The organism is Afipia broomeae ATCC 49717 (genome assembly GCF_000314675.2).
Taxonomy (GTDB): domain Bacteria; phylum Pseudomonadota; class Alphaproteobacteria; order Rhizobiales; family Xanthobacteraceae; genus Afipia; species Afipia broomeae.
Window position 1 is genome coordinate 1,538,805 of the sequence record NZ_KB375282.1, and the last position, 55,957, is coordinate 1,594,761.

Genomic DNA, 55,957 nt, shown 5'->3' on the forward strand with positions numbered 1-55,957 from the left:
AACATGACGGGTATGCTCGCGATTTTGGGCTGTTGTGTGAGCGCACGATCACTGTCGATGCCAGCGGGCTTACGGTGCGGGACAAACTCCTCGCGACGGGAGACCAGGCGTCAAAGCCGCTGACCTCAATCAGCATTGGGTTTCTGCTTCATCCGGAATGTTCGGCAAGGATTGAGGGGGCGACCGTCGTTGTCACACGTGGCGGCGAGGCGCTGATGCAGGTCTCCGCCCAGCCGAACGTCTCCGTTACGCTTGAGGTTGCGGAATATTCACCAGCGTTTGGCGTTATGGAGAGTGCCGCACGCATCGTTTTTCGTGCCAATGATCCGAAGACGCGAGAGTTCCGCACACGGATCGATGTTCAGTCTGCCGCTACTTCCGTGAGTAACGTTTCGCCGGCTTTGCAGCCGTATCAGGCGCCGGCCTCGAATTTCGCAGACGCAGGTCTCCGATGAAAAACCTGAACGTCGTGCTCTATTTCGGGGCTAATCTGGTGCCCCGCCTGTCGACATTCGTGCTGCTGCTGGTGCTGACCCGGTTGCTGTCGATGGACGACTACGGGATGTTCGCTCTCATCGTTGTGACGGGCGAAATTCTCGATATGGCCACCGGCGGATGGGTGCGTCTCTTTGTATTGAGCAGCGAGAGCAAGGATCGTGTTCCGTCCGCAGGCAGGCTCGGCCGGGCGCTTGTTCTGACCGTTGCATCTTGCGTCCTGTCGTTGCTGGGCGCGCTGCTGCTGGCAATCGTCCAGCCCAGCCTGTCCGGGTGGTTCACGGTTGCCGTCGCGGTCTATGTGCTGGCTTTCGCTGTGTTGCGGCTTGGTTTAACGCTGTTGCAGACGCAGCAGCGTCATGGGCTTTACGCAGGCGTTGAGATCGCGCGGGGCGTTCTGTCGCTCGGTTGCGGGGTAGGCGCTGTCCTGGCGATTGAACCGACGTTCTTTGCTGCGTCGCTTGGGATTTCCCTGGTAACACTTGTTTTGGGAACGCTCGCCTGTGCCGTGGCTTTCCGCGACCTGCCGTGGCCTTATTTTCCACGTCAGGGTTATCGCGCCGCTCTGTTGTTCGGAGTGCCGATCGTATCGGTCACGCTGCTGGCGCAGACAGTCGGGTGGCTCGATCGCTTTATCCTCAATCACGCGCTTGGACCTGCGAGCGTCGGGCTTTATGCGGCAGCGTATGCTCTCGCCAGGCAGCCAGTTGAGTTGTTCAGCGGCTCGCTTAATCCGTATCTGTTTCCGATGCTTGTCCGCAGCTATTCATCTGAAGGGCGAGAAGCGGCCGGCCGCGTTCAGAGCGGTAACATTCTGACTCTGATCCTGCTGTGCGGTGCCGTGGCGGTCGGCATCGCGCTGCTTGCGCAGCCATTTGCTGAACTGGTGTTGCCAGAGGCTTACCGCGTTGAGGCCGCGCGGGTCATGCCATGGATTGCCTTCGCAACGCTGTTCGCAAGCCTGAAGAACTTCTGTTTCGATAACGCGTTCTACATCACGAAAAAGAACTGGCAGCAGTTCGTGAGCATGGCTCCGCCTGCGGTGATTTCGCTGCTGCTCGGCCTCCTTTTTATTCCGCAAGGCGGTCCGCAGGTTGCCGCCATAATCGCGGCATTTTCATCCTTCGTTTCGCTCGCGGGCAGCGCATTTCTCTCCACACGCCTGTTGCCATTTACTGTTCCGTGGCTAGCCATTGCAGGGCTAGCAGTTTCATTTGGGCTGGCCTCAGCCGCGACCCTCGGCACCCGCGTGCTTCTGGGCGGGCAATTGCCACTGATCATACTGTTCGGAGGAACCGCGACATTCATCGCGGTGTATGCATCAACGCTTTCTGCATCTGGATTTGCGCTGGTGCGGATGCTTGACCGGCCGTGGGAAATCTGGCGCGGACAATCCGCCCCGACGGCTACCGCCGAATCAGTATCGTATTGAACAAGCCGAGATAGCTGCGGATCGCGGTCTCGGCGTCAAACATGCGCGCGCGCGCGATCCGCGGTGCAGGATCGCCGGGATTGGCAAGTGCCTGGTTGATGGCCCGCGCGAGCGCATCGATGTCGCCATTGTCCACGAGCGAGCCGACACGGCCGTGCTCGAGAATTTCGTCGGGGCCGCCACTTCGTGTCGATACGACGGGAAGTCCTGAGGCCAGCGCTTCGACAACTACATTGCCGAAGGCTTCCCGGCGCGACGTCAATGCGAAACACCGGGCTTGCGCATAGCAGGGCCATGGGTCATCGCGGTAGCCCGGAAGTTCCAGTCTGTCTGCGACGCCCAACTGTTTTGCGAGCACCAGCAGGTTGTCGCGTTCGGGACCTTCGCCAAAGATCACGACGCGTGCATCAGGGGGCATATGGGGAATCGCCTGAACCAGTGCAGCAAGGTTCTTTTCCGGATTAAGTCTTCCAACGCCGAGAACGACGGGTGGGCGCCGGAGGAGGTCGCTATGGCTCGCGGGTATCGCGTGCTCAACTGACACCGGATTGTAGATACGCGTCAGCTTGTCCGACGGCGCCTTCCAGTCGTCGCGGAGATGTTCGAGCAGTCCATCGGATACGCAAACGACCGCGTCAGCGCGTTGCGCCAGCCACGGCGCGAATGAGTACGACAAGTGACCAAGCCGCCCGCGTCCGACATCGGAACGTCCGTGATACGAAAGTACAATGCGGGATTGGCCGCCCGCCAAAAGGCGGGCCACAGAAAGCTTGACGTTCGCGGCACCGCCGATCGCGAGGACGACGTTTGGCTTCTGCGACCGTAAGAAACCGGTGAGGGTGAGAATCGAGCGGGCATGGGAACTTCCGAGCACGCAGATTGACACGCCCGCGTCGATCAGGGCGCGGTTCTCAGACGCCTCGAAATCAACGAGCAGGCTGGTGCGCCAGCCGGCCTTGAAGAAACCGGATGCCAGCAGGGCGGCCACGCGTTCCGCTCCGCCCCGGTTCAGGGCCGGTACGTAAACCGCAACGTGTTTTGATTGAATAACCATCAATTTGACCATGCACGGTTAAGGTAAATGTCCGATTTACCGCAGGCCTCTTATGGGCTGCGGTACATAGACATGTTCGCCAAATCAGGGGGAAACCGATGACAGTTCTAGACGTCGCGCGCGGTGCATATGTCCGGTTACCGCTATCGACGCGGGCCCATCTCGGCCGCTTCCTTCAGTACGTGCCAACTTCGATCAAGTTCGGCAAGACCTATCGTCATTGGCGCGATGTGATCGATCGCGCGAAGACGGACACAGATTTTGTGCGGTCCTATCGCCAGCAGGCGCTTGGTGAAGTGGTTCAACTGGCGATCCGGAATGCGCCTTACTACACCCGTACGCTCAAGCCTGTGGTTGGTCATATCGCGCCCGGCGAACTGCTGGGAAGCGAATCCTGGTCTCGACTGCCTGTCCTTTCGCGACAGATCGTGCTCGACCACCGCGACGAGATGTGCACCGTTCCGCTCGATCGCCTCGACCGCGCTTCGACTGATGGGTCGTCCGGCGAGCCTTTGTCGATCATGCTTGATCGCAACCGCAGCCCTATCGAGTACGCTTTCATTCACGATGCTTGGTCGAGGACGGGATTCACGGCACATGACTGGCGCAGCGTTTTTCGCGGATTTGATTTGATCGACGGCAAGAACTCCCACATGGAGATAGAGCCGGCGCTGAAGGAACTGCGGTTCTCCGTTTTTCATCTCGATGATGCGACGATGGGGTCCTATCTGGCGGCCATCCGGGAAAAGAATATCCGCTTCATTCATGGCTATCCTTCCGCGATAGCAATTTTCGCTCAGTATCTGCTCCGGACCGGAACTGCACCGTTGCCGCAGATCTGCGGAATCTTTCCGATTTCGGAAAAACTGTTCCCACATCAGCGTGATCTCTTCACACAGGTCTTCGATCGGGCGACCATCGTGCCTTTCTATGGATTGAGCGAGAAGGTCGCGTTCGCCGTGGAGCGAGCCAATGAGCCGGATACGTACGAATTCAACCCGATTTATGGATACACGGAACTCGTGGACGATGACGGCCAGCCGATCACCACGCCGGGTAAAACCGGTCGTGTCGTATCGACGGGGTTGATGTTCAGAGGCATGCCGCTCATCCGGTACGACACGCGCGATGCCGCGCAACTGGTCGAACTGCCAAGCGCGAGTAATGGATACCGGCTCGTTCTGAATCACCTGGCGCCGCGGCGGAGCAGCGAATACCTGGTTAGCCGGTCCGGGTCCCTTATTCCCTTTAACGGACTGTGTGTGCCGATCGACCGGCATGATCTGACGCGTGAAGTACAGTTCTGTCAGCTTGTTCCAGGCGAGGTCGAACTCAGGGTGGTCACGGAAGGCGGTCAGCAGCCGGATTTCTCGGACTATCTCACACGAATGACGGAGCGTGCCGCTGGCGATCTCACAATTCACTTGAAGATCGTCGATGAACTGCCAATGACGGGCAGGGGAAAGCGCAAATTCATCGATCAGCGGCTGGCTATCCCTCACATGACGTGAGCCGGATGCCAAGCTGCTATGGGGCTTTCGCGACCTGCCGATAGAGTTCGCGAAGCCGCTGGGCGAATGCCGACAGCGTAAAATGCCGTTGATAGATTTGACGCGACGCGGATTGCATCTCGCCTAAACGAGAACGGTTGGCGGCGATTTCGAGCAACGCTGAGGCGATTGGCTCCGGTTCCCGCGCTACGAGAAGCCCGTTAACACCGTCTTCCACGATGTCACGAACGTTGCCGACATTGGTCGCAACGAGAGCCGCGCCGGCACAGGCACCCTCTATTAAGCTGAGCGGCAAGGCCTCGGTGCGGGAGGGCAGGACCACCACGTCTGCCTTGCGCATGTGATCGAGCATTTCGCTCGCTTCGATCCATCCCGTGAAGGTCATTTTCTGGTCGAGGCCCGCTTTAAGGGCCATGTCTACGAAGTGCTGGACATCACCATTACCGGCGACTGTGCAGTGCCAGTTCTCGGTCGTCTGACGAAGGCGAGCGAGTGCCGGAATCAGCACGTGCATACCTTTGTTTTCGGTCAGCAGGCCGGAAAAAAGGATTTCCATCGAGCCGGTGTCTTGCTTGGGCAGCGGAAGATCGGCTGCGAAATCGGGAATTCCGTTGGGAACGATCACGATCCGTTGGGGCTGAACGCCGATGCGCTCGAAGGCGTCTGCATGGACCTTGCCGAGCGCGACGACGCAGTCGGCCTGATTGGCAATCGCGCTAAACAGCCGGCCTTGCACCGTGCGCGCAGCAACCTGATCCTCAATAAACTGGCCGTGGAAATGAACGATGGTTCGCGCGCCAAATGCCCTCGCGAGTTTCAGGATGGCATACTTGCGCGGTAAGCTTCCACCGGTGGCGAAGTTGATATGGACCACATGCGGACGGAAGCTGCTGAGTGTGAAGCCGATTTTTGCAAGGATGAGCGGAAATGTCGCAATCCAGAGGATGCCTCGCGCATCGCCACGAGACTGCGCAAAGCGTAGATCAATCCCCGGCTCGTTTTGCTCGGCAATGAACTCGCGGAAATAGTGATAAAGCCGGTCGATGCCGCCCTTGCCCGAAGGACCGAAAGGCGTGACGCACAAAACGCGGACGGAGGACATTTTCGGAGTTTCTTGCATTCGTCGCATACCGCGGCGCTGCGCATGGCGGAAACCAACATCCACCCTTACGCACTGTTTGGTTAGCCAACTGTTAACGCGGATTGCCTAGGGTAAATTTCACTGGCCACTATAGCGCAGCTTTCCATGATCCGTTCCGGTTACGCCGTTACTGAGCCGAGCGACAGCCGTGTTCTGCTGCGCATGCTTTATCTGTCGTTCGTTGCTTTTGTCCTGCTCAGGATTGGACTTAACGCGCTCATTCTCAACCAGTTCGTCAATTATACGACGCTTGAAGGCTCGACGATCGAGAAGATCCACCCCGCATTCTACGGGATCGGTCTGATCGCAGTTACGATTCTGCTCAACTATCGCATCGAGCTGAGCGCACAGGATGTCGGTATCCTTCGCGCGATAATCGTTTTTCTGGCCGGCATTTGCGGCTTGCTTCTCATGCTCTCGGTGAGCGGCCAGAGCACGTCATCCGGCTATATCCTCGACACATATATCGTCGCGTGCATGGCTGTGTTCGTCATGATGACGCTGCCAAATCAGTGGCGATCGAACCTCGGCGAACTGATCCTGTTGTTTCTCATCCTGAGCGCAGCGGTCGGCATCGCCGAATTCGCGCTCAGGGCGCGTTTGCTGCCTTATGCCGCTGGTGAGGATGTTTTCCGCCCGACCGGATTGTCTGATCATCCATTGCAACTCGGCCAATGGTGTGCTGTCGGCATCTGCTTCGTTAGCGTGGCGCGATGGAGACCGTCGTTCAAGCTGATGGGCGTTGTTATTTTGTTTGTGGGTGCTCTCGCATCCGGAGCGCGAATTGCGAGTGTGGCCGCCTGTGTTTCATGTGCGCTATTTCTGATCCTTGAGCCCATGCCGGCACGATCGCAGGTCGATTCCATCCAGCGGAAAATGATGCTTGCGATCGCGGGGCTGATCGTACTGATCGCCGTCATCGGTATCATGTTTGCCGCTGGCGCTTTGAGCCGGTTCGAAGGTGGTTTCGTCGATCAAAGCTCTCTCGCGCGCGTCAGTATCTATGGCGTGTTCGACTATCTGAGCTGGAAGGAGTTCCTGTTCGGCGCCGATATTGCGCGGGTTCAGCGGATCGCGCTCGATATTTTTGGACTACCGTTCATCGAGAGCTCTTTCGTTGTCTTTACCGTCCAGTTTGGTTTGATAGGTGCGATTCTGTTCGCGCTGCTGCTGGCTAATCTTTTCCGGGCGCTTCTAAAAGGACGATCGGCGATCGTTATGCTGGCGACGGGGATGTTTTTCGCATTGGCGCTGACCAACAATGCGCTGTCGGTCAAATCGGCGGACATTCTGATCATCACATTGTTGACGATGTGGGACCACACCGCACGGCTCCGCCGCTGGATTTCGTGATGCGAAGGTTGCTGCGCATACTGGCGATGATATGCGCTGCAATGACGGCGACCACGGCGTACGCCGTTGATGGTGCCAAGACATTCCAGCGAGGGATCGGTGTACACCGGCCGCTGAACTGGGCGTCTGTCTCGCCCCTGGACGGTTCGTTGTACACTTGGCCGCCGTTCGCGACCGCAGAACACTACGTTCCGGATGAATTGATCACGGCGGTTCAAGCGTCCGGATTTGATTTCGTCCGGCTGACGGTCGATCCCGGGCCGTTTCTCCAGATGACAGGAGAGCGGCGCGACGCGCTCGACACCATCCTGAGGGTAACCATCCAGCGATTCCGTGTGCAACGTTTGAGCGTGATCGTCAATTTCCACTCCAATTCTCAGGTTGCTCAGTATCGTCCCGAAGCGATCTTCGTCGGTGCAGAAAGGCCGCTGTTTACGGCCTATGCGGCGGTGGTTTCACGCACCGCGCGACTGCTTGCAAACATGAATGACCCGAACGTGGCGCTGGAGCCCGTCAACGAGCCGCCCGCAGGTTACGATACGGCGACGGCGGGTCGCTGGCAGACGATGATGGAGGCATTGTACCGGGCTGCGAGACAGGAAGCTCCGCGCTTGACCCTGGTGGTCACCGGCGCTCAGGGAGGCAGTTGGAGAGGGCTGGCGCTTCTCGATCCCGCTCCGTTTCGCGACGAGAATGTTCTTTACTCGTTTCACTATTACGAGCCGCATCTCTTCACGCATCAGGGTGTCGAATCATCGGAGCCGCGCGAGCGGTTCTGGCGTGACGTGCAGGCGCTGCCTTATCCGGCGATCAAGGGTGAGGAGAGTGCAGCCATCCGCACGGTGGAGGACCGGATTGCCGCAGATCCAGCTTTCTCCGCTGCCGATAAAGCCAGGCAGTCGATCGCGGCAAGGGCCGCAATCGCTACCTACTTTAGCGAGCGCTGGGACGCGAAGGTCATCGACGCCGCTTTCGATAGCGTAGCGGCATGGGCTACGCGCAACAACATTGACGCCCACCGTATTCTGCTTGGCGAGTTTGGCGCGACCCGTAATAGTAAGGCTGGCGATCAGGCCCGGGCGACGTGGTTGCTGGACGTGCGGTGCGCGGCTGAGCGCCGAAAATTCCGTTGGTCGATCTGGGAGCTCAACGGATCCGGTGGAATGGCAATCGTTGATCGCGCCGATGAAAGCAGGCTGGATCGCACAACGCTTGACGCGCTCGGCCTCCTAAAGCCCGGCTGTCCCTCATGACCGAGACAACAAGCAAGCGTACGATAACGATATGCCTCAACCATGCGCGGTTGTGGCGGTGGCAACACGAACTGGTGATGCGTCTTGCACGTCATCCCGATATCGATCCAGTGGTGCGGCTGGTCGATGGCCCACCGCCGCCGCGCGCATTCACACTCCTACTGATGTTGGAGAAGTTTGCCTTTCGTCTTCAAGCCGGAAATGCCTGCGACCTTCTCAATGAGAAGGCCTTCGAGCCATATCTGGAAAGGCGCGACGCGATGAGCAGCGGTCTGGTCGTGGATTTGGCTGGGCAAACTGCGAATAGTGCTTTTTTGCCGGATATCGCAGTTCTCTACGACGGAGCGGCTTCGGATGACGCGGCTTTGCTGGCTGTGCTGGACGCGCGCAGCCCTGCATTGACGATTGTGGACCGAGAGGGGCAGGTCGTCATCTCGGGGCTGCCCGCCGTTGAAGACAGGACGGTGGCGACGCGAGCGCTAGATACGATCTTCTCGGCGCTGTTGCAGTTGTGTGTGAAGGCTATGACCGTACCGTTGACGCGCGATGCGCAACCGTCGCCGATACAGGCGAGGTCAAAAGCAATTCACTCAGGTCCGGTGTTGTCGTTTGGTGCAACATCGCTTGCCGAAAAATTGAATGCGCGCATTGCGCGGCTCTGTCATCGCGCGCCGCGATGGTTTGTCGCGTGGCGGCAAATAAACGAAACGGAATCCAGGACGTCTCTGCCGGGCGCAAGCGCTTACCGTCGGCTGGCGGACGACGGCGGGCGCTATTATGCCGACCCATTTCTGTTCGTGGCGGACGGGCAGACGCATCTCTTTGTCGAGGAGTACGACCACGCATCAGGAAAGGGTTTGATCTCGACATCGTTGTTGGGAGCCGACGGTTTCGAGCGGCCGAGACCCGTTCTCGAGACGCAGTTTCATCTGTCGTATCCGCACGTTTTCACGCATTCCGGTGCAATATGGATGATACCGGAATCCCTGCAGTCGAGAACCGTCGATCTTTATCGCGCGGAACGGTTCCCAGACCGCTGGGTTCATGAAGCGGTCCTGCTTGAAAACGTCGAAGCCTCGGACGCGACAGTTTGCCAACATGATGGGCTGTGGTGGATGTTCGCGGCAACGCGAACCTGGCGCGGTTCAAACTGGGATACGCTCAGTGTGTTCTGGGCGCCCGATCTCGCCGGGCCATGGCAACCGCACGCCGGCAATCCGATCCTCGTGGACCATCGCTGCGCACGCCCCGCCGGCGACTTCTTTCATTACGACGGCTCGTTGTGGCGGCCGGCGCAGGATTGCTCGGAAGGGTATGGTACGGGCCTGGCGTTTTGCCGCATCGACACGCTGGACCTGGAGGTTGTCCGCCAGAGCGTGCACAGCACCGTGCGGCTGCGGGATGGAGCAGTGCAGCGGGGGCCGCACAGTCTGAACCGGACAAGGACGATCGAAGCCATCGATCTTTACGGTACTTCAGCCTGACGATTTCGAGGGCGACGGCGGTTATCAGCCCTTCGTAAGGCCCGTTCTTCAAGCAATATTAACCATAACCGGGCCAAAATCCGCGCAAGCTCGGGGTGTTGGCTCGGGTGACCTTGTTGCGTTCAGGCAGTCCCATGCGTATGCGGTCAAGTCCGTCATTCTCGGTGCGCTCAGCAGGTGCTCGCGCATGGCAATGACAATCGACATGCGTGAGGCGCCGGCCGCGGTCATCGATTTTCGTGGCCTCGCGACCGCCTTTGGCCGCCGCAAGAAACTCATCGCAGCAATCACTGCGACATGTGCGCTATTGGCGCTGGTGATCGCTCTCTTCATGACCCCACGATATGTTTCGCAAATCAAGATCTTGATCGATCCACGTGGGCTACAGATTTTGCCGAACGATCTCAGCCCTGCCGCGGCGTCTGCCGACGCGACGTTCGCGGTGGTCGAGAGCCAAGTCCAGGTCATCACCTCGACGGAAGTGCTTGAGAAGGTTGTTATCAAGCTCAATCTGACCAGCGATCCCGAATTCGCCGCGAGTGACGGTGGGGATTCGGCTGGGTCATCCTCCGAGGTGGACGCGCGCACCCGAGCCGTGCTTCGCACATTGCGGAAGCGGATCGATGTTCGCAGGCCCGACCGTACATTTGTCCTCGACGTTTCGGTTTGGACGTCATCCTCTCCCGAAAAATCGAAGCAGATAGCCGACGCAATTGCTCAGGCCTATCTCGAAGTGCAAGTGCAAATGCAAACCGAGGCCGCAAGCCGGACGGCGAAAGCGCTCGAATCCCGCTTGAGCACGTTGCGCCAGAACCTGACGAACGCGGAGAAGCAGGTCGAAACCTATCGCATTCAGAACAACCTCGTTGGCGGAGAAGGGAACCTCCTGAGCGAGCGCGAGCTGACAGATCTGACCAACCAACTTTCCGCCCAGAGAATACGCGGCGCCGAACTGTTGGCGCGGATGGATATTCTTCGCAAACGCAATACGAACAACCCACCGATCGATACCATCGCGGAAGCGCTGCAATCGCAGACCATGTTCGATTTACGTGCGCGTTACGCGGAGGCCAAAAAAGCCGAAACCGATAGCGCCGTATCGCTTGGTCCGTTGCACCCGGCCGTTATTACAGCCCGTGCGCAGGTTAAGCAGATTCGCGAGCTGATCGACGCCGAGCTTGCGAGAATCCAGCGCAGTCTCGAAACGGAATATCAACGGACCAAATCGGTCGAAGGGGAGCTCAACCGGCAGATTATCGCTGCGCGGCAGGTTTCAGCATTGGGACAGCCGCCTGTTCAGAAATTGAAGGATCTGGAGAACGACGTCGCGGCACAGCGGGTCGTCTATGAAACGCTGCAGCGGCGTGCCAAGGAAGTTCGCGAAGAAGGGATGCTGGATCGGACAAATTCCCGCGTCATTTCCCCGGCGGCCATTCAGCCCGCGCAGTATGTGGTGCCACGAACACTGGTGGTGGCAGGTGGCCTCGTCATTGGATTGCTTGCGGGAATTTTTGCGGCGGCTTTCCTCAACCAGTTTGACGGCGTCAGGCGTGACGACAGGGATCTGCCCGAGCGCAGCGAGATATTCAATCTGGCGACCGTTTCGCGTAAGGCGGTCTTGGCCGCGAGCCGCGCTGATCCGAAGGCGAAAGCCCTTCATGTCGACGGGCTTGGCGATCTGCCAGGTATCCTTACTCAGGCTCTGGAGAAGTCGCCCGGTGCGATTCTGATCGTCGGAGCCAATGGTCCGGCTGCAAGTTGCGCATTCACACTCGCGCTGGCCAAACAGTTCGCCCAGCGCGGCATGCGTGCCTTAACTGTGGATGCGACGGAGACGAAACAAATTTCGAAGCAGCTTGGCCTCGAAGGCAGGCCGGGCTTCTTCGACGCGATGCGAAGCCCGGTTACCTTGGATGAGCTCGAAGTCGAGGTCGGCGAGCTTCGCGTTCTTCCGGCCGGCGCGCGCAGCAAGTCTGAACCTTCACCTCAAACTGCACTCTCGACGCAGAATGGCTGCGCACTTGCCTACAACGGCACCACCCTTATAGACGGCGGAGCGATCGACGGTCAGGACTTCGCGTCCCTGCTTTCCGTGGTTGGAATCATCCTGGTCGTGGTCGATGCAGACAGAACTCAATATGGCAAGGTTCTGAACGCTCTGCGGACAATGAATCCTTATCAGACGCGTCTGGTCGCAACGGTGCTGCAAACGTAATCACGATCAGGCGGCCACAAGCGGCCAATCCGACAAAATCGTAAAGTTCGACGTCGCATCGCTCTGACGCAACAACGCCAGCCGGTCGATCGATACCGACTGCAAGTTCAGCGACGCAAAGCGCTTCTGCAGGATATTCAGAACGACCGTGCGCTGCTCGGCGGGCAGAGAGCCCGTCAGCGTCATGTGAAAACGGAAGTCTTCGAACACGTACGGATAGCCCCAGCGATCCAGGTGCATGACCTGTCCATCCGTCAGCGCGGATATGTTACGCCGTTCTCGGTCCTCGGGTGTCAGCGGTGCACGGAAATCGTCAAACGCAGTGACGCATTCGGCGGCAAGCTGTTGGAGATCGGGACAAGGATCGCGCGGCACGACCGCGATGAAACTCCCGATAGCGCGAACGACGGGTACAATCCGGGGGATCGCGCGCGGCGCGTGGGCAAATTCTTGAATGGCTCGGGCAAGCTCATCTTCAGTCTTGCCGGATCTGAGGTTTATTGGAGCTTTCAGCGTGGCGTGAAAGCCGTATTTGCGCGGATCGACGGTGAGCTTCCTCCAGCCTTCGATTTCCGTTTCGATGCCATCGGCAAAGGGCAGCGGCTTGCCCGAGTACGCATCGTACCCAAGCAGGTCCGCGCCGAAGCGATAAAGCGCATTCTGCGCCGATGGCACAAAGTAGATGGAGTAACGGGGGTGTTGCGGCATGCGGTCCTGAGTAGCCGCTCGCTCAGGCCGGTTCAACCCTGCGTAAGGCGGGTGCTGCCGACAAAAGCCGCTGTGGTTCGGTCAAATGAACCATATGGCCACCGGCAATCGCCGCGACGACGCGAGGCCTGAGCGGCTCCTGCGCATCGACAAGAATGATGTCGGCTCGTTTTCCGGTCGCGATCTGGCCGCGATCACGCAAGCCTGTGGCCGCCGCGGGAGCACTGGAGATCAGCGCCCAGGCTTGTGGCAGAGGCAGGATGTTGTCTGCGGCCAACAGGAACGCCGCGAGCAGTGGTGCAGGGTAGTAATAGTCAGAAGCCAGAATCGAACACAGGCCTTTGCTCACCATATCGGCCGCGCTGGTCCAGCCGGTATGGCTGCCCCCGCGGACGACGTTCGGCGCTCCGAACACGGTGAAGTCGCCGGCCTCGATCGCTGCGCGCGCGGTTTCCTCATTGATCGGGAACTCGGCGATGTCGATTCCCATGGTCCGGAAACCAGCGCGCTGATCCGGCGATTCATCGTCATGGGACAGCAACGGGATGCCGTGGTCGCGGGCAATGGAGGCAAGCCGTGCAATCGAATCCGGCACATCGCTGGCTCGGGCCATGACCCGCTCGACCAGTGTGTCGAATTGACTTTCAGTGAGACCTGATCGTTCCACCATACGAGCGCGCTTCTTCGGGTTATTCATCGACGCGGCTGTCATATGCATGTGATCGTTGAAGGCGAGGAGATCGACACGTCCAGCGGCCATCCACTCGGCAATGGTTGGTTCGGCATCGAGATTGAACGTCTCCTGCCGCAGATGAAAGCGGGTATCTGCGGCGAGCCGGGGCCGCATGCCTTCGATGGCATCGAGTAGCCGGTGCGCGTTTTCGGTTCCGCGCAGGCCGGGTTCCCAGGACCATGTGGTGGCATGGAAGACAGTGGTGATGCCGTTGGCAATCGCCTGGCGGTCGCTGTCGACAAGTGCGACATCGATCGGGAAGTCGACGCTGGGACGCGGCATCATCTGGCGCTCGAACGCGTCACCATGCATGTCGACAATGCCGGGAAGAGCAATGAGGCCATTACTATTGAAGCGCAGGGAAGCTGCGCCACTGCGGGACGTTATCTCAGCGATCCTTCCGCCCACAACGTGAATGGATGCATCGACAAGATCGTTTCCAACCAGCGCTTCGCCGCCTTCAATCAAGATGTCCGTCATGTGCCAACTGCTTTCAAAACCAGATCCGGGGATGCGTTATGGCGGTATTTCTCGACGAAGGCTTCGACCGGCAGATTCCTGAAATCAGGTAATGCGGTGCGTAGGTGCTCGTGGTCCCAATCCCACCATGCCAGCGTCATCAGCTCATCTGCGATGCGCTCCGGAAACCGCCGCCGGATCGGCTTGGCGGGATTTCCCCCGACAATCGTATAGGCCGGCACGTCCTTCGTGACGACAGCACCGGCTGCGACCACCGCTCCGGTGCCGATGTTGCGGCCCGGAAGCACAATGGCGCCGTGTCCAATCCAGACGTCATGACCGAATGTCACATGGTGACTGCGCCGCCAGGCGAAGAACTCGGCTTCATCTGCCTCGCCGGGAAAGTAGGCGCTTGCGCGATAAGAGAAATGCGCTTGCGACGCGCGATGCATCGGATGATTGCCGGGATTGATTCGCGTCATCGCAGCGATCGAGCAGAACTTCCCGATGGTCGCGTAGGCGATCTGACTGTCATTCACGACGTAGGAATAATCGCCGAGCGTGACCTCGTGCAGGACGGTGCGCGCGCCAATTTCGCAATAAGCGCCGGCGCTGCTGTCACGCAGGTTCGCGGTCGGATCGATAAGCGGTTGTGCGGACAGCTGGCCGGCCATGAATGTCTATTCTCGATACGGATTTTTCCCGGTGAATGCCGGTGCATTGGACGTGAGGTCAACATCTCTTCATGACGTTTCATGACGGCATCGTGAAGTTTGGATGACAAGGGCTTTTCGTCACAGCATACGCGATTTCGGGGGAGGGCAACCGCCGCAGGCGGATGTGTCACACAACTGTAGGAAACCCACGCTAGCGAGGAATGAACTTACTGAGACGGAGTTGGCACATGCTTGAGGTAGACGGATTGACGTGCCGGTTTGGCGCGAAGACGGCCGTCGACAATGCCTCTTTCTCGGTTCAACCGGGATGCTTCGTCGGCGTGATTGGCCGTTCGGGCGCAGGAAAATCGACGCTGCTGCGAATGATCAACCGTCTGGAGAAGCCGACCGGTGGACGAATTATGTTCGAAGGCGTGGACGTGACCGCCTTGCAGGGCCGTGATCTGCGCCGCTGGCGTGCGCGCTCGGCAATGATCTTCCAGCAATTCAATCTGGTCGGGCGGCTCGATGTCCTGACCAATGTCCTGATGGGGCGTCTTGCGGGCGTGCCCCAGTGGCGATCGCTGATTCAGCTCTGGCCGCAGGACGACAAGGCCATTGCGATTTCCGCTCTCGAGCAGTTCGACATGATGCCGATGGCTGCGCAGCGCGCCGACCAGCTTTCCGGCGGCCAGCAGCAGCGCGTGGCGATTGCCCGGGCGCTGGTCCAGCAGCCTGACATTATTTTGGCGGACGAGCCGATTGCGTCGCTCGATCCGCGTAACACCCGGATCGTGATGGATGCGCTGCTGCGTATCAACAAGCATTTCGGCATCACGGTGATCTGCAACCTTCACTCGCTCGATCTGGCGCGGACATACTGCGACCGCCTGATCGGCATGTCCGCCGGGCGTATCGTGTTCGACGGAGTCCCTGCTGCACTCACCGACACGATCGCGCGCGAGCTCTACGATCTTGAGGCTGGCGAAGTGATGGACGAGACTCCGGGCTTTGCGCCCGGAACTCTCGCGCCGGCTTTCGGAACTGCCGCGGTTGCATAAGCGTGCCGATGTCGTGAAGCAGTCTTCGGATTGCGGCATGCTTTGAGTCATCGAATTCGACCTGAACCTTGCGATAACCGACCATACAGAGGACACCATGATCAATCGCCGTATCGTCATTGCGGGTGCTGCTGCGCTCGCCTTCAGCGCCACCGCTGCGTCCGCCCAGGACTGGAAGACCAAGTATCCCGAACTTACTTTCGCAGTTGTTCCTGCTGAGAACGCGTCCGGCGTTACCGAGCGCTGGGCGCCCTTCATTTCCTACCTGAGCAAGGAACTTGGCGTGAAGGTGAACCTCCGCATCGCCAATGACTACGCTGCGGTGATCGAAGGACAGCGCACCGGAACCATCCATGTTGCCAGCTACGGCTCGGCGTCGTTCGCCCGCGCGCGTCTCACAGGTGTGCATACCGACGCGTTCGCACATGACCGAAACATCGACGGCACCACCGGCTACTATTCGATGTTCTTCGTGCTGGCGAAGAGCCCTTACAAGAGCATCGACGATCTGAAGGGCAAGAACCTCGGTCTGGTCGATCCGAATTCGACCTCCGGCAACAATGTTCCGCGTTTCGAACTGAACAAGATGCAGATCACCGACGCGGAATCGTATTTCGGCAAGGTGGTTTTCACCGGCAGCCACGAAAACGCGCTCCTGGCACTCTCGCAGGGGACGGTTGACGTCGCCGCCAATCAGTGGACCGCCGATAACGACTCGACCCTTGCCCAGATGCTGACCAAGGGCATGCTGAAGAATGCCGACGGTTCGGCGATGAAGAAGGAAGACTTCCGCATCGTTCACAAGTCAGCCCCGATCCTCAATGGCCCATACGCGGTTTTGACCGACATGCCGGCCGATCTGAAGGCGAGCATCGAGAAGGCTTTCTTTGAGGCTCCTGCCAAGGACAAGGCAGCATTCGACAGGCTGTCCGACGGACAGAAGAAAGACTTCGCCCCGGCCACCACCAAGGATTGGGACGGCATGATTGAACTGATCAAGTTCGTCGATAGTCTTCGCAAGAAGAAGGCATCCTGACTGCCGGAGGGCCGGACAGATGTGCCTGTTCGGCCCTTCCTCTTTCCTGCATAGAACAGTTTCATTTTGACAATCAGCCTTTCCAGCTATCCGCCCCAGCAGATCGCGGCGCTCGAAGCCGCCTACAACACGGCTATCTCTCGCAAACGACTGCGCTTTGCGGCAGGGCTCGTCGTATTCATCGTGTTGCTGATCGTCGCGGGCTTTGGCGCTGAGGTCGCGCCGAAGACTTTTGTCGAGAAGATCGGAAATTTTGTCGGTTACTTCGACCGCATCCTGAATCTTGACACGGGCAAGCGCGTCTGGACCGATCCCGCCGAATGGTTTTGGGGCTGGCAAAAATGGCTCAAGCTGCTCGCGGAAACGCTGCTGCTGAGCTATGTCGGCACCACGATGGGCGCATTAGGTGCATTTGGCCTCAACTTCTTCGCTGCCGCCAATCTGTCGCCGCATCCCGCGTTGCGGTTTGTTGTGCGCAGGTCTCTGGAATTCTGCCGCACAGTTCCCAGCATCGTGTTTGCGCTGATCTTTGTGATTGCTTTTGGTCTAGGGCCGATGGCCGGCGTACTGGCCATCGCGATTCACTCGATAGGCGCGCTGGGCAAGCTCTATTCGGAGCAGGCCGAAAATATCGACATGAAGCCGCTCGAAGGCGTCCGCTCTACCGGCGCAAGCTGGATGTCCGCCGTCCGCTTTGCCGTGCTTCCGCAAGTGATGCCGGGTTTCGCGAGCTACACATTGCTGCGGTTCGAGATCAATGTGCGAGAAGCGTCGGTGATGGGTTTTGTCGGGGCAGGCGGCATCGGCCAGGAACTGGTCGTGGCGGTGCGCAAGTTCTTCTACTCCGATGTCAGCGCTATTCTGCTGATGATCATCGTCACCGTGTTTGTCATCGATATCTGTACCGGCTGGCTGCGCGGGCGGCTGTTCGGATCGGAGCAGCGCATATGACGCCGGCAACACGGGATCCAAAGGAGCTTGCAATTCAGTATCCGGACCTTTTCCGGGGATCGCATAGGTCACGCATTAAGGCGCTCGCTGTCGGGTTGGCCGCGATCGCGCTGTTTATCTTCGGCTGCTGGTATCTTGAATTCTCGATCGATCGCCTGGTGACCGGCTTTAGACAACTCGGCTGGTTCATCACGCTGATGATCCCACCGGACCCCGGCACGTCGTTCCCTACCTATCTTGTCGCGATGGGGGAAACGCTGTCGATCGCGTTTCTCGGCACGTTGCTGGCGGCGCTGCTGGCGCTGCCGGTCAGCCTGCTGGCGGCACGGAACATCATTCCGTCAGTTTTCCTGCGCTTTCCGGTGCGCCGCTTTCTGGATTCGATCCGGGGCGTCGATACGCTGATCTGGGCGCTGGTGTGGATCAATGTCGTGGGACTTGGACCGTTTGCCGGCGTGCTGGCGATTGCGACCTCGGATTTCGGTGCGTTCGGCAAGCTTTTCTCCGAAGCTATCGAAGGAGCCGACCGCAAGCAGGTCGAGGGTATCCGCGCAGCGGGCGGCAGCAAACTACAGGAAATTCGCTTCGGTTTGATGCCGCAGGTTCTTCCCGTGCTGGCCGGGCAAATTCTCTACTTCATTGAATCGAACACGCGCTCGGCCACTATCATCGGTATTGTCGGCGCCGGGGGCATCGGGTTGCAACTGGCCGAACAAATCCGTGTGCTGGAATGGCAGAAAGTCTCGACCCTGATCCTGATGATTCTGGCTGCAGTCGCTGTGATCGATTTGATCTCAAGCCGCCTGCGCTTTGCGATCATCGGTCGCGCCGGCGAAGCGCGGCACTAAATTTCAAGCCTTACCTGTTCTCGATGACGAACTGGACGCGCTCCGCCGCGAAGCGAGCGCGGGTGGTGAGCAGGGGCGTCCCATTCGGCTCCGCATCCAGGCTGTCGGCGACCAGAACAGGGCGGCCAAGGGCGAGATCAAGCCGCGTCGCATCAGCGGCATCGGCGATAGAAGCGGAGACATTGGTCCATTCGCGGCGATAATCACGCACGCCAAAATGCGCGAGCAGCTTGGTCATTGAACGGGTCTTCTCATAGACCCGTCCGCCGTCGGTGAAACGGTTCGCGTCGAGCCATGTGGTTCCAAGACAGATTGGAACACGGTTCGCCATGCGCAACGCATCGATCCGGAGCAGCGGCGCATCCGTCTTGAGCCCCAGCCGTTTGGCAAGCTCGCGTGTCGCGGGTTCGACTGACGCACTCAGCAATTGACCGCTGGCCTCAAGACCGCCAGCGCCAACGATCTCGGAAAAACGGGTTCGCGAGCGCAGCGGGTAGGCGATACGCGGAGCCTCGACATAGGTGCCGCTGCCACGCTCCGCGCGGACGAGCCCGCGCTCGGCCAGCGCCGCCAGCGCGCGCCGCACCGTGTGACGGTTGACACGGTGTATTTCCGCAATTTCCAGTTCACCGGGAAGGCGTGTATCGCGGGCATAGGTTCCGTCGGCGATGGCCTGCTCGATGGAATCCGCGACGCGGCGCCAGAGTGCGACACCGGTCGCGGGCTCTCCTGACAAACTCATGGATGCAACGGCATGTTGGGGCGGCCAATTCCAGACGCTGTGAAAATCATTTCGACGTCACCAGTTTGTCATGGCACTGCGTTACGAAGTTGTCTACTAACATAGACAACTTGGAATCGGCAAGCTGGACATGACCCAACCGCACGCCACACCGGAAACCTGTCGCCGTAACGCGATGTCCGTGCTTGCGCATACCCCGACGGAGCGGATTTCGGCCTGCCTCGAAGCGCTCGATGTTCCGTCTCACGAAACAGCCCGGCAGCCCGAGAACGGGCTTGTCATGGTTCGGGGCCGGATCGGCGGTGACGGCGCGCCTTTCAATCTCGGCGAGGCCAGCGTTTCACGCGCAGCGGTGCGGCTAGCCTCCGGTGAACTTGGCTTCGGCTATGTGCTGGGGCGGGATGGTGAGAAGGCGAGGCTGATCGCCTTGTGCGATGCGCTGATCCAGAACAGCGGTTTCAAGGCTGATGTCGAACAAAAGGTCATTGCTCCGTTGCGTCGCGAGCTTGAAGACGCGCGATTGCGGCAAGCGGCGGAGACTGCGGCGACCCGCGTCGATTTCTACACGCTGGTCAGGGGTGAGGGCTGATGACACTCAATGCCAGCCTTGGCTCCAGTGGTGGCTTTGTCGATCCAGTACAGTCATCGCAATCCGTGTTCCGCAGCGTGATGAACGCGCTGGCGCGCCCCGGCTCGGTCCAGACCGTCGCTGAGGAAGTTCATGCACCGTCGTCGATGATGACCGCCACTGCCGCCGTTTCGCTGGCCCTGTTCGACCACGACACGCCCATCTGGATTGACGACCGCTTTCACGCCGAACCCGCGATTGATACATGGCTGCGGTTTCAGACAGGTGCCCCGTTGACAAGCGATGCATCCCGCGCCGCCTTCGCCCTGATACATGATGGCGCGGCGTTGCCTGACTTCGAAGGTTTTTCGCTTGGGACTCCGGAATATCCGGATCGATCGACCACGCTGGTGATTCAGGTTGGCACGCTGACGGAAGGACCGGCTCAGACCTTGAGCGGTCCCGGTATTCGCGGCACCTCGACATTGCGCGCGGGCGGGCTGCCTTCCGATTTTGCCGAGCGCATGCAGGCCAACCACGCGCTGTTTCCCCGTGGTGTTGACCTGCTGTTGGTGTGCGGGGCTGAGCTGGTGGCGTTGCCGCGCAGTACGCTCATCACTGCGAGAGGGGCCTGATCCATGTACGTTGCTGTCAAAGGCGGCGAGCGCGCCATAGAGAATGCACACCGGCTGCTCGCGCATGAGCGTCGTGGCGATCCGCAAGTTCCCGATCTTTCACTGTCACAGATTTCCGGGCAGCTCTCGCTGGCCGTGGATCGTGTCATGACCGAAGGTTCGCTTTACGATCGCGAACTTGCCGCGCTGGCAATCAAACAGGCGCGGGGCGACATGATAGAGGCGATCTTCCTGCTACGCGCATTCCGGGCGACACTCCCCCGTTTTGGCGCGACCGAACCGCTCGACACTGCAAATATGCAGGTGCGCCGCCGCATCTCGTCGACATTCAAGGATGTGCCCGGCGGGCAGATTCTGGGGCCGACATTCGATTACACCCATCGATTACTTGATCCCTCGCTTGCGGAAGGTGTGGCGATCCCGGAGCCGGCACAGGGTGTCATTGACGACGTTCCGATGCCGCGCGTGACCGATATTCTCGGTGCAGATGGCCTGATCGAGCCGTCTCCGGAAGCAGACGCCGATCAGCCAGTCGGCGATCTCACGCGGGAGCCGCTGAGCTTTCCGGCGGATCGCGATCTGCGGCTGCAAAATCTTGCGCGGGGCGATGAAGGTTTTCTGCTGGCGCTGGGCTATTCGACCCAGCGTGGCTTTGGCCGGACGCATCCATTCGCAGGCGAGATTCGCTTTGGCGAGGTCGAGGTCGAGTTTGTTGCGGAAGATGCTGGCTTCGCAGTACCGCTCGGCTCGATCACGCTGACGGAGTGCCAGATGGTCAACCAGTTCAAGGGCTCGGCGGAGCAGCCGCCGTGCTTTACGCGTGGCTATGGCCTGGCCTTCGGGCAGAGCGAACGCAAGACCATGTCGATGGCGCTGGTCGATCGTTCGTTGCGTTCACGCGAGTTGGGTGAAGAGGTGCGCTCGCCTGCGCAGGACGAGGAATTCGTGATGTCCCATTCCGATAATGTGCAAGCGACAGGCTTCGTCGAGCACCTGAAACTTCCTCACTACGTGGATTTCCAGTCCGAACTCGGCCTGCTGCGGAAACTGCGCAAGGAATTCGAGGCTGCCAAGGACAGCGACGTTTCGCTGGCGGAGGCCGCCGAATGAATGCGCCCGTCTATAACTTCGCGTACCTCGATGAGCAGACCAAGCGGATGATCCGCCGCGCGATCCTCAAAGCAATCGCCATTCCAGGCTATCAGGTGCCGTTCGCCAGCCGCGAAATGCCGATGCCGTACGGCTGGGGCACCGGCGGCGTGCAGGTGACGGCGGCGATCCTCGGCCGCGAGGATACCCTGAAAGTGATCGACCAGGGTTCCGACGACACCACGAATGCGATCTCGATTCGCAAATTCTTCGAGAAGACAGCGAACGTGAAAACCACCACGGTCACATCGGATGCGACCGTGATTCAAACCCGGCATCGCATCCCGGAAACAGCGTTGAATGATAACCAAGTGCTGGTCTATCAGGTGCCAATCCCGGAGCCGCTGCGGTTTCTTGAACCGCGCGAGACGGAGACGAGGCGTATGCACGCGCTTGGGGAGTACGGCTTGATGCACGTCAAGCTGTACGAGGACATCGCGCGCCACGGCCACATCGCAACGACCTATGCCTATCCGGTGAAGGTCAACGAGCGATACGTGATGGATCCGTCCCCGACGCCGAAGTTCGACAATCCAAAAATGGATGACTGTGAGGCTTTGCAACTGTTTGGTGCCGGACGTGAGAAGCGCATCTATGCGATTCCGCCGCATACCAAAGTCACATCGCTCGATTTCGAGGATCATCCGTTCGAAACCTACCGCTTCGACGCGCCTTGCTCATTGTGCGGATCGAAGACGTCCTATCTCGATGAAGTTGTGGTCGACGATCGGGGCGGCCGGATGTTCGTGTGTTCCGATACGGACTATTGCGAAACGCGCCGCGCGGACGGCCATCAGGGCGCCGGCTTCGGCGCCGACCATCAGGTGACATGATGCGTGACGACGATCAGCCGCTCCTTATCTGCGAAGGCTTGAGCAAGTCGTACGGCCGGCACCTCGCCTGCAAGGACGTCTCGTTTCAGCTTTATCCAGGCGAGGTGCTCGCGATCGTCGGAGAGTCCGGCTCGGGTAAATCGACGCTGCTACAAATGTTGTCAACGCAGCTTCACCCGAGCAAAGGCCGTGTAGCTTACCGTATGCGAGATGGCGTTACGCGCGACCTTGCAACCCTGGGTGAGGCGGAGCGGCGGTTTCTGTTCCGCACCGACTGGGGCTACGTGCATCAGGATCCAGCGATGGGTCTGCGCATGGCGGTATCGGCGGGCGCGAATGTCGGCGAGCGGCTGATGGCGGTCGGCTGGGGGCATTACGGTAAAATTCGTGAAATATCGTCGTCATGGTTGCAGCGTGTCGAGATTTCGACCGATCGGATCGATGATGCGCCGAAGACCTATTCCGGCGGCATGCGGCAGCGGCTTCAGATTGCCCGCAACCTCGTTACCGAACCGCGTCTTGTCTTCATGGATGAGCCGACTGGAGGGCTCGATGTTTCCGTTCAGGCGCGACTGCTCGATCTTGTGCGCGGACTGGTCAACGAACTCGGGCTTGCAGTCGTGATTGTAACGCATGATCTCGCGGTGGCCCGGCTGTTGTCGCATCGAGTCATGGTGATGAAGGGCGGCGAGGTGATCGAGACAGGCCTGACGGATCAGGTGCTTGACGATCCGCACGAGCCTTACACGCAGCTTCTTGTTTCCTCGATCCTGCCTGCATGAGTGGCCCATGTCTCCGATGATCGAAATCTCGAATGCGAGCAAGACGTTTACGATGCATCTGCAGAACGGCGTCCGGCTGCCGATCGTGTCGGGTGTCTCGATGCGGGTCAATGCGGGAGAATGCGTGGTCCTGTCCGGACCGTCAGGCGCGGGCAAGTCGTCCATCCTGAAAATGATTTTCGGCAACTATCGCTGCGATGAAGGGCATATCTTGGTGCGCCACAACGAAGCGATGATCGATATTTCCACAGCGCAGCCTCGCGATATTTTGCGGGTCCGCAGACGAACCATCGGCTATGTCAGCCAGTTCTTGCGTGCCGTACCCCGTGTTGCCACGCTTGATGTTGTCGCGGAGCCACTTATCGCGAACGGCATCGCGCGCGACGATGCTCGTTCGAAGGCCGGCACATTGTTGAGCCGTCTCAACATCCCGGAGCGGCTTTGGACATTGCCGCCATCGACCTTTTCCGGGGGCGAACAGCAGCGCGTTAACATCGCCCGTGGCTTTATATCCGACATGCCGATCTTGCTGCTCGATGAGCCGACCGCCTCACTCGATGGCGTCAACCGAAAGATTGTCGTGGATCTGGTTGCTGAGAAGAAAATGCGCGGCGTGGCGATGGTGGCCATCGTTCACGACGACGAGGTTCGTCATCTGATTGCCGATCGTGTCATAGACGTCATGTCATTCGCGGCGGCGGCATAAGAGGAAAAGAATGGTCTCCGAACGGAACGAAAGCATCTTTAGCAACGCACGCGTGGTCCTGAGGGACCGCGTCATCGAACGGGGCTGGGTTGCAGTCGCTCAAGGCGCGATCGCCGAGATTGGCGAGGGTGACGCACCTGAGCGCGGCGAGGATATGGGAGGCGATCTTCTGATGCCGGGGCTGATCGAACTGCATACCGATCACCTGGAAGCTCACTATGTGCCGCGGCCCAAGGTGTTCTGGGACCCGGTGGCGGCAGTGGTGTCTTATGACGGGCAACTCGCCACCAGCGGCATCACCACGGTTCTGGATTCCTTGCGCGTCTGGCGTGAGGAAGGTGCGGAGGATGTCGATGGTCAGGCAGGCATCCTGGCGGAAGCTATTTCTTCGGCGCGCGATGCAAAGTTGCTGCGCGCAGAGCATTTCCTGCATCTGCGTTGTGAAATTCCGATGCCGAGCGTCGTCGAGGAAGCGGAGGAACTGGTCGGCCGGCCGGATATACGGCTGATGTCGCTGATGGATCACACGCCGGGCCAGCGCCAGTTTCGCGACGAAGGCAAGCTGCGTGATTATTATCGCGGCAAGAGCGGCGGTCTGACGGACGCAGAACTTGATGTAAGGTTCGAGCGCCGTTTTGCCTACCAAAAGACTTATGGTGAAACCAACATGCGCGCGATCGTGGCGCTTGCGCACAGCTACAATATCCCGCTTGCCAGTCATGACGACACCACCGAGGAGAATGTCGCCGATGCAATCCGCGACCGCGTCTCCGTCGCCGAATTCCCGACCACGATGGAAGCGGCGCGGGGGCTTCACCAGGCAGGCATCGCCGTTCTGATGGGCGCACCGAATGTCGTGCGTGGCGGTTCGCACTCTGGCAATATTGCCGCTGTCGATCTTGCCCGCGAGGGGTTGCTCGACATCATGTCGTCTGACTATATCCCGTCGAGTCTTCTCATGGCGGCGATGCAGTTGCCCCAGCATGTGCCGGCGATTGATCTGGCAGCAGCGGTGCGAACCGTCACTAAAACCGCCGCGGAAGCTGTTGGCCTCTCTGACCGGGGTGAAATCGTTGCCGGTAAACGCGCGGATCTGATCCGCGTGCATCTTGCACAAGATCTGCCGGTGGTGCGCAGCGTTTGGCGTGAAGGACATCGTGTAGCATGACCGATATTGCGACACTGTCCGCGCCAAGCATGGATTTGATCGGGCCGGGCCGGTTGGTTCTGGTTGTTGGCCCAAGCGGAGCGGGCAAGGATACTCTGATTGGGCTTGCACAGGCAGCCTGTGCCGGCGACATCAAGGTCGTCTTCCCGCAGCGGGTTGTCACCCGAGAGGCCTCGTCGTTCGAAAACAATGAGGCCGTCAGCCCGATGCAATTCGGACAGATGCTTGCGCACGGCGACTTTGCCTTTCAGTGGGAGGCGCATGGCTTGCGCTATGGTGTGCCGCGCTCGATCGTCGATGATATCCGGGCCGGACATGCCGTCGTCGTGAACGCGTCTCGCACCATTGTCGAGTTTGCGCGCAGATCATATGCCAACGTGACGGTGGTCTCGGTGACGGCTCCGCCGGAAGTCCTTGCGCAACGTCTTGCTGCAAGGGCGCGCTCCAGCGATGGTCAACTGGATGAGAGGCTTCGCAGGGCCGTTATTGCGGCAGTACCCGATGTCGTCATCGAGAACATCGGCCGGGCGGAGGACCACGCGGCCGAGCTTTTGCAAGTGATAAGGCGCCACTAAGAGTCATCGGCGGTCAGACGCCGCCGCTATTCGCGCGCAGCACTTGATCGTTGACCCAGCCTCCGTCAGGGCCTGCAGGGAGCGACATAACGCCGACTCGGAATTCGCGGATCGGATACCGAAGAACACCGCCGCTCAAATCTGAACCGGCGGCACGCGCTATCAACAAGCCATGGAATTATCCGCTATGCCATGGTGCCGGCATAACGCGGCAACTCTGCGGATTTGTCCGGTTTAAGCACGCCCATTACGGCGCGTGCGTGTCCGAGGCTGATAACCGCGATGTCGCGGGTGGGCTGGCCGGCGCGCGGCTGCGCTTTCTCGACCAACAACATCCCGCCTTCTTCATAAATTTTGACAGTGCCTACGCCGGTCCACAGCGTTTCGCGGGCATTATAAAAATCTTCAACGCTCTCCGTAGTGAATGCGATCTGGTCGACCGCGAGTTTGTAACCCAGGCGTTCAAATCGGCTGACGATATCTGCATCGGACATTTTGATGCGTGTGCGGGGCAGGCTCAACTTGGTTTTCCTCCGTACAGGTCAATGCAGGAGAGCTCCGTTGCTCGGGCCGGAAGGTGCGACGACCTGTGCTTGCGTAAAGAATCGCGCTGTTCATGGCGTCGTTGTTGGCGCTAGGTTCAAGCTGACAGGTATCCAAGTAAAGCCCATTGTTTGGAAAATTATCCGGCGTCCTGCGGGTCGGAACGGAAATTGGTGCGTCGCACACTATCGGGGGTGCGGTCACAAACTTGTGCCGGAGGCTCCGAAAAATGGATGACACCACCCCGAAAGTCCGTGTTAGCTTCAGAGTAGGCGGTGGCGCAAAGTCCCGTCTGGAATGGGAAGGAGACCAAGAAAATGGCCTGGAAGACTCCAAAGATCGTCGAAGTGCCAGTTGGTATGGAAATCAACATGTACGCCTGCGCGGCGCGGAAGTAAGCCGCGTATCGTTAACAGTTCAGTAGCTGAGCTGTCCGGTTTGCGTCAGGAATTCTTCCCATCGGGAGCATTCCTGCGCGACACCGGTTTTTATTGCGTCTGTGACACCGAGTTCCGTGACATGAGATATCGTCACGATGAAGTTCGGTCGCATTGATCGAGCGCGGAGCTTATTTATGCGCGTCGTCGTTCTTGGGGCTGCGGCGGGCGGCGGTGTTCCTCAATGGAATTGTAATTGCGAGGTTTGCCGCGCGGCCCGCGGCTCGCAGCCTGAACTGCAGGCGACCCAGGCCTCGATTGCAGTAAGCGCTGACGGCGAGCACTGGTTTCTGATAAACGCCTCGCCTGACCTGCGCCAGCAGGTGATCGCGACGCCACAGCTTCATCCCAAGACGGGCCATCTCCGCCATAGCCCGATTGCCGGCGTTATCCTGACCAACGGCGAGGTCGATGCTGTTGCCGGGCTTTTGTCGCTCCGTGAGGGCTGGCCATTCACGATCTATGCCCATCAGCGCGTGCTTTCCGTTCTCAAGTCGAACAGTATTTTCAACGTGCTCGACGAGAAGCGGGTGCGGCGCCAGCCGATTGAGTTTGATACGGCGTTCCAACCCGTGCTTCCGGACGGGTCACCGTCGGGGCTCGAAATCCTGCCGTTTGCCGTTCCCGGTAAGCGCGCCTGGTATCTCGAAAGCGCGCCACAACCTGAGAGCGATGAGCCCGGCGATACGCTCGGGTTGCGGATAATCGACAAAAGAAGTGGACAGTATCTTTATTTTCTCGCGGCCTGCGCAGGGCTTACTCCCGATCTCAGGCAGCGGCTTCAGGCCGCTCCTTTAATCTTTTTCGACGGTACACTCTGGCGCGACGATGAATTGATCGCCGCCGGGCTGGCGGTAAAAACCGGCCAGCGCATGGGGCATATGGCGATGTCCGGTGAGGACGGCGCCATTGCGGCGCTTGCGGACCTCGGCATCGCGCGCAAGATATTTCTGCATATCAACAATTCGAATCCAGTTCTGTTTCCGGACTCCGCAGAGCGAAAAGCCGCCGAGAGTTCAGGATGGCAGATTCCCTCGGACGGAATGGAGATCACCATTTGATCGCAACGAGTGTGTTCGCATTGAAGGCAGGCACGCCGCTCGCATCGGCGGATGATCTTGAAGCCGCGCTGCGGCAGATCGGGGCGACCCGGTATCACAACCTGCATCCGTTTCACCGGCTGCTGCATGGCGGCAAGCTGAACAAGGGGCAGGTGCAGGCCTGGGCGCTTAATCGCTACTATTATCAAAGTTCCATTCCCATCAAGGACGCGGTGGTGATCTCGCGTTTCCGCGATCGCAACATCCGGCTCGAGTGGCGGCACCGCATCGAAGATCACGACGGAGATGTTGGCACCGAAGGTGGCATCGAGCGCTGGCTGAAGTTGACCGAGGGACTCGGGCTGGACAGTGCCTATGTGGAATCCGCGGAGGGTATTCTCCCGGCGACGCGCTTCGCAGTCGATGCCTACGTTCATTTCGTCCGCGACAAGACTCCGCTGGAGGCGATCGCATCCTCGCTGACCGAGTTATTCGCACCGAACCTGCATGAGGAGCGAATTTCGGGAATGCTCGCGCATTACGATTTCATTAATCCGAACATCATGAGTTATTTCAAGCGGCGGATGGAACAGGCGCCGCGAGACGCGAACTTCGCTCTCGATTTCGTCAAGCGCCATACGGCGACGCCGCAGGAAAGGGAAGCGGTTTGCAATGCGCTGATCTTCAAGACCAACGTGCTGTGGGTCCAGCTTGATGCACTCTATCACGCGTACGTCGATGGCCACGTGCCTCCGGGCGCTTTTGTGCCGGAGCAGGCCTGATGGCATTGCGGAGCCGCCGGATCGACATAAGTGAAGGGAGCCGGCCCGTGCTGGCCCGGCACGCCAAGCTCAAGTTCGACGAAGCCCGGCGAGTCTGGGTCATTCTGGTGCCGGAGCGGGTGCTCGCGCCGGACGAGATTGCGGTGGAAATCCTGCAACTCTGCGATGGTGTTCGAACTGTCGATCAGATCATCGATGTGCTCGCTGCCAAGTATGCCGCCGATCGTGGTATGATCGGCGCGGACGTCATAGCCATGCTGCGGGACCTCGCCGAGAAGGGGTTTCTTGCGGAGGCACAGGATAGGAAATCATGAGCCCGACGCTCGCCGATGCTTCCCCTGTTCACGCCGATCCGGCGGATGGATTGGCGGTGCTGGAACAGCGTAAATCGCAGGCAGAAACGTTCGGCATCCCCCTGGCTGTTCTGGCGGAGTTGACACACCGCTGTCCTCTGCAGTGTCCCTATTGCTCGAATCCGGTGGAGTTGGAGCGCGGGAGCGCGGAACTGTCCACCGAGGAGTGGAAGCGCGTGCTGAGTGAACTCGCCGCAATCGGCGTGCTTCAGATTCATTTTTCCGGCGGTGAACCCACGGCGCGGAAGGATCTGGTCGAACTCGTTCAGCATGCGACCGATGTTGGCCTGTATACGAACCTCATCACTTCCGCTGTCTTATTGACGAAGGACAAGCTGGCTGCTTTGGCCGATGCCGGGCTGTGCCACGTGCAGATCAGTTTCCAGGGCAGCGAGCGGGGCACCGCCGACCGCGTCGCAGGATTGAGAGACGCGCACGCGAAGAAGATCGAGGTTGCGGGTTGGACGCGCGAACTTGGCCTGCCGTTGACGGTCAACGCTGTGATGCATCGCCAAAATCTGTTTCAGCTTGCCGACATTATCCAGATGGCCGTCGATCTCGATGCCGATCGGCTGGAAGTCGCTAACGTGCAGTATTACGGCTGGGCGCTAAAGAACCGCGCTGCATTGATGCCGACGATGCAACAGATCGAGGAAACCTCCCGCATCGTCGAGGAAGCCGAGGTGCGGCTGAAGGGTATCCTCGCCATCGACTACGTCGTCCCGGATTACTACGCACTGCGTCCAAAGAAATGCATGGGAGGCTGGGGGCGGCAGTTCTTCAATATCTCGCCGTCGGGCAAGATATTGCCATGTCACGCGGCGGAAACGATTACCGGCCTCGCGTTTGAATCAGTGCGTGATCACTCTATCGCCTGGATCTGGCAGAATTCGGAAGCATTCAATCGCTATCGCGGCACCGGCTGGATGCCTGAGCCTTGTCAGAGCTGCGAGTACAAGGAGATCGATTATGGCGGTTGCCGCTGTCAGGCATTTGCGCTGACCGGCAATGCCGGCAACACCGATCCGGCCTGTGCATTGTCGCCGGCTCACGAGCAGATATTCAAGACAGCTATGACAGAGGCGGCCGGAGACAACCGCCGGTTCATCTACCGGAACTTTGCAGGCGGCACATTCGAGGCAGATCCACATGGGGCCTGACGCCGCTGACACCGCCTCGTCCAAAAAGGCTGACAGGTTTGCGCCGCTGACGGTGCAGCATCTTGCGGTGGGCGAGGGCCACGAACTTTATGTGGAGACAGTTGGCCGCACCGACGGCATCCCGGTGGTCTATTTGCACGGCGGCCCCGGTAGCGGTTGCCAGCCTGACCATCGCCGGTTGTTCGATCCGCTTCGCTTTCATGCAGTGCTGTTCGACCAGCGCGGGGCAGGCAGGAGCCGCCCGAAGGGATCGCGCAAAGATAACACGCTGCCGCATTTGATTGCCGACATGGAAATCATCCGCTCGACGCTGCGCTTTGAGCGGTGGCTGGTTGTCGGCGGGTCGTGGGGCGCAACATTGGCTCTCGCCTATGCGCAGGCGCATCCGTCGCGCGTCAGCGGCATCGTGCTGCGCGCGACTTTTCTGGGCACCCGCGATGAGCTGGAATGGACATTCATCGGCGGCTTGCGGCGCTTCTATCCTGACCTGAACGATGATTTTCTCAGCCTGCTGCCGCCAGACGAGCGCGACCAGCCGCTCGACGCCTATTGGCGGCGCATTCTCGATCCCGATCCAGCCATCCATGGACCGGCGTCCCGCGCGTGGCACGACACCGAGCGTATTCTGTCGGAACACAAGCCTTCGAAAACACGGCTGGACTTTGCTGCGGTGGCGAATGATGCCCGCGGTCTTCCGTCGTCGCCGTTTATGGAAGCGCACTACTTTCAGAACAACTGCTTCATGAAACCTGGACAACTTTTGGAAAATGCCGGACGCCTGCAGGGCATTCCGGGAATTGTCGTGCAAGGCCGCTACGACCTCCTGTGCCCGCCATCAACAGCCCACGCGCTGCTCAAGGCATGGCCCGGTGCAAAGCTGAGAACGGTCGAGACTGCGGGGCATTCGCTTTATGACCCCGGTGTCAGGGATGCCGTCGTTGCAGCCATCGAAGAGCTGTCGCGCATCTAGCGCGATGCAAAAGTGCTTTTTCCAATTGCAAAGCGAACAGAAAATATCCGACACTGCGACCAAAGGCTCACGCGTACCGCTCCATAGTCGGTGCGTGATAAGAGCCTTTTTCACAGGGAGGAATGAATGACGAAGTTAGCATCTACGTCGCGCAGCATGCTGCTCGCGAGTGCCTTTGCCGGCTTGTTTGCGCTGAGTGCTCACGGTCAGCAGCCTGCCGCTTCCAGTTCATCAGCCCCGGCAGCAGCGCCTGCACCGGCTGCTCCAGCGGCTGCGTCGCCGGCACCCGCCGCGACTGCACAGGTCCCGGCTGCATTGCCGCCCGGTTCACCTTTGATCGGACGCCCGGACAATGCGGCGGCCGCCAAGCTGGCGCCGGTTGCACCGCCACCCATTCCGGCTGCCGCTGACAAGTTGCCGACGGCCAAGCTGAAACTGCCGCCCGGGTTCAACATTGAAGTTTACGCATCGGGCATGGCGAATGCGCGTTCGCTCCGGGAAGGCGACAAGGGTACGGTGTTTGTCGGCAGCCGGCTGGTCGACAAGGTCTACGCCATCACCAGCAAGGATGGAAAGCGCAGCGTCAAGATTCTTGCCTCGGGTCTTTATCGACCAAATGGGCTCGCTTTTCACAACGGTACGCTCTACATCGCCGAGCTGTCGAAGATATCGAAGATCGAGAATGTCGAGGACAAGCTGGATAATCCGCCGAAGCCCACGCTGATCTATGACGACCTGCCGAAGGACGAGGCGCACGGCTGGAAGTTCATTGGCATTGGGCCGGACAACAAGCTTTATGTTCCGATTGGCCAGCCCGGAAACAACGTCATGCCGAGCGACAAGCATGCGCAGATTCGCCGTATGAATCTCGATGGCTCTGGTGTTGAGGTTGTCGCGCTCGGCGTGCGCAACACAGTCGGCTTTGACTGGAATCCGGCGACGAAAGAGCTGTACTTCACCGACAACGGACGTGACTGGCTGTCAGAAGATCTTCCGGAAGACGAACTTAATCGCGTCAAGAAGGTTGGTGAGCACTTCGGATCGCCGTACTGCTATCAGGGTAACTTCACCGACCCTGAATTCGGATGGGGCCGCGCCTGCTCGGAGTTCACAGCGCCCGTCGGCCTGATGGGACCGCATACAGCTGCGCTGGGTATGCGTTTCTATACCGGCGACATGTTCCCGAAAAACTACAAGAACACGATTTTCGTGGCGCGTCACGGATCGTGGAACAAGAGCAAGAAGGAGGGCGGCGACGTGGTCGCTGTCACGCTGAACAAGGATGGCACTGTTAAATCGATGCAGCCATTCCTCACAGGCTTCCTTGAAGACAACAAGTATATCGGCCGTCCTGTCGACGTACAGCAGATGAAGGACGGTTCACTTTTGGTCTCCGACGACTGGAATGGTGCGGTCTATCGCATCACCTACGGCAAGCAGAAGACCGCCTCGCGATAACTCATCAGCATCAAAAGCCGGAAGCGGAAACGCTTCCGGCCCCCTGAAGCGTGCCGCAATAGCAGCGGCATGACACTTATTGGACTGTCCGATGCACCATCTGCTGGTTTTTCTCGCCCTGATTGTCGCTTCTGCCGGAGCATCGGCCGAGACGCTGCAGGAACGCATGGCGCCTTGTCTTGCTTGCCACGGCGAGACGGGGAAATCAGAAATCGAGAACACGCCGTCGCTTGGTGCACAGCAGCCGGCGTATGTGCTGATCCAACTTTATATGTTTCGCGAGAAACTGCGGACCTTCGAAATCATGAACGAAATGGCGAAACCGCTGACTGATGACGATTTGCGCGCGTTCTCTGATTTTATTGCGGCATTGAAGAAGCCTTCATCGCCCGATGATTCAGGAGATCCGGCGCGCATGCAGCGGGCACAGGCACTGGCACAGCAGCACCGCTGCAATACCTGTCACAACACCGATTATGCAGGGCGCGACAATATCCCGCGCATCGCCAATCAGCGCGAGGATTATCTCGCCAAGACCATGCGGGAATACAAGGACAACAGCCGCCATGGCTATGATGCGACCATGGCAGACGTCCTTCAGCCGGTCACCGACGAGCAGATCGCCGATCTCGCTTACTACATCGCGCGTGTACGATAGGTGCGCGTCACGCATCTCTTAATTTGGCAAAGTGACCTCAACGGCTATCCCGGAATACCAGGCCGCGAGGTCGGCGATGTCGGCGTCTGACAGCGGCTTTGCCACGACATTCATATTCTCTTCCTTGCGCTCCTCAGAGCGGAAGGCCTTAAGCTGCTTCTCCAGGTACATCGCGGGCGAACCCGCAATGTTGGGCGCAATCGGAATCTTCGCGATGCCGTCGATGCCGTGACAGGCCGAGCACATTTGGGCCTTCTTTCGTCCAGCCTTGGCGTCACCCGCGGCCTGCGCTGTGCTGGCCACCCCGTTCAGCGTCAGCAGAACAAGCAGGAAGGCCAGATATGGTGCGGTGTGTTTGTTTGGTTTTGTTCGCATGAACTGCTTTTCTTGTTGTTGGGTCGGCTCTGCCGTGAACCGGAGGGCCGGTTCACGGCAGGCGGCGTGTGCCTTACTTCTCTTCGTAGGTAATACGATACAGCGCGCCGGCGAGATCGTCCGACACCAGAAGTGAGCCGTCGCGAAGCGTTGCGACGTCTACCGGGCGACCGGTGTATTCGCCATCCGGCGTCAACCAGCCGGAGGCGAAGACCTCGGTCTTGTCGGCGCTGCCGTCAGGCTTGAGCGATGTGAACATCACGCGCGCTCCAATTGGATCGGTCCGATTCCACGATCCATGCTGGGCCGAGAAGATGCCGCCGCGATATTTCGCGGGGAACGATTTGCCATTGTAGAACACCATGCCGAGGTCAGCGGCATGGGCGTCCATCTCCACTTCAGGATAGACCACGTTGGCGGGCGGCGTATCGGCCTTGTACTCGACGGTGCGAACCTTGCCGCCGCCGAAATAGGGGAAGCCGAAATTCTGTCCGGGCTGCGTAATGCGATTCAGCTCCCCCGGAGGAATGTTATCGCCCATCCCGTCGACCTGATTATCCGTGAACCAGAGCTGATTGTTCTTCGGATTGAAGTCCATGCCGACGGAGTTGCGGATACCTCCGGCATAAACCTCGCGGTTCTTGCCGTCCTGATCCATTCTGATGATCCCGCCAATGCCATTCTTCGCGAAGCCATCGAGTTTGTTCTTCGCCGGCACGTTGAACGGCTGCCCGAGCGAGATGTAGATCTTGTTGTCCGGGCCGATGCGGCAGACCCGCGCGGTGTGATTGAAGCTTTCGTCCTCTTTCGGGATCAACTCACCTTGCGGGACGACGACGGCCACGGCGATGTCGGGGCTTTCATAGAAGAATTCTGCCGCCGGGAAATTGAGAACGCGATTCTGTTCGACAACGAAGAGGAAGCCATCCTTGGAGAAGCAGACGCCGTTCGGAATGGTGAAATTCACCGAAGGCGCGAACTCCTTCACTTCCTCCGCAAAGCCAGCCTTGCCGCGGTCGGTCACCGCATAGACCTTGCTCTTGCGCGTGCCGACGAATGTCACGACGCCTTGCGGTCCGACGGCAATATGCCGTGCGTCCGGCACCAGTGCGTAGAGGCTGATCTTGAATCCTGGTGGTAATTTGATCTTGGCGAGATTGGCCTTGATCGCATCGACCTTTCGGCCTGTCTGCGGCACAGTTGGTATTTCGGTAACGCCTGTTTTCTGAAAGTTGCCGAGCTTGTCGAGATTGTTGTTTTGCGATTGAGCCGACGCCGAAATTGCCGAAGCGCAAAGAAACGCTGCGGCGGCAACCGAATTCAGAGCATGATGTTTGAAAGCGTAAAACATAATTTATCCTCCCGGGGAGTTTGGCTTTTTGACGTTTTACGGGGCGAGAGCGTATCGCAGGTTTGCGGTGACGCAAGACGAGCCGCGCGTAAATCATTCTGGCGCCGCAACATGAAAATTACATCGCGTGATTGTGATTTGCGATTTCAGCAACGCGTGACGCGAGCGTTCCTGAGGTCGTAGACGGCAGAAACAAAAAGGCCGCCCTATCGGGCGGCCTTTCATGTTGGGTGTAATTGAAATTAGCGGGCCTTAAGAAATTCCGCGACATTCAGCAGCACGAACTCATTGTCATCAGCCTTGTTAGGCTCACGGCTGGTGGAGAACGGCAAATTGTTGTCGTTGCCGACGATGATGTGCGTCTGATCCACGACATCGACGTTCTCGATGGTCCAGAAGGGGAAGGTGAGGACGCCTTCGTTCAGCGGCTTGCGCGCCTTCTTGTCCGGATCCGCAATTTTCATCAGGTCGATATAGCCGATCTTGCGGACCGGACCGTTGGCATTGGCGTCGGTCATTTCGATCTTGTAGACGCGCTTGAACTTGGCGATATCGTGGAAGCAGTCAGGCTTCTTCGGGCCTTCGCAAGCCTTGTCGGCGGTGCCTTCGCCGTTGTCGCGCTCGATCACCATCGCGGTGGTCGCATCGATCATGTTGAAGTCGCCGATCGCGAGGCCGTTGCTCTCGAGAACGTACTTCCAGTGACGGCCGGTCCACTTGCCCGCGCCGACATCGAACTCGAGAATGCGCAGGTATTCCTTGCCGTCAGCAGTCTTTTCCCAATCCTTCTTCTCAGCGTCCCAGGCCGGGCCTTCGAGTAGCGGATAAAGGAATTTTCCATCCGGCGACGCGGCCATGCCCTCATAACCCTTCGAGCGGCGGATGTTGAATGCAACTGGCGTGGTGGGCGTGGCCGGCGAGGTGATCGCATAATGATCCGGCGAGCGAGCTGGTTTGCCGTCGATTTCGGTCTCGAACACGGCTTCGATCTTGCCGGTACGGTCGGCGCGGATCAGGTAAGGGCCGAATTCGTCACCGATCCAGATCTTGTCGCCGATCGGCTGGAAGCTCTCGGTGTCGAAGTCCGAACCAGTCAGGTAGCGCGTTTCGGTACCCTCGTTTGCGATGCGGAAGGGCACCTTCTTGTCCGGGTCCCGCAGGAAGACGGTGGAGACACGCTCAACGGTCCCCTTGCCCCAGTCGATACGATAGTTGTTCAGGAAGAGCATCGAGTCCGGCGAATTCGCTTTGCTGCCGAAGCCGTTGTCGCTCAGCACCCAGAAGGTGCCATCGGCGGCTTTCTTGATCCCGGAGTGGCCCTGCAGGGGCTGGCCCTTGAACGGCAATTTGACACCGGTTGGGCGATCGAAGGATTTGCCCTCAATGGTGCCAACTGCATCAACGCGGACGCCGGTGGTGAACTTGCCGGAAACCTTCAGATCCGCGGGAGCATCCGCGGGGGCTTCGATAAACGACTCGGCCGGCATCACGGCGTGGCCGGCGAGTGTTGCAGGGAAGGCCTGACCGGACGTTTGAGCCGATGCAAAACCGGGCAGAGCGGTCAGTGCAAGCAACGACAATGTAGCAGCAATGCGCATGGAATCCTCCTTCAAGACATGCGCTGCTTGTCGGAGTTCTATGTGTCAGTGCCGTTACATGGCCGTGACGCTTCAGTAACGATGCACGTCTTTTCCGTGCCGTATTGTCGCGGGGGTTACCCGGGGCTCTGTTTCCCGCCAGTTGCCGTCGCGGGGGAATGGAATGTCGAAACCAGATCGGCGACCTGCTCCGGCGTGAGCGTGCGAGGGTTCATGCCGCGCAGCATCAGATAAAGCTTTGCGGTCTCTTCAAGCTCTTCCATGGCAAACACGGCTGCTTCCAGCGTGTCGCCCGCGACCACCGGCCCGTGATTGGATAGCATCACACACGAATACTTGCCGGCTAGTCCCCGGATCGCATCTGCAACCGCAGCATCACCGGGACGGTAGTAAGGCAGTAACGCTGTTGCACCGCAGCGCATCACGTAATAGGGCGTCAGGGGCGGCAACGCTGCCTTCGGATCAATGTCGGGTAGCATGGATACGGCAACGCAGTGGGCGCAATGCAGATGCACAATGGCCCGTGCGTTGTGCCGCGTCTCGTACAGCGCCGCATGCAACGGGATTTCCTTGGTGGGCGCATCGCCCGACAGCAGGCGCCCCGATCCATTGAGCCGCGAGATTCGAGCAGGATCCAGAAATCCGAGTGATGCGTTGGTCGGCGTCACCAGCCAACCGCCGTCGTCGAGGCGGACGCTAATGTTCCCAGACGATCCGGGGGTCAAACCCCGCTCAAACAGCGAGCGGCTGAACTGGCAGATATGATCGCGAAGTCGTGTTTCTGTCATTGTGGAGCCCCTTGGATCGCCTTTTCTCATGGTTTTCGGGACGGCTCAAACGCCATTTTGGACGGGCCGCGGGCCGTGCTACCAAGCCCGTAACCGTTCGACGCCCAATGTACGAACAGGCAAAAACAGGGAGAGATATGTCCGAAAAAATGGGACGCGTTGGAGTCATCGGTCTCGGCTCGATGGGCTTTGGCATGGCGCTGTCGCTCAAGCGCGCAGGCTTCGATGTCGCGGGTTGCGACGTCGCGCCGGAACCGGTCGCGCGTCTGGCGGCGGAGGGTGGCCGGGGCGTAGCGTCGCCAGCGGAGGCCGGGCGAGAGGCAGATGCGGTCGTCAGTGTTGTCGTGAACGCCGCGCAGACCGAGGCGATCCTGTTCGGCCCGCAAGGTGTGGCGGAGACCTTGCCCAAAGGGTCGGTTTTTATATCGTCCGCGACGATGGACCCGGATGTCGCGCGGCGGCTGGCGAAACAGCTTGAGGCAACCGGACGGCATTATCTCGATGCGCCGATCAGCGGCGGTGCGCAACGCGCCGCGCAGGGTGAACTGACGATCCTCGCTTCCGGCAGCAAAGCCGCATTCGCCAAGGCAAGGACTGCGCTCGATGCGATGTCCGCAAAGCTCTACGAACTCGGCGATGCACCAGGGCAGGGCGCGGCGTTCAAAATGATCAACCAGCTTCTGGCAGGCGTGCATATCGCAGCGGCCAGCGAGGCGATGGCCTTTGCGGCGAAGCAGGGTCTCGACATCGCCAAGGTTTACGAAGTCATCACGGCGTCGGCGGGAAATTCATGGATGTTCGAGAACCGTATGCCGCATGTGCTGGACGGCGACTACACGCCGCGCAGCGCCGTCGATATTTTCGTCAAGGATCTTGGCATCATTCAGGATATGGCGCGAACCGCGAAATTCCCGGTGCCGGTCTCGGCGGCGGCATTGCAGATGTTCCTGATGACGTCGGCCGCGGGGATGGGCCGCGACGATGACGCCTCGGTGGCTCGGATGTATGCGCGTGTGACTGGAACGAAACTGCCAGGTGAGTAAAGCAGAGTTGTAATTACAAGAAACGGAATCATCGAATGCCTCGTTTTGCGGCAAATCTAAGCATGATGTTCAACGAAGTGCCGTTTCTCGACCGCTTTGACGCGGCGGCGAAGGCGGGCTTTTCAGCGGTGGAGTTTCTCTTTCCTTACGAGCATTCGCCTGACGAAGTCGGTCAACGACTTCACGGCAATAACCTGACGCAGGCACTGTTCAATTTGTTTCCGGGCGACTGGAGCAAGGGCGAGCGCGGCTTTGCGGCCTTGCCGGATCGCTTTGCCGACGTGCAGAACAGCGTCCAGCAGGCGTTGCCTTATGCCGCTGCGACCGGCGTCAAACGGCTTCATCTGATGGCGGGAATTGCCGATCGCCGCGATCCGAAAGCAGTCGATGCGTTTCGCCGCTCCGTGGCCTGGACTGCCGAGGCGCTCGCCAAGGAAAACATCGATCTCATGCTGGAGCCGATCAATCCGCGTGACGTGCCGGGATATTTCCTGAACGATTTCGACTTCGCTGCGAGCGTGATCAACGATCTGAAAATGCCTAATCTGAAATTGCAGTTCGATATCTATCATCGGCAGATCGTCCATGGCGACGTCACCATGGCATTGCGGCAGATGATGCCGATGATCGGCCACATCCAGATTGCGAGCGTTCCTTCGCGCAACGAGCCGTCAGCCGAGGAACTTAACTATCCCTTCCTGTTTGATGAACTCGACCGTTTGGGATATGGCGGCTTTGTCGGCTGCGAGTACCGGCCGAAAGGAAAAACGGCCGAAGGCCTCGGCTGGTTCGCGCCTTATGCTGCGAAGTCCAAGACCGGAGCGCGCCCGTGACACTGGCTCTGGGCTGCATCGCGGACGATTACACCGGCGCGTCCGATCTTGCCAACATGCTGACACGCTGCGGGCTACGGACGGTGCAGACCATCGGCGTTCCCGATGACGCGCTGGCGCTGCCCGATGTCGATGCCGTGGTGGTGTCGCTGAAGAGCCGTTCCATCGAGGCGTCTCAGGCGGTTGCGCGCTCTCGCGAAGCGGACAAGTGGCTGCGGGCGCGCGGCGCCACGCATGTGCTGTTCAAGATATGTTCGACGTTCGATTCCACCGATGCGGGTAACATCGGACCGGTGATGGACGCGCTGCGCGCTGATTCCGGAGATGCCATCGTATTGGTGACGCCCGCGTTTCCCGGAACGGGGCGCACAGTTTACCAAGGCAACCTGTTCGTGGGTAGCGTGCCGCTGAATGAAAGCCCGTTGAAGGATCATCCGCTGAACCCCATGCATGACTCCAATCTGGAGCGGGTGCTGGCGCGGCAGAGTAAATCCAAGGTCGGTTTGGTTGATCTCGCCACCGTCGCAAAGGGCGCCGAAGCGATCCGCGCAAAGCTGATCGATTTTGCCAAACAGGGCATTGGTGCTGCGATCATCGATGCCGTGTTCGATCCCGAGCTTGAGATCATTGGTCAGGTTGCGCTCGATCATCGTTTGTCGGTGGGTGCGTCGGGAATGGGCCTTGGGCTTGCCCGCGGCCTTATCGCTTCGGGCAGGGTGAGCGCGGCCTCAGCGAGTGCCGATCAAAAGGCGATCGGTGGCCCCGTCGCTTGTCTTGCCGGAAGCTGCTCGCAGGCCACGCTGGCGCAGATCGCGCATGCGGAGAAATCGATGCCCGTGCTGCGGCTCGATCCTGAAAAGATTGTGGCAGGATCATCCGAGGTCCGGCGCGCGCTTGACTGGTCGCGCGAGTATCTTGGCAAAGGGCCGGTTCTGATTGCGAGCAGTTCGACGCCCGATCAGGTTTCAGCGCTACAGGCGAGGCATGGCCGTGACGCTGCCGGTCACGCCATCGAGCAGGCGATGGCGGCGATCAGCGAAGGTCTGGTAGCTGCCGGCGTACGGCGGCTTGTGATCGCGGGCGGTGAAACCTCGGGCGCTGTGGTCGACCGCCTCGGCATCCCGGCGTTTCTGGTCGGTCCCGAGATTGCCGTAGGCGTCCCGGTGCTCCGCTGCGTGGGCTGGAGCGAGGGCGATGCGGTGACGGCGCTGAAGTCCGGTAACTTTGGCGGCCCGGATTTCTTCAACGACGCCATCCGCCTGATGCCTTGATTCAGGCTTCCTTGTAGCCGTATTCGAGATTGTTGCCGGTTGCGCCGTAATACTTGAACGGAAGGAATTTGCCGGTCATCACGAACTTGACGCGGTCACCCTTCGGGTTCGCCACGCGTTCCATGGCGAAATCGAAATCGATGGCCGACATGATGCCGTCGCCGAATTCCTCCTCGATCAGTGCCTTCCAGGCCGGTCCATTCACCATCACCATTTCATAGAAACGATAAATCAGGGGATCGGTCGGCGGCATCTGGGTGCCGTCGCCACGCATGGGAATTTCGTTGATCATCGCGGTCTCGGCCTTCGACAGGCCGAACAGCTTGGCGGCATTCTCCGCCTGTGGCTTGGTGAGTTTCATCTGTCCGAGAATGGCGCCGACAATCAGCGCGTCGGAATGGCCGCCGATCTGTTCGCAGATGTGCTTCCAGGTCCAGCCGTTCTCTCGCTTGATGTCGAGCAGCTTTTCGGTGAGGTCGGATCGCTTCATGTCAATTCTCCAGTTTTGAAGGGCTGTCAGGCGGCACTGGTCTGGCCGGCTGCGGGCTTATCGAGAGGTGTGTTGCTCGTGACGATCGCGGGCTCAGTGAATCCGGGGCGGACGATGGGCACGTTGCGAGGATCGTGGGCCTTGTTGGTGTCCACGAAGGTTTTGCTGCGCGTCACGAGGAAATCGATGATGTGATTGCGCAGGGCGTAGTATTGCGGATGACGGTGAAGATCGATGCGGCCGCGATCCTTGGGCAGCGGATTTTCCAGAACCTCCGCAAGCACCGCACCGGGGCCGTTGGTCATCAGGAAGATCTTGTCGGCGAGATAGATCGCTTCGTCCACGTCGTGTGTGATCATGAAGGCGGTCTGGCCGGTCTCCAGGCAGATGCGGCGAACCTCGTCCTGCAACGTTCCGCGCGTCAGCGCGTCGAGTGCGGAGAAGGGCTCATCCATCAGCATGATTTTCGGCGTGATCGACAGCGCGCGCGCGATACCGACGCGCTGCTTCATGCCGCCGGACAACTCTGAGGGCCTTTTGTGCTCGGACCCGGTGAGACCGACAATGTCGATAAACTTCTGAGCGTGGGCACGAACGCGCGCCTTGTCCCACTTGCGCCATTTCGACGAAACCGCGTAGGCGACGTTGCCCATCACCGTGCGCCACGGCAGCAAGGCATGGCTCTGGAAGATCACGGCTCGATCGAGGCTGGTGCCCTCGATAGCCTGACCATCGACGATCACGGTGCCTTCGGAGGGTTCGTCCAGCCCGGCGAGAATGTTGAGAACGGTCGTCTTGCCACAGCCGGAATGGCCGATCACGCAACCGAACTCTCCGCGGGGCATCGACAGCCAGAGGTCCTCGAAGATGGTCGTCTTCCCGCCATCCGGTGCCGGATAGTGCTTGGCGATGCCTTCGATAGAGATGAATTTCTCGATCATCACATCACTCCGGGAACGTGACCATGCGCGTAAATCGCGCAAGGATCTGGTCGAACATCATTCCAACCAGGCCGATGACCAGAATGGCGATGATGACGTTGGTGATCGAGAGATTGTTCCATTCGTTCCAGACGAAATAGCCAATGCCCGTTCCGCCGACCAGCATTTCCGCGGCGACGATGACGAGCCATGCGATGCCGATGGAAATGCGCATGCCGGTCAGGATGGTCGGCGCGGCTGCCGGAAGGATCACCGTGAAGGCACGGCGCATCGATCCGACCTCAAGCGTGCGGGCGACGTTGATCCATTCCTTGCGCACGGCGGAGACGCCGAATGCGGTGTTGATCAGCATCGGCCAGATCGCGCAGATGAAGATCACGAAGATCGCGGACGTATTGGAATCCTTGATGGTGTAGAGCGCCAGAGGCATCCAGGCGAGGGGAGAGATAGGTTTCAGAACCTGAATGAAAGGATCGAGCGCCTTGCTGATCAGCGGCGACATGCCGATAAGAAATCCGAGCGGGATTGCCACAATCACGGCGAGGAAGTAGCCAAGCAGGACGCGCGCGATCGAATAACCGAGCTGGATGCCGAGGCCCTTGTCGTTCGGACCGTTGTCGTAGAACGGGCTCTTGATGTGCTGCCAGAGTTTGGCGCCGACATCGAGTGGGCCCGGCATTGCCGATTTGCCCTGGGTCGCTGTCACACCCATCAGCTTTGCGTATTCCGGACTCATCGTGGCGACCGATCCGCTGCCGCGCGTGGCAAGATGCCACGCGCCGATGAAGGCGAGGAAGATCGCAATCGACAGCACGGCCGCGCGAAGTTTCAGCGATGAGGTCATGCTTAGCTCGCCTTGCTGATCTTGAAGCTCTTGAGGTAATCCTCGGGCTTTGCCGGATCGAAAGGCTTACCCATTACGCTGAACGATTTCGTGATAGTTGTCGGGGGCGTCAGACCAACTTCCTTCATGAGCTTCGCCGTATCGGTGGCGAGATAGACCTGGCTTGCGATACCGGCGTAGTCGACGTCACCCTTGATCTGTCCCCAGCGCTTCATCTGGGTCATGATCCAGACCGCAAACGACTGCCAAGGGAACGGATCGAAATCGACGCGGTTCGGCTGCGTCACGATGTTGCCGAGTCCATCGGCAAAGGTGCCGGTGAGAATTTGCTCGAGCACGATTGGCGGCTGGTTGAGATAGTTCGCTGGCGAGATCGCCTCCGCGATCTGCTTGCGGTTTTCGGCCTTGTGAGCGAACGCCGTTGCATCGATGATCGATTTCAGCAGCGCCGCATAGGTATTCGGCATCGTGGTGACGAATTCCTTGGACGCCGCGAACGCGCAGCAGGGATGGCCCTCCCAGATATCTTTCGTAAGGATGTGGATGAAGCCGACGCCGTCATAGACCGCGCGCTGGTTCATCGGATCGGGGCCGAGGAAGCCGTCGATGTTGTCGGCGCGAAGATTGGCGACCATTTCCGGCGGCGGCACGGCGCGGATCTGAACGTCGGTATCGGGATCGATACCGTGCTCCGCCAGGTAGTAGCGCAGCAGGTAATTGTGCATCGAGTAGTCGAACGGCACCGCGAACTTGAAACCCTTCCAGTCCTTCGGGTTGCGCTTGTCCTTGTGCTTGATCGCGAGGGTGATGGCCTGACCGTTGATGTTCTCGACGGCGGGCATGGTGTAGGGAATCGGGTTGGAGCCCGCGCCCATTGAAATTGCGATCGGCATCGGCGAGAGCATGTGCGCCGCGTCGTATTCCTTGTTGATGGTTTTGTCGCGGATCACCGCCCAGCCGGCGGTCTTGATCACTTCGACATTGAGGCCCTGCTTCTCGTAGAAGCCCATCGGCTTCGCCATGATAATCGGCGTCGCACATGTGATCGGAATGAACCCGACCTTGAGGTCCTTCTTCTCGAGCGGTGCGCCTTGCGCAAACACTTCGGTCGCGGTCTTCAGGGGGAAGAACTGCGAGACGGCGGCGACGGCGGTCGCCGCGCCGACCGATTTCAGGAATGCGCGGCGTGCAGCATCCTGCGGAAACATCGCGCGCATGACGGCGGAGGCGACAACGCCTTCGTAGCGCCGGTCCTCGCTGTGTGGGGCCCCGGTCTGGAGCTGGAGCGCGGCTTCGTGCTCGGCTTCGCTCGTGTGTCGGCCGCAAGCGCAGCCGAAAGAGGAGAGGCGGCGGTTCGGATCGAACGGATCATCGAAGGTGGACATGAAACCTCCTGCATGGGCGTTTCAATCCGTTACGCAAACCTCGTGCCACCGCCGTTTTGCGCGATTTATCAATGTCACTGCGTCGCAGCGGTAACATTGTCGGTTACGAGATTTCGTGATACACGATTACTCGTAGTTCAATTACGATATTTCGTAGCGAGGGATCATGGACGTTTCGCTGTCGTCGGGACCGGAAAAGAGCCTTGATCTGTGGGGCGCGGCGTTCGATTTTGCGGCTGAGCCGATGATGTTGCTGGACCCCCACGGGGATCGCATCGTCGATGCCAACCCTGCCGTGTGCACGCTGCTCGGATACGACCGTGCTCTGCTGCGGCAGATGAAGATCAGCGCCTTGCATGCCGGGCAGTTGCCCGCGCTTATCGTTTTCACGCAGGCCGTGTTCGACAGGGGCTCGTTCTGGACCACGTCGCTGACGCCGCGTCACGCAGCGGGAAACGAACTGCGGCTGGAGTATACCGGGTCGCTGATCCCGCAGGAGGGCACGCCGCTGGTGCTGTTGGCGATGAGCGATCTTGAACAGCGCCGCCGCCGGCTGGTCGATGTCACGGCGGAAGATCACATGCGCGGCGGCATCGCAGCTTGGCAGCGCGTCGAGCGCGTCTTCCGCGACATCGAGCGCGAGAACCAGTTGATCCTGCGTGCGGCGGGCGAGGGCATCTACGGCGTCAATGCCGAAGGTAAGACCACGTTCGTCAATCCGGTCGCCGAGCGCCTGCTCGGCTGGTCGGCTGAGGAACTGGTCGGCACCGATATTCATTCCACCGTGCATCATACCCATCACGATGGGCGGCATTATCCGCACGAGGACTGTCCGATCTACGCCGCGTTCCGCGACGGCGCGGTGCATCAGGTCAATGACGAAGTGTTTTGGCGCAAGGACGGCACGCCGGTTTGGGTCGAGTACACATCCACACCGATCCGCGATCGTGGCGTGGTGGTCGGTGCGGTGATCGTGTTCCGCGATGTCAGCCAGCGCCGCGAGGCGGACGAAAAGCTTCGCGCGGCGCTCGCGGAAGTCGATCAATTGCGCGAGCGTCTCGAGCAGGAAAACGCCTATTTGCAGGAGGAAATCCGCACCGAGACGAATCCCCGCGGTATTATCGGGCGTACCGCGGCAGTGCAGAAGACGCTGCGGCAGGTCAGCCTCGTTGCGCCGACCGACGCGACCGTAATGATCACCGGCGAATCCGGGACCGGCAAGGAACTGATCGCGCGCGCTATCCACGAGGCGAGCCAGCGCAGCGACCGCCCGCTGATCCGGGTCAACTGTGCAGCCATTCCGCGTGAACTGTTCGAGAGTGAATTTTTCGGCCATGTCCGCGGAGCGTTCACCGGGGCGTTGCGCGATCGCGTCGGACGGTTTGAACTGGCTGATGGCGGGACGCTGTTTCTCGATGAAGTCGGAGAAATTCCGCTGGAGCTTCAGGGCAAGCTGCTGCGCGTGTTGCAGGAAGGGCATTTCGAGCGCGTCGGCGAGGAACGCACGCGCGCCGTCAATGTCCGTGTTATCGCCGCGACCAACCGCGAACTGAAACAGGAGGTGAAGCAGGGGCGTTTTCGCGAGGATCTCTATTTCCGGCTAAATGTATTTCCGGTCGAAACCGTGCCGCTGCGCGACCGCCGTGAAGACATTCCATTGCTTGCACAGCACTTCCTGAGCAGCGAGGGCAAATCGCTGAAATCCGACCTGCGGTTATCGGAAGGCGATGTTCGCCGCCTGATGCAATACGACTGGCCCGGCAATGTCCGCGAATTGCAGAATGTGATCGAGCGCGCGGCCATTCTGGCCCAGAACGGGCGGCTACGGATTGACCTACCGATTCAACAAGCGGGGGCCGAACTTCCCGCAGCGTCGCGGCGTCCCAGAAATGGAGCGCCGCCAGCCATCATGACCGACGACGAAATGCGGGAACACGAACGCAACAATATCCTGGCTGCGCTGAAGGCGTCCGGCGGCAGGGTATTTGGCAAGGATGGCGCGGCGGAACTGCTTGCGATCAAGCCCACCACTCTGGCGTCGCGCATCAAATCGCTCGGCATTTCGGCACGAAACCCCGATTCGCCAATGCGTTAGGCAGTTCCTGCTCGTTGTTAGCGCTTGATAGAGGCTCAGCCAGGTGTTCTGCTCAAAAAACAAGCCATTGAGGTTGTTGCGCAGTGTCCATCGCCGTCGCCCTGCATCACGTCACCCACTATAGGTACGATCAGCCCGTCAGCCTGGGGCCGCAGGTCATCCGATTGCGGCCGGCGCCACATTCGCGCACACGGGTTTCCAGCTATTCGCTGAAGGTTTTGCCCGAGAAGCATTTCGTCAACTGGCAGCAGGATCCGCAAGGGAACTGGCTAGCGCGCTTCGTGTTTCCCGAGCCGACGCTTGAATTCAAGATCGAGGTGGACTTCATCGCCGATATGGCGGTGGTCAATCCGTTCGATTTTTTTGTCGAGCCGTACGCGGAAACGTTTCCATTTCAATATCCGGCTGACCTTGCCGACGAGCTTGCGCCCTATCTGAAGACCGAGCCAGTCACGCCGTTGCTCGCGGAATATCTTGCGAGCATTCCGCGCGGACCGACCAACACTGTGAACTTCCTTGTCGAACTCAACGCGAAGCTGCGCGACAGGATCAATTACGTCATCCGCATGGAGCCGGGAATTCAGACGCCTGAAGAGACGTTGCGGAGCGGCGCGGGCTCGTGCCGCGACTCCGCCTGGCTTTTGATTCAGGCGCTACGCAATCTTGGATTGGCGGCGCGCTTCGTCTCCGGCTATCTCATTCAGTTGCGCCCTGACATCGACCCGTTGCAGGGGCCCCGAGAAGTCGAGGCTGATTTCACCGATCTTCATGCGTGGGCGGAGGTTTATCTGCCCGGCGCCGGGTGGATCGGTTTCGATGTGACGTCGGGCATGCTGACAGGCGAGGGACATATCCCCGTCGCGGCGTCTCCGCACTACCGGACCGCAGCACCGATCAGCGGCAATGTCAGTTCTGCCAATGTCGATTTCGGTTTCGAGATGAAGGTGACGCGCGTCAACGAAGCGCCGCGTATCACCAAGCCATTCTCCGACGATTCATGGCGGCGTCTCGATGCGCTGGGCGAAAAGGTGGATGCCGATCTCGTGGCCGATGACGTCCGGCTGACGATGGGCGGTGAGCCGACATTCGTCTCGATCGACGATCTGGAGTCCGCCGAGTGGAATACAGCCGCAGTCGGCCCGACCAAGCGCGGCATTGCCGATAATCTCATCCGCCGCTTGCGCACGCGCTTTGCACCAGGCGGCCTGCTGCATTACGGGCAGGGTAAGTGGTACCCGGGTGAAAGCCTGCCACGCTGGGCTTTCGGGCTCTACTGGCGCAAGGACGGCGTGCCGATCTGGCGGAATCCCGATCTGATCGCGCCGATGGAAGGGCCACGCTCTGCGAAGATCGAGCAGGCGGAAAAATTCGCAGCAGGTGTTGCCGAGAAACTCGGTGTCGATGCCGACTACGTTTTGCCGGCTTATGAGGATCAGGCGCACTGGTTGCTGAAGGAGAACAGCCTTCCCGGCAATGTGGATCCAAGCGATTCAAAACTCGCCGATCCGGAAGAACGCTCGCGCATGGCGCAGGTGTTTCAGCAGGGACTGAACGTGCCGCGCGGCTTCGTGCTGCCGGTACAGCGCTGGAATGCGAAGGCCGCCAGCCGCTGGCGCAGCGAGAAATGGAATCTCCGGCGCGGAAATCTGTTTCTGATGCCCGGCGATTCGCCGCTCGGTCTGCGGCTGCCGATGAATTCACTGCAATGGATTCCGCCGGAGGATTATCCCTATATCGTTGAGCAGGACCCGACGGAAGAGCGCGAACCGCTGCCGGTGTTCGATGCTACGGCTGCTTCGCCCGAGCCGGTCGCTCAGCCACCCGTATTCGATGGGGGAGCATTGGCAGATGGCGGGCCGCGCCAGTTCATTCAGGAGCAGCAGGCTGGCGGAAAGGGCGGTGTCCGCACGGCGCTGTCAATTGAGATTCGCGACGGCATTCTCTGCGCATTCATGCCGCCGGTGGAGAAGCTCGAGGACTATCTCGAACTGATCGCGGTGGTGGAGGCAACCGCAGAGGACATGAAGCTTCAGGTTCATGTCGAAGGTTACGCTCCGCCTTACGATCCGCGCGTAGAGGTCATCAAGGTCACCCCAGATCCCGGTGTGATCGAGATCAATATTCATCCGGCGAAGAACTGGCGCGAAATCGTCGATACGACCATCAGCCTTTATCAGGAGGCGGCGCATGTTCGCCTCGGCGCGAACCGTTTCCTGATCGACGGCCGTCACACCGGCACCGGCGGCGGCAACCACGTTGTTGTGGGGGGCGGCACGCCTGCGGACTCGCCGTTCCTGCGGCGGCCCGATCTGCTCAAGAGCGTGGTGCTCTATTGGCAGCGTCATCCGTCGCTGTCCTATCTGTTTTCCGGGATGTTCATCGGACCGACCAGTCAGGCCCCGCGTATCGATGAAGCTCGGCACGACGCGCTCTATGAGCTGGAAATCGCGCTCTCTAACATTCCGCCAAAAGGCGAGAAAGTGCCGCTGTGGCTGGTCGATCGCACCTTCCGGCATTTGCTGGTCGACATTACCGGCAACACCCATCGTGCCGAAATCTGCATCGACAAACTTTACTCACCCGACAGCCCCACAGGGCGTCTCGGTCTCGTCGAATTCCGCGCGCTGGAGATGCCGCCTGACGCGCGCATGAGCCTTGCGCAGCAGCTTGTGATCCGCGCGTTGATCGCGAAATTCTGGCGCGAACCGCAAGATGGCCGCTTCGTTCGCTGGGGGACGACACTGCATGATCGCTTCATGCTGCCGTATTTCCTCTGGGAGGATTTCAGGGGTGTGCTCTCGGATTTAAAGCAGGCTGGTTACGATTTCGAGCCGGAGTGGTTCGAGGCGCAACTTGAGTTTCGGTTTCCGGTGTTCGGGAGCGTCCAGCACGGCGGTGTGACGCTTGAACTACGTCAGGCTTTGGAGCCATGGCATGTACTCGGCGAGGAAAGCTCCGCAGGCGGTACGGTGCGTTATGTCGACTCGTCAGTCGAGCGATTGCAGGTCAAGGTCAACGGCTTTATCGAGGGTCGGCACGTGATCACCTGCAATGGCCGCCGGTTGCCGATGACGAATACCGAACGCGCGGGCGAGGCCGTCGCCGGCGTACGCTTCAAGGCATGGCAGCCATCGTCGGGTCTTCACCCGACGATCCCGGTTCACGCCCCGCTGACTTTCGACATTCTGGACACATGGAATGGCCGCTCGCTGGGCGGCTGTGTCTACCATGTCGCCCATCCAGGGGGGCGGAGCTACGACACCAAGCCGGTCAATAGCTACGAGGCCGAAGCGAGGCGGCTTGCCCGCTTTCAGGACCACGGGCACACGCCGGGCCCGATAACTGTGCCTTCCGAGGAACGGACCCTCGAATTTCCCCTGACTCTGGACCTCCGGACGCCGCTCCCGCATTGAGGCCGCCGCCATAATCGGCGAAGTTGTCGCGAAGAGCAGAAAGCGAGTCGGATGGCGGACACGGACAGCGGAGAAAAGGCACCGCGAGCAGCGCAGCGCGATCTTCTGGATTGCACCCGCGGCTATACGCCGTTGCCCGGAATTCCGGACGAATTCCTCGACTCAGAGGGCCAGCCCCGCGAGGTATGGACCCGGTTCTTCGACGCGTTCTCCACGCTCACGCCGGGCGAGATCGAACGCCGCTTTGCGTCCGCGGATCAGCATATGCGCGACGCCGGCGTCACATATCGCGCACCGGGTGACGCTGCGGATCGTTCCTGGCCGCTCAGCCATCTGCCGCTGCTGATCGACGAAGCCGAATGGAAGCAGATTTCGGAAGGCGTCGCCCAGCGCGCGGAGCTTTTGGAACAGATCTTGCGCGATTTGTATGGCGAAGGCCGGTTGATTGCGGAGGGTGCTTTGCCGGCGGCCGCCGTCGCCGGTAGCGCGGAATATCTGCGCTCGGTTTGCGGCGTGACGCCGCCTGGCGGACATTATCTCAATCTCTACGCGGCCGACATCGGCCGTGGACCCGACGGGCGCTGGTGGGTGCTGAACGACCGCACGCAGGCGCCGTCCGGTGCGGGTTATGCACTTGAAAACCGGCTGGTGCTGTCGCGCGCACTGACGAACCTCTACACGTCGATGAATGTCGAGCGCGTCGCGCCGTTCTTTGAGGCGTTCCGCGACAGCCTGCGGGCCATTGCCGATCGCGACGAACCGCGCATCGGGCTGCTGACGCCGGGCAATTCCAGCGAAACCTATTCGGAACATGCCACATTGGCGCGTTATCTTGGCTTTCTGCTGGTGGAAGGTGATGATCTCGCGGTGAGCGAGGATCGGCTGCACGTCCGCACCGTGGCCGGCCTGAAGCGCCTTGACGTGCTGCTGCGGCGGGTCGACTCGAATTTTCTCGATCCCCTCGAGCTCGATGCGCGTTCCATGCTCGGCGTTCCGGGCCTGATCGATGTCATCAGAAAGGGCGGCGTGGCTGTCGCCAACATGCCCGGCTCCGGCGTGATGGAAGCGCGGACGCTGCTCGGTTTCCTGCCGAGCCTGAGCCAGCGCTTCTTCGGCGAAGACCTGAAGATGCCGCACATCGCCACGTGGTGGTGCGGGCAGAAATCCGCCCGTGACGAGGTGCTTTCGCGCCTCGATGACATGGCGATCGACGGTGCTTACGGACCGTCTGTGCCTGGTTTCCCGGGCCGTGGTCCGATTGTCGGCAGTTCCCTTTCCAAAGATGAGCGCGCGCAGTTGGTCGATGCTATCGGCAAACGCGGCATCGACTATGTCGGGCAGGAGATGGTACGCCTCTCCACGACGCCGGTTTGGGACAACGGGCATATCTCTCCACGCCCGTTCGTTCTCCGGGTTTTCGCCGCCGCCACGCCGAAAGGCTGGACCATCCTGCCGGGCGGGTTCTGCCGCATCGCCGAGAAGCCTGATGCGCGAGCGGTCTCAATGGGCGAGGGCGCACGCGCCGCCGACGTCTGGGTTGTATCGGAGAAGGAAGTCGCGACGTCCACGTTGTTGCCGCCGAGCGATGCCGTTCGTATCAGGCGCATTGCCGGATGGGTGCCAAGCCGCGCGGCAGACAATCTGTTCTGGCTTGGCCGTTATCTGGAGCGGGCCGAGGCTACGCTGCGGCTGGTTCGTGCGCTCGGCGGCGCATTGCGTGAACCCGGCAAGGGCCCATCGCCGATGCAACCGGTGATCGAACGCATTCAGCGGTTGCTCGTCGCGTGGGGCGCAACCTCGCCATCGACGCGCACCAAACTCGCGACCACAGCGGCGCAAGCGCTTCAGGCCAAGGACAAGTTCGGCTCTGCGCTGTCGCTGGTTCGTTCCGCGCAACGCACCGCCACTACATTGCGCGAGCGCCTTTCGCCCGATGCGTGGCATGTCATCACCGGCATGGTCGAACGCTTGTCGGAAAAGGCCGAAGACGATGAAGCGTTGCTTGAGGCCGCGGAGTGGACCCTGCAATCACTGGCGACGTTCGCAGGTCTTGCGCAAGAGAACATGAACCGCGCCGCGGGCTGGCGCTTTCTCGAGATGGGCCGCCGCGTCGAGCGGGCCATCAACACTGCGCGTTTTGCGCGTCAGTTCGCCGACGACAAGGCAACTGCCGAGGACCTCGACCTGCTGTTGACGCTGGTCGATTGCCAGATCACCTATCGTTCGCGCTATATGGTGGGGCCCGTACTGGCGCCGGTGCGCGACCTGGTTGTGCTGGATTCCTTCAATCCGCGTTCGGTGGCGTTCCAGATCGCGGCGCTCAACGAGCACATCGCGAGCCTGCCGAGCATGCGCGAAGGCGGCCTGATCGATCCGCCGCATCGTTGTGCTGTCAGCCTCCAGGCTGCGATGATCGCGGGGGAGGCAGAGTCATTCGATGCAAAGACCCTGTTCTCGCTTGAGCAGGACCTGCTGAATCTGGCTGATGCGATCGGATCGCACTACTTTCCGCACGGAAGTCTCGCGTTGCGCCCCGAGAAGCTCACGGGGTTTGCGTGATTTACGACATTCGTCATGTCACCACGTATTCCTATGAGAGCCCGGTCAGCTTTGCGCGCTGCTCACTGAGGCTCGAGCCAAAAAACGGCGATGGCCAGCATTTGATCTCCCATCACGTCGAGATCAAGCCGACACCGCTCGATCGTGCGGTGAGGACGGACTTCTTCGGCATCCGTACTGAAAGTATCGTGATCGAGACCGCGCACCGCGTTCTGCGTATTGATGCGCGATCGCGCGTGGACGTCACACGCACCGCTCTGCCGCGCGACATGGCCTCTCCCGGTTGGGAACAGGTGCGCGAAGCCGCCTTCACGTCGAACGGCCTCGCAGCGGTCTCTCCTGTCGGATATTTGTTCGCCAGCCCGCTTGTGCCGATCCAGCCGACAATTACCGCCTACGCTGCGGAATGTTTTCCGGCCGGCGGTGAGGCGTTCGTCTCGTCGGTTGAACTAATGCGACGGATCAACCGTGACTTTGTCTATGACTCGAAAGCAACTGAGATATCGACGCCGCTGTTAGAGGTCTTCAAGAAGCGGCGAGGGGTCTGTCAGGATTTCGCACATATCATGATCGCGGGGCTGCGCGGCCTCGGGCTGCCCGCGGCTTATGTCAGCGGTTATCTGCGGACCACGCCTCCGCCGGGGCGTCCGCGGCTACAGGGCGCGGACGCGACGCATGCCTGGGTGTCGGTGTGGTGTGGCGAGGAGATCGGATGGGTGGGGTTCGACCCTACCAACGATCTGGTGATCGGCAACGATCATGTCGTTCTCGCGGTGGGCCGCGACTACACCGATGTCTCGCCTGTCGATGGAATTATTGTCGGATCGCGCAAGCAGAAGCTGGCCGTGGCGGTCGATGTGATTCCGGCGGCCTAAGCGCCGCTGAGGCCCCGGGCAATCAGCTCTTGTGGCTTCCATCCGCGCAGAACGAAACCCGGATGTTGCAATCCGACGGGCTGCGGCCTTCCTTGCGGCAGCGCGCTGCCGCAGCATCGATGGCTTGACCGAGCGTAGGGCCTTCGGCTGTGAAGGCGCCCCAGTAACGGGTCCGTCGGATACGTGTGGTGTAGAACGACATCGCGCCGCATTTGGTCGTGGATGAGACCTTGCAACCGCGCCCGCCGTTGTTGACGCACAGGGTCAGCGCGCGCGCCTCGGCTTCATCCCGCGTTGCCTTCTGCCACACGGCGCCCCAGGCGCCGCGCGCGGCAAACCCGATGGCGGCCCATTGTTCGCCGGGAGGCTGGTTGGCTTTCTGTCTCAGGGCGTCCAGCCGTATCCTGGCAAGGGCTGCGAATGTGCCATTCGGATATTTATCAAGGTAGGCTGAGATTTCAGCGGGATTTTTTGAGTCTTTCACCGAGTTCCAGAAGGTGATCTCAACGCTGGTGTCGGCCTGTGCCGTCGCCGCGCCTGGTTGCACCAACAAGGCAACTGCAAGCGCCAGCGCACGACAGATCTTCGGTAGCATCGTTCAGCCTGTCCCCGGGTTCGGCGCGCAGACTAAAAGTCCGCCTTGTCCTTGTCGAGCGGGCAGGCTGGGGCCAGTGGAAAACCACATTTGCCATCGGCATTACGCGACAAACTTAATGCCCGCGATGCTGGTGGATTTGACCTGCGCGTTATGACGTCGACCGCTTCGTCTTTTTTGCCTTCTTTGTTTTCCGGGCTTTTGACGCAGACTTCTTTGCCGGCACCTTCTTTCCTTCCTTGCGGGCTTCAGAAAGGCCGATCGCGATGGCTTGCTTCCGGCTCTTGACCGTTTTGCCGGATCCGCCGCTCTTTAGCGTACCCTTCTTTCGCTTGTGCATCGCACGCGCGACTTTCTTTGCTGCACCTTTCGAGTATTTCCGCGCCATCGTTGTCTCCGCAATGGATTGCCGGATACGAATAAGCGCCGAGAACAATGTTATGTTCCCGCAGCAACACGCGGCCCATGCTGGCAGGGAATTCGGATTGCCAGGGACTAGCGGCTGTTCGCCGCGGTAACGATCCAGATCGAGCCGCCGAGAGGGACCGTGTCGCCCTTCTGGTGCGCAGCAAGCATTGTGCGAATCGCCTGCGTGGCCGCTTCGATTCTGTCCGGCGGCTGGTTGTCGAGCGCGCGACTGGCGGGACCGATCGCAAGGACAGTCTCGATGGCCGCTTCGAGGCCGCGGCCTGTCGCGATGTCGAGCGACAGATCGGCTCGCTCCATTTTGATATCCGAGAAACCTGCGTCGCCAAGGATGCCGCGGACCCGTTCCTCGCTCGCGAACGAGAACGGGCCCGGATCGTCCGGCTTCACCTCGGGAAGTTTCGGCACGAATTTGTAAGCCTCCTGCAGGCCGAGCATCATCCATGGATTGTCGCGCGGTGTCCGCCAGCAGGCGAAGGCGAGGCGACCGCCCGGCCGCAAAGCTTTGCGCAGGTTTGCAAAGGAGTCCGTGGGCTGTGCAAAGAACATCACGCCGAAGCGGGAGAACAGCATGTCCGCGCTTTCCGGCGCAAAAGGATACACGGTGGCGTCCGCCAGCACGAACTCGACCGGCGCATTCGCCGGCGCAAGCTTTCGGGCCCGCCCCAGCATCGGCTCGGAAATGTCGATACCGGTCACGCGGCCGGTGGCTCCTACCTGTTTCAGGAGATCAAAGGAGGTGGCACCGCAGCCGCAACCGACGTCGATGATGGCTTCGCCAGCCTTGACGGTCGCACGGTCGATCAGGATTTTGGAGACCGGCGCAAGCACAACGTCCTGGAGCTGCTGCCGGTCGGTCCAGTGCCGGCCACCTGGACCATTCCAGTACGCGATCTGATCGGCATTGCGGTGGTCGATAGCAGGCTGGGTCATGGGGCGCTCCGATGATGCGGATTGTTCTAGGCCAGTCTGGCCGCCCTGAACAGGGAAGCCCACCCATGCATCATCGAAGCGCCGATGAACGTTCGCTTCGCTTCCGGTTTTGAAGCGATTTTTCAGCCGTCCTTGAACAGGATTTTGCCCGCGCCTTTGGCAGCGTGGGAAATCGCGGCCTTGGACTCAGTGAGCGGATAGGTTGCCTCCACCGGCGTGTAGATTGTTCCGTCCGCGATCCAGCTCGCCACCTGCTTCTGAACCTCCAGAGCGCGTTCCGGCGAGTTTTTGTTAAACCAGTTCAGCAGCCAGAATCCCTTGAGCGTCAGGTCGCGGAAAATATTCGGAGCCGTGAAGAAAGGGCCGGGTCCGCCGCTCATCACGCCGTAGGCGACAAGCGTGCCGCCATTGGCGAGGCAATCGTTCAGCGGCATCAGGCCAGGTCCGCCGACGCTGTCGAGCGCGAGCATGATCTTGGCCTTGTCGGTCGCTTCCCTGACACGCTTGGCCAGATCCGGACCCTCGACCAGCACGACATCGGCGCCAAGCTTCTTGAGTTCTTCAATCAGTTCGGGGCGGCGTACGACGCTGACGGTATGAATGCCCATCTTCTTTGCGATGGCGATAACGGCGCGTCCGACGGCCGAATTTCCCGCGCTCTGGATCACCCAGTCACCTTTCTTGAGGGCGACATACTCGGTCAGCATGAGATACGCCGTCGGCGGGTTGACCATCAGCATCGAAAGCTGCTGCGGGTCTGCGTTCGCCGGCAATGCAAAGAGACCGTCGGCCTTGACCTTGGCGCGTGTGAGCCAGGTCGACGCGCCCCGCGGAAACAGAACACGATCGCCTTCCTTGATTCCGGTCACGCCGGAGCCGATCTTGGCGACGCGGGCGACGCCTTCGGCGCCAACCGGTGCCGGCAAGTTCGGTTTCACGCCATACAGCCCACGCATCAGCACGAGATCGGACGGGTTGATCGGAGAAAATTCCATGTCGACGACGATTTCGCCGGCACCCGGTGCTCCGGGATCGGGGAGGCTGACGGTCTCGACAACTTCCCATGGCTTGCCGAAAGCGTTGATCTGAACGTTGTGCATGATGACCTCCCATGATCGCCGCTTGGCGGCCCGTTGCGAAATGTTATAAATAGTCCGATATTGCAACTAGTCTCGATTAACAACTAAATGAAG

The 55,957-nt window shown here is 59.9% G+C and carries 53 protein-coding genes (1 of these 53 running past the window's edge); 34 read left to right on the forward strand and 19 right to left on the reverse strand.

The genetic code is table 11. From position 1 onward, the window contains the following. On the forward strand, positions 1-455 hold the end of the coding sequence (locus HMPREF9695_RS07045; RefSeq protein ID WP_167540046.1) for an alginate lyase family protein. Its footprint begins 1,324 nt before the window's first position; only the last 455 of its 1,779 coding nucleotides appear in the window; its start codon lies off the left edge, out of view; its stop codon occupies positions 453-455. Continuing rightward, positions 452-1,927 carry a lipopolysaccharide biosynthesis protein gene (locus HMPREF9695_RS07050; RefSeq protein WP_006020136.1) on the forward strand — a complete coding sequence of 492 codons (1,476 nt, stop codon included), beginning with the start codon at positions 452-454 and terminating at the stop codon, positions 1,925-1,927. The genes HMPREF9695_RS07045 and HMPREF9695_RS07050 overlap by 4 nt, the downstream gene beginning before the upstream one ends. On the opposite strand, the gene HMPREF9695_RS25240 is transcribed toward HMPREF9695_RS07050, so the two are convergent. Continuing rightward, positions 1,902-2,993: a glycosyltransferase gene (locus tag HMPREF9695_RS25240; protein ID WP_006020137.1), complete on the reverse strand. Its 1,092-nt coding sequence runs from the start codon at positions 2,991-2,993 to the stop codon at positions 1,902-1,904. The genes HMPREF9695_RS07050 and HMPREF9695_RS25240 overlap by 26 nt on opposite strands. Before the next feature lie 218 nt (positions 2,994-3,211). Between HMPREF9695_RS25240 and HMPREF9695_RS07060 the strand changes: the two genes are divergently transcribed. After that, positions 3,212-4,492 (forward strand): phenylacetate--CoA ligase family protein, encoded by a 1,281-nt coding sequence (locus HMPREF9695_RS07060; protein WP_157223913.1) that lies wholly within the window; start codon positions 3,212-3,214, stop codon positions 4,490-4,492. A gap of 16 nt (positions 4,493-4,508) precedes the next feature. On the opposite strand, the gene HMPREF9695_RS07065 is transcribed toward HMPREF9695_RS07060, so the two are convergent. Continuing rightward, positions 4,509-5,612 carry a glycosyltransferase gene (locus HMPREF9695_RS07065; RefSeq protein ID WP_041711462.1) on the reverse strand — a complete coding sequence of 368 codons (1,104 nt, stop codon included), beginning with the start codon at positions 5,610-5,612 and terminating at the stop codon, positions 4,509-4,511. 126 nt (positions 5,613-5,738) lie between these two features. Between HMPREF9695_RS07065 and HMPREF9695_RS07070 the strand changes: the two genes are divergently transcribed. The 4 genes from HMPREF9695_RS07070 to HMPREF9695_RS07085 all read left to right on the forward strand — a co-directional run bounded on the left by HMPREF9695_RS07070 (position 5,739) and on the right by HMPREF9695_RS07085 (position 11,938). Then, positions 5,739-6,986 carry a VpsF family polysaccharide biosynthesis protein gene (locus tag HMPREF9695_RS07070; protein ID WP_006020140.1) on the forward strand — a complete coding sequence of 416 codons (1,248 nt, stop codon included), beginning with the start codon at positions 5,739-5,741 and terminating at the stop codon, positions 6,984-6,986. Between the two features lie 41 nt (positions 6,987-7,027). Beyond that, entirely contained in the window at positions 7,028-8,239 is a 1,212-nt protein-coding gene (locus HMPREF9695_RS07075) for a glycoside hydrolase family 5 protein (protein WP_157223914.1), read from the forward strand. Continuing rightward, a complete protein-coding gene (locus HMPREF9695_RS25245; protein WP_006020142.1) occupies positions 8,236-9,723 on the forward strand; it encodes a glucosamine inositolphosphorylceramide transferase family protein in 1,488 nt (495 codons plus the stop codon). The genes HMPREF9695_RS07075 and HMPREF9695_RS25245 overlap by 4 nt, the downstream gene beginning before the upstream one ends. Positions 9,724-9,928: 205 nt before the next feature. After that, the gene (locus HMPREF9695_RS07085) at positions 9,929-11,938 is read left to right on the forward strand and encodes a GumC family protein (protein WP_245258764.1); all 2,010 of its coding nucleotides are present in this window, start codon (positions 9,929-9,931) and stop codon (positions 11,936-11,938) included. Positions 11,939-11,944: 6 nt separating this feature from the next. On the opposite strand, the gene HMPREF9695_RS07090 is transcribed toward HMPREF9695_RS07085, so the two are convergent. From HMPREF9695_RS07090 to HMPREF9695_RS07100, 3 genes are read right to left on the reverse strand one after another with little or no spacing between them, the layout of a single operon-like run. After that, on the reverse strand, positions 11,945-12,646 hold the full coding sequence (locus HMPREF9695_RS07090) for a DUF1045 domain-containing protein (RefSeq protein WP_006020144.1): 702 nt from the start codon (positions 12,644-12,646) through the stop codon (positions 11,945-11,947). Between the two features lie 22 nt (positions 12,647-12,668). Next, on the reverse strand, positions 12,669-13,859 hold the full coding sequence (locus HMPREF9695_RS07095; protein ID WP_006020145.1) for an alpha-D-ribose 1-methylphosphonate 5-triphosphate diphosphatase: 1,191 nt from the start codon (positions 13,857-13,859) through the stop codon (positions 12,669-12,671). After that, complete coding sequence (locus tag HMPREF9695_RS07100; protein WP_006020146.1) at positions 13,856-14,512, reverse strand: LbetaH domain-containing protein; 657 nt, start codon at positions 14,510-14,512, stop codon at positions 13,856-13,858. The genes HMPREF9695_RS07095 and HMPREF9695_RS07100 overlap by 4 nt, the downstream gene beginning before the upstream one ends. A 230-nt stretch (positions 14,513-14,742) precedes the next feature. Here HMPREF9695_RS07100 and phnC point away from each other — a divergent pair, with 230 nt between their 5' ends. The 4 genes from phnC (at position 14,743) to phnE (HMPREF9695_RS07120) (ending at position 18,390) form a co-directional block, all read left to right on the forward strand. Beyond that, positions 14,743-15,555 carry a phosphonate ABC transporter ATP-binding protein gene (phnC, locus tag HMPREF9695_RS07105; RefSeq protein WP_006020147.1) on the forward strand — a complete coding sequence of 271 codons (813 nt, stop codon included), beginning with the start codon at positions 14,743-14,745 and terminating at the stop codon, positions 15,553-15,555. A 97-nt stretch (positions 15,556-15,652) separates the two neighbouring features. Beyond that, positions 15,653-16,591, forward strand: a complete 939-nt coding sequence (phnD, locus tag HMPREF9695_RS07110; RefSeq protein WP_006020148.1) for a phosphonate ABC transporter substrate-binding protein — start codon at positions 15,653-15,655, stop codon at positions 16,589-16,591. 66 nt (positions 16,592-16,657) lie between these two features. Beyond that, positions 16,658-17,542, forward strand: a complete 885-nt coding sequence (gene phnE, locus HMPREF9695_RS07115; RefSeq protein ID WP_006020149.1) for a phosphonate ABC transporter, permease protein PhnE — start codon at positions 16,658-16,660, stop codon at positions 17,540-17,542. Further along, the gene (gene phnE / locus HMPREF9695_RS07120; RefSeq protein WP_006020150.1) at positions 17,539-18,390 is read left to right on the forward strand and encodes a phosphonate ABC transporter, permease protein PhnE; all 852 of its coding nucleotides are present in this window, start codon (positions 17,539-17,541) and stop codon (positions 18,388-18,390) included. Before phnE (HMPREF9695_RS07115) ends, phnE (HMPREF9695_RS07120) begins: the two co-directional genes overlap by 4 nt. A 10-nt stretch (positions 18,391-18,400) precedes the next feature. On the opposite strand, the gene phnF is transcribed toward phnE (HMPREF9695_RS07120), so the two are convergent. Next, positions 18,401-19,132 carry a phosphonate metabolism transcriptional regulator PhnF gene (gene phnF, locus HMPREF9695_RS07125; protein WP_006020151.1) on the reverse strand — a complete coding sequence of 244 codons (732 nt, stop codon included), beginning with the start codon at positions 19,130-19,132 and terminating at the stop codon, positions 18,401-18,403. 130 nt (positions 19,133-19,262) lie between these two features. Between phnF and phnG the strand changes: the two genes are divergently transcribed. From phnG to phnN, 8 genes are read left to right on the forward strand one after another with little or no spacing between them, the layout of a single operon-like run. Next, positions 19,263-19,721, forward strand: coding sequence for a phosphonate C-P lyase system protein PhnG (phnG, locus tag HMPREF9695_RS07130; RefSeq protein ID WP_006020152.1), 459 nt, complete (start codon positions 19,263-19,265; stop codon positions 19,719-19,721). Beyond that, entirely contained in the window at positions 19,721-20,335 is a 615-nt protein-coding gene (phnH, locus tag HMPREF9695_RS07135; protein ID WP_006020153.1) for a phosphonate C-P lyase system protein PhnH, read from the forward strand. The genes phnG and phnH overlap by 1 nt, the downstream gene beginning before the upstream one ends. Positions 20,336-20,338: 3 nt before the next feature. Continuing rightward, positions 20,339-21,445, forward strand: a complete 1,107-nt coding sequence (locus HMPREF9695_RS07140) for a carbon-phosphorus lyase complex subunit (RefSeq protein ID WP_006020154.1) — start codon at positions 20,339-20,341, stop codon at positions 21,443-21,445. Beyond that, positions 21,442-22,317 carry an alpha-D-ribose 1-methylphosphonate 5-phosphate C-P-lyase PhnJ gene (locus HMPREF9695_RS07145; RefSeq protein WP_006020155.1) on the forward strand — a complete coding sequence of 292 codons (876 nt, stop codon included), beginning with the start codon at positions 21,442-21,444 and terminating at the stop codon, positions 22,315-22,317. Before HMPREF9695_RS07140 ends, HMPREF9695_RS07145 begins: the two co-directional genes overlap by 4 nt. Beyond that, positions 22,317-23,099, forward strand: a complete 783-nt coding sequence (gene phnK, locus HMPREF9695_RS07150) for a phosphonate C-P lyase system protein PhnK (protein WP_006020156.1) — start codon at positions 22,317-22,319, stop codon at positions 23,097-23,099. Before HMPREF9695_RS07145 ends, phnK begins: the two co-directional genes overlap by 1 nt. Before the next feature lie 7 nt (positions 23,100-23,106). Next, positions 23,107-23,805: a phosphonate C-P lyase system protein PhnL gene (phnL, locus tag HMPREF9695_RS07155; protein WP_006020157.1), complete on the forward strand. Its 699-nt coding sequence runs from the start codon at positions 23,107-23,109 to the stop codon at positions 23,803-23,805. Positions 23,806-23,815: 10 nt separating this feature from the next. After that, complete coding sequence (locus HMPREF9695_RS07160) at positions 23,816-24,973, forward strand: alpha-D-ribose 1-methylphosphonate 5-triphosphate diphosphatase (RefSeq protein WP_006020158.1); 1,158 nt, start codon at positions 23,816-23,818, stop codon at positions 24,971-24,973. After that, on the forward strand, positions 24,970-25,548 hold the full coding sequence (gene phnN, locus HMPREF9695_RS07165; protein WP_006020159.1) for a phosphonate metabolism protein/1,5-bisphosphokinase (PRPP-forming) PhnN: 579 nt from the start codon (positions 24,970-24,972) through the stop codon (positions 25,546-25,548). The genes HMPREF9695_RS07160 and phnN overlap by 4 nt, the downstream gene beginning before the upstream one ends. A 185-nt stretch (positions 25,549-25,733) precedes the next feature. On the opposite strand, the gene HMPREF9695_RS07170 is transcribed toward phnN, so the two are convergent. Next, positions 25,734-26,069, reverse strand: coding sequence for a hypothetical protein (locus HMPREF9695_RS07170; protein WP_006020160.1), 336 nt, complete (start codon positions 26,067-26,069; stop codon positions 25,734-25,736). 339 nt (positions 26,070-26,408) lie between these two features. Between HMPREF9695_RS07170 and pqqA the strand changes: the two genes are divergently transcribed. From pqqA to HMPREF9695_RS07205, 8 genes are all read left to right on the forward strand, one after another. Then, the gene (gene pqqA, locus HMPREF9695_RS25665; RefSeq protein ID WP_009031067.1) at positions 26,409-26,489 is read left to right on the forward strand and encodes a pyrroloquinoline quinone precursor peptide PqqA; all 81 of its coding nucleotides are present in this window, start codon (positions 26,409-26,411) and stop codon (positions 26,487-26,489) included. A gap of 176 nt (positions 26,490-26,665) precedes the next feature. Beyond that, positions 26,666-27,589, forward strand: a complete 924-nt coding sequence (gene pqqB, locus HMPREF9695_RS07175) for a pyrroloquinoline quinone biosynthesis protein PqqB (RefSeq protein ID WP_006020162.1) — start codon at positions 26,666-26,668, stop codon at positions 27,587-27,589. Continuing rightward, positions 27,586-28,350 carry a pyrroloquinoline-quinone synthase PqqC gene (gene pqqC, locus HMPREF9695_RS07180; protein WP_041711473.1) on the forward strand — a complete coding sequence of 255 codons (765 nt, stop codon included), beginning with the start codon at positions 27,586-27,588 and terminating at the stop codon, positions 28,348-28,350. Before pqqB ends, pqqC begins: the two co-directional genes overlap by 4 nt. Further along, on the forward strand, positions 28,350-28,664 hold the full coding sequence (gene pqqD, locus HMPREF9695_RS07185) for a pyrroloquinoline quinone biosynthesis peptide chaperone PqqD (protein WP_006020164.1): 315 nt from the start codon (positions 28,350-28,352) through the stop codon (positions 28,662-28,664). The genes pqqC and pqqD overlap by 1 nt, the downstream gene beginning before the upstream one ends. After that, on the forward strand, positions 28,661-29,863 hold the full coding sequence (pqqE, locus tag HMPREF9695_RS07190; protein ID WP_006020165.1) for a pyrroloquinoline quinone biosynthesis protein PqqE: 1,203 nt from the start codon (positions 28,661-28,663) through the stop codon (positions 29,861-29,863). The genes pqqD and pqqE overlap by 4 nt, the downstream gene beginning before the upstream one ends. Continuing rightward, entirely contained in the window at positions 29,853-30,833 is a 981-nt protein-coding gene (gene pip, locus HMPREF9695_RS07195) for a prolyl aminopeptidase (RefSeq protein WP_006020166.1), read from the forward strand. The genes pqqE and pip overlap by 11 nt, the downstream gene beginning before the upstream one ends. Before the next feature lie 126 nt (positions 30,834-30,959). After that, the gene (locus HMPREF9695_RS07200) at positions 30,960-32,291 is read left to right on the forward strand and encodes a PQQ-dependent sugar dehydrogenase (RefSeq protein ID WP_006020167.1); all 1,332 of its coding nucleotides are present in this window, start codon (positions 30,960-30,962) and stop codon (positions 32,289-32,291) included. A 91-nt stretch (positions 32,292-32,382) separates the two neighbouring features. Then, the gene (locus tag HMPREF9695_RS07205) at positions 32,383-32,949 is read left to right on the forward strand and encodes a c-type cytochrome (protein WP_006020168.1); all 567 of its coding nucleotides are present in this window, start codon (positions 32,383-32,385) and stop codon (positions 32,947-32,949) included. A gap of 18 nt (positions 32,950-32,967) precedes the next feature. Here the strand turns inward: HMPREF9695_RS07205 and HMPREF9695_RS07210 are convergent, their stop codons facing one another. From HMPREF9695_RS07210 to otnC, 4 genes are all read right to left on the reverse strand, one after another. Continuing rightward, a complete protein-coding gene (locus HMPREF9695_RS07210) occupies positions 32,968-33,324 on the reverse strand; it encodes a c-type cytochrome (RefSeq protein WP_006020169.1) in 357 nt (118 codons plus the stop codon). Positions 33,325-33,397: 73 nt separating this feature from the next. Further along, positions 33,398-34,675: a PQQ-dependent sugar dehydrogenase gene (locus HMPREF9695_RS07215; RefSeq protein ID WP_006020170.1), complete on the reverse strand. Its 1,278-nt coding sequence runs from the start codon at positions 34,673-34,675 to the stop codon at positions 33,398-33,400. A gap of 242 nt (positions 34,676-34,917) precedes the next feature. Then, entirely contained in the window at positions 34,918-36,273 is a 1,356-nt protein-coding gene (locus HMPREF9695_RS07220; protein ID WP_006020171.1) for an esterase-like activity of phytase family protein, read from the reverse strand. Positions 36,274-36,389: 116 nt separating this feature from the next. Continuing rightward, positions 36,390-37,061 (reverse strand): 3-oxo-tetronate 4-phosphate decarboxylase, encoded by a 672-nt coding sequence (otnC, locus tag HMPREF9695_RS07225; RefSeq protein WP_006020172.1) that lies wholly within the window; start codon positions 37,059-37,061, stop codon positions 36,390-36,392. A 107-nt stretch (positions 37,062-37,168) separates the two neighbouring features. On the opposite strand from otnC, the gene ltnD reads away from it, so the two are divergent. From ltnD to otnK, 3 genes are read left to right on the forward strand one after another with little or no spacing between them, the layout of a single operon-like run. Next, complete coding sequence (gene ltnD, locus HMPREF9695_RS07230; protein ID WP_157223915.1) at positions 37,169-38,104, forward strand: L-threonate dehydrogenase; 936 nt, start codon at positions 37,169-37,171, stop codon at positions 38,102-38,104. A 35-nt stretch (positions 38,105-38,139) separates the two neighbouring features. After that, positions 38,140-38,937 (forward strand): 2-oxo-tetronate isomerase, encoded by a 798-nt coding sequence (otnI, locus tag HMPREF9695_RS07235; RefSeq protein WP_006020174.1) that lies wholly within the window; start codon positions 38,140-38,142, stop codon positions 38,935-38,937. Beyond that, positions 38,934-40,208, forward strand: coding sequence for a 3-oxo-tetronate kinase (gene otnK / locus HMPREF9695_RS07240; protein WP_006020175.1), 1,275 nt, complete (start codon positions 38,934-38,936; stop codon positions 40,206-40,208). Before otnI ends, otnK begins: the two co-directional genes overlap by 4 nt. A 1-nt stretch (position 40,209) precedes the next feature. On the opposite strand, the gene cynS is transcribed toward otnK, so the two are convergent. The 4 genes from cynS to HMPREF9695_RS07260 are packed head-to-tail and all read right to left on the reverse strand — an operon-like array spanning position 40,210 to position 43,868. After that, positions 40,210-40,698 carry a cyanase gene (gene cynS / locus HMPREF9695_RS07245; RefSeq protein WP_006020176.1) on the reverse strand — a complete coding sequence of 163 codons (489 nt, stop codon included), beginning with the start codon at positions 40,696-40,698 and terminating at the stop codon, positions 40,210-40,212. A 26-nt stretch (positions 40,699-40,724) separates the two neighbouring features. Beyond that, positions 40,725-41,639 carry an ABC transporter ATP-binding protein gene (locus tag HMPREF9695_RS07250; protein ID WP_006020177.1) on the reverse strand — a complete coding sequence of 305 codons (915 nt, stop codon included), beginning with the start codon at positions 41,637-41,639 and terminating at the stop codon, positions 40,725-40,727. A gap of 4 nt (positions 41,640-41,643) precedes the next feature. Continuing rightward, positions 41,644-42,483, reverse strand: a complete 840-nt coding sequence (gene ntrB / locus HMPREF9695_RS07255; RefSeq protein WP_006020178.1) for a nitrate ABC transporter permease — start codon at positions 42,481-42,483, stop codon at positions 41,644-41,646. 2 nt (positions 42,484-42,485) lie between these two features. Then, the gene (locus tag HMPREF9695_RS07260; protein WP_006020179.1) at positions 42,486-43,868 is read right to left on the reverse strand and encodes a CmpA/NrtA family ABC transporter substrate-binding protein; all 1,383 of its coding nucleotides are present in this window, start codon (positions 43,866-43,868) and stop codon (positions 42,486-42,488) included. Between the two features lie 166 nt (positions 43,869-44,034). Between HMPREF9695_RS07260 and HMPREF9695_RS07265 the strand changes: the two genes are divergently transcribed. The 4 genes from HMPREF9695_RS07265 (at position 44,035) to HMPREF9695_RS07280 (ending at position 52,810) form a co-directional block, all read left to right on the forward strand. After that, a complete protein-coding gene (locus HMPREF9695_RS07265; RefSeq protein WP_006020180.1) occupies positions 44,035-45,963 on the forward strand; it encodes a sigma 54-interacting transcriptional regulator in 1,929 nt (642 codons plus the stop codon). 83 nt (positions 45,964-46,046) lie between these two features. Further along, positions 46,047-49,376, forward strand: a complete 3,330-nt coding sequence (locus HMPREF9695_RS07270) for a transglutaminase family protein (protein WP_006020181.1) — start codon at positions 46,047-46,049, stop codon at positions 49,374-49,376. Between the two features lie 51 nt (positions 49,377-49,427). Continuing rightward, positions 49,428-51,935: a circularly permuted type 2 ATP-grasp protein gene (locus HMPREF9695_RS07275; protein WP_006020182.1), complete on the forward strand. Its 2,508-nt coding sequence runs from the start codon at positions 49,428-49,430 to the stop codon at positions 51,933-51,935. Further along, positions 51,932-52,810 carry a transglutaminase family protein gene (locus HMPREF9695_RS07280; RefSeq protein WP_006020183.1) on the forward strand — a complete coding sequence of 293 codons (879 nt, stop codon included), beginning with the start codon at positions 51,932-51,934 and terminating at the stop codon, positions 52,808-52,810. The genes HMPREF9695_RS07275 and HMPREF9695_RS07280 overlap by 4 nt, the downstream gene beginning before the upstream one ends. Positions 52,811-52,832: 22 nt before the next feature. Here the strand turns inward: HMPREF9695_RS07280 and HMPREF9695_RS07285 are convergent, their stop codons facing one another. From HMPREF9695_RS07285 to HMPREF9695_RS07300, 4 genes are all read right to left on the reverse strand, one after another. Beyond that, positions 52,833-53,405, reverse strand: coding sequence for a DUF4189 domain-containing protein (locus tag HMPREF9695_RS07285; protein ID WP_006020184.1), 573 nt, complete (start codon positions 53,403-53,405; stop codon positions 52,833-52,835). 151 nt (positions 53,406-53,556) lie between these two features. Then, positions 53,557-53,793, reverse strand: a complete 237-nt coding sequence (locus HMPREF9695_RS26910) for a DUF6496 domain-containing protein (protein ID WP_006020185.1) — start codon at positions 53,791-53,793, stop codon at positions 53,557-53,559. A gap of 107 nt (positions 53,794-53,900) precedes the next feature. Further along, a complete protein-coding gene (locus tag HMPREF9695_RS07295; protein WP_006020186.1) occupies positions 53,901-54,764 on the reverse strand; it encodes a class I SAM-dependent methyltransferase in 864 nt (287 codons plus the stop codon). A 122-nt stretch (positions 54,765-54,886) separates the two neighbouring features. Then, entirely contained in the window at positions 54,887-55,864 is a 978-nt protein-coding gene (locus HMPREF9695_RS07300) for a zinc-dependent alcohol dehydrogenase family protein (protein WP_006020187.1), read from the reverse strand. Positions 55,865-55,957: the final 93 nt, after the last annotated feature.

Excerpts from the sequence above, each read along its gene's own strand:
- HMPREF9695_RS07265 (WP_006020180.1), top strand. The coding sequence starts at position 44,035 with ATGGACGTTTCGCTGTCGTCGGGACCGGAAAAGAGCCTTGATCTGTGG.
- phnN (WP_006020159.1), top strand. The coding sequence starts at position 24,970 with ATGACCGATATTGCGACACTGTCCGCGCCAAGCATGGATTTGATCGGG.
- pqqD (WP_006020164.1), top strand. The coding sequence starts at position 28,350 with ATGGCATTGCGGAGCCGCCGGATCGACATAAGTGAAGGGAGCCGGCCC.
- HMPREF9695_RS07085 (WP_245258764.1), top strand. The coding sequence starts at position 9,929 with ATGCGTGAGGCGCCGGCCGCGGTCATCGATTTTCGTGGCCTCGCGACC.
- phnF (WP_006020151.1), bottom strand. The coding sequence starts at position 19,132 with ATGAGTTTGTCAGGAGAGCCCGCGACCGGTGTCGCACTCTGGCGCCGC.
- pip (WP_006020166.1), top strand. The coding sequence starts at position 29,853 with ATGGGGCCTGACGCCGCTGACACCGCCTCGTCCAAAAAGGCTGACAGG.
- HMPREF9695_RS25245 (WP_006020142.1), top strand. The coding sequence starts at position 8,236 with ATGACCGAGACAACAAGCAAGCGTACGATAACGATATGCCTCAACCAT.
- HMPREF9695_RS07260 (WP_006020179.1), bottom strand. The coding sequence starts at position 43,868 with ATGTCCACCTTCGATGATCCGTTCGATCCGAACCGCCGCCTCTCCTCT.
- HMPREF9695_RS07145 (WP_006020155.1), top strand. The coding sequence starts at position 21,442 with ATGAATGCGCCCGTCTATAACTTCGCGTACCTCGATGAGCAGACCAAG.
- HMPREF9695_RS07160 (WP_006020158.1), top strand. The coding sequence starts at position 23,816 with ATGGTCTCCGAACGGAACGAAAGCATCTTTAGCAACGCACGCGTGGTC.
- HMPREF9695_RS07275 (WP_006020182.1), top strand. The coding sequence starts at position 49,428 with ATGGCGGACACGGACAGCGGAGAAAAGGCACCGCGAGCAGCGCAGCGC.
- HMPREF9695_RS07090 (WP_006020144.1), bottom strand. The coding sequence starts at position 12,646 with ATGCCGCAACACCCCCGTTACTCCATCTACTTTGTGCCATCGGCGCAG.
- otnC (WP_006020172.1), bottom strand. The coding sequence starts at position 37,061 with ATGACAGAAACACGACTTCGCGATCATATCTGCCAGTTCAGCCGCTCG.
- pqqE (WP_006020165.1), top strand. The coding sequence starts at position 28,661 with ATGAGCCCGACGCTCGCCGATGCTTCCCCTGTTCACGCCGATCCGGCG.
- HMPREF9695_RS07295 (WP_006020186.1), bottom strand. The coding sequence starts at position 54,764 with ATGACCCAGCCTGCTATCGACCACCGCAATGCCGATCAGATCGCGTAC.
- phnD (WP_006020148.1), top strand. The coding sequence starts at position 15,653 with ATGATCAATCGCCGTATCGTCATTGCGGGTGCTGCTGCGCTCGCCTTC.
- HMPREF9695_RS26910 (WP_006020185.1), bottom strand. The coding sequence starts at position 53,793 with ATGGCGCGGAAATACTCGAAAGGTGCAGCAAAGAAAGTCGCGCGTGCG.
- HMPREF9695_RS07210 (WP_006020169.1), bottom strand. The coding sequence starts at position 33,324 with ATGCGAACAAAACCAAACAAACACACCGCACCATATCTGGCCTTCCTG.
- HMPREF9695_RS07070 (WP_006020140.1), top strand. The coding sequence starts at position 5,739 with ATGATCCGTTCCGGTTACGCCGTTACTGAGCCGAGCGACAGCCGTGTT.
- ltnD (WP_157223915.1), top strand. The coding sequence starts at position 37,169 with ATGTACGAACAGGCAAAAACAGGGAGAGATATGTCCGAAAAAATGGGA.
- phnE (WP_006020150.1), top strand. The coding sequence starts at position 17,539 with ATGACGCCGGCAACACGGGATCCAAAGGAGCTTGCAATTCAGTATCCG.
- HMPREF9695_RS07075 (WP_157223914.1), top strand. The coding sequence starts at position 7,028 with ATGACGGCGACCACGGCGTACGCCGTTGATGGTGCCAAGACATTCCAG.
- HMPREF9695_RS07205 (WP_006020168.1), top strand. The coding sequence starts at position 32,383 with ATGCACCATCTGCTGGTTTTTCTCGCCCTGATTGTCGCTTCTGCCGGA.
- HMPREF9695_RS07200 (WP_006020167.1), top strand. The coding sequence starts at position 30,960 with ATGACGAAGTTAGCATCTACGTCGCGCAGCATGCTGCTCGCGAGTGCC.
- HMPREF9695_RS07140 (WP_006020154.1), top strand. The coding sequence starts at position 20,339 with ATGTACGTTGCTGTCAAAGGCGGCGAGCGCGCCATAGAGAATGCACAC.
- HMPREF9695_RS25240 (WP_006020137.1), bottom strand. The coding sequence starts at position 2,993 with ATGGTCAAATTGATGGTTATTCAATCAAAACACGTTGCGGTTTACGTA.
- cynS (WP_006020176.1), bottom strand. The coding sequence starts at position 40,698 with ATGAAGCGATCCGACCTCACCGAAAAGCTGCTCGACATCAAGCGAGAG.
- phnL (WP_006020157.1), top strand. The coding sequence starts at position 23,107 with ATGTCTCCGATGATCGAAATCTCGAATGCGAGCAAGACGTTTACGATG.
- HMPREF9695_RS07050 (WP_006020136.1), top strand. The coding sequence starts at position 452 with ATGAAAAACCTGAACGTCGTGCTCTATTTCGGGGCTAATCTGGTGCCC.
- phnC (WP_006020147.1), top strand. The coding sequence starts at position 14,743 with ATGCTTGAGGTAGACGGATTGACGTGCCGGTTTGGCGCGAAGACGGCC.
- HMPREF9695_RS07100 (WP_006020146.1), bottom strand. The coding sequence starts at position 14,512 with ATGGCCGGCCAGCTGTCCGCACAACCGCTTATCGATCCGACCGCGAAC.
- HMPREF9695_RS07215 (WP_006020170.1), bottom strand. The coding sequence starts at position 34,675 with ATGTTTTACGCTTTCAAACATCATGCTCTGAATTCGGTTGCCGCCGCA.
- HMPREF9695_RS07065 (WP_041711462.1), bottom strand. The coding sequence starts at position 5,612 with ATGCAAGAAACTCCGAAAATGTCCTCCGTCCGCGTTTTGTGCGTCACG.
- phnK (WP_006020156.1), top strand. The coding sequence starts at position 22,317 with ATGCGTGACGACGATCAGCCGCTCCTTATCTGCGAAGGCTTGAGCAAG.
- HMPREF9695_RS07300 (WP_006020187.1), bottom strand. The coding sequence starts at position 55,864 with ATGCACAACGTTCAGATCAACGCTTTCGGCAAGCCATGGGAAGTTGTC.
- ntrB (WP_006020178.1), bottom strand. The coding sequence starts at position 42,483 with ATGACCTCATCGCTGAAACTTCGCGCGGCCGTGCTGTCGATTGCGATC.
- otnI (WP_006020174.1), top strand. The coding sequence starts at position 38,140 with ATGCCTCGTTTTGCGGCAAATCTAAGCATGATGTTCAACGAAGTGCCG.
- HMPREF9695_RS07220 (WP_006020171.1), bottom strand. The coding sequence starts at position 36,273 with ATGCGCATTGCTGCTACATTGTCGTTGCTTGCACTGACCGCTCTGCCC.
- pqqB (WP_006020162.1), top strand. The coding sequence starts at position 26,666 with ATGCGCGTCGTCGTTCTTGGGGCTGCGGCGGGCGGCGGTGTTCCTCAA.
- HMPREF9695_RS07250 (WP_006020177.1), bottom strand. The coding sequence starts at position 41,639 with ATGATCGAGAAATTCATCTCTATCGAAGGCATCGCCAAGCACTATCCG.
- HMPREF9695_RS07285 (WP_006020184.1), bottom strand. The coding sequence starts at position 53,405 with ATGCTACCGAAGATCTGTCGTGCGCTGGCGCTTGCAGTTGCCTTGTTG.
- phnG (WP_006020152.1), top strand. The coding sequence starts at position 19,263 with ATGACCCAACCGCACGCCACACCGGAAACCTGTCGCCGTAACGCGATG.
- HMPREF9695_RS07095 (WP_006020145.1), bottom strand. The coding sequence starts at position 13,859 with ATGACGGACATCTTGATTGAAGGCGGCGAAGCGCTGGTTGGAAACGAT.
- pqqA (WP_009031067.1), top strand. The coding sequence starts at position 26,409 with ATGGCCTGGAAGACTCCAAAGATCGTCGAAGTGCCAGTTGGTATGGAA.
- phnH (WP_006020153.1), top strand. The coding sequence starts at position 19,721 with ATGACACTCAATGCCAGCCTTGGCTCCAGTGGTGGCTTTGTCGATCCA.